Origin of the sequence: Gardnerella coleohominis (genome assembly GCF_002896555.1) — a bacterium.
Lineage (GTDB): Bacteria > Actinomycetota > Actinomycetes > Actinomycetales > Bifidobacteriaceae > Bifidobacterium > Bifidobacterium vaginale_F.
On the sequence record NZ_MNLH01000002.1, the window covers coordinates 1 to 57,671 of the forward strand.

Sequence of the window (57,671 nt, forward strand, 5' to 3'; positions counted from 1 at the left end):
CGCTTGCGCCCTACGTATTACCGCGGCTGCTGGCACGTAGTTAGCCGGCGCTTATTCGAAAGGTACACTCACCCGAAAGCTTGCTCCCAATCAAAAGCGGTTTACAACCCGAAGGCCTTCATCCCGCACGCGGCGTCGCTGCGTCAGGGTTTCCCCCATTGCGCAATATTCCCCACTGCTGCCTCCCGTAGGAGTCTGGGCCGTATCTCAGTCCCAATGTGGCCGTCCGCCCTCTCAGGCCGGCTACCCGTCGAAGCCTAGGTGGGCCGTTACCCCGCCTACAAGCTGATAGGACGCGACCCCATCCCATGCCGCTAAACACTTTCCCAACAAAACATGCGTCAAGTTGGAGCATCCAGCATTACCACCCGTTTCCAGGAGCTATTCTGGAGCATGGGGTAGGTTGGTCACGCATTACTCACCCGTTCGCCACTCTCACCAACCAGCAAGCTGGTCAGATCCCGTTCGACTTGCATGTGTTAAGCACGCCGCCAGCGTTCATCCTGAGCCAGAATCGAACCCTCCACGAAAAAATTCAATGAAGAGCCAAAATAGGCTCCAAAAAAATAAGAAAAAGACGAGATATTCTTTAAGGAAAAAACATCCCACAAAACCTCACCATCATTTAACCATTTCTCAGGCACCCTGCAACCTGCAAGGCTGACAATGAACTGGCAATAATTAACTAAATAAGTAGTACAGACACGCTTTTGAGTTCTCAAACCACCACCACACCAGCCGGCCACAACCCCAACCGAGGAGAACCAGCCGCGCTGAGCAGCAAGAGATAAACTTACACCAAACCAAGATTAAATGCAAACCCAACCAGTAAAACAACCCCAAAACCATTGAAAACAAGCCAAAACACCGGCGTGTCGAAAAACCGCAATCAAACCGACTCAAGCCCGCAATCAATCAGCCTCAAACCGACTCAAACCGACTTGCGCCACAAAATTACGCGACACGCACTTCAACAACCACAAACTAACTAATCACTAACCACAAACTCACAATATCTAATATCTAATAACTAATAACTAATCGCCCGCATCCAGCGCCCAGCGCAAAGCGCACAGCCCAGCACACAGAACAGCAAAAGCACATCCACACCTAACTAATCGCACGCCCAGCACACCAAACATGCTTAACTGCCAAATCGCCCGCATCCAGCAAAAGCACATCCGCGCAATATCCTTTTTCAACTAATCCCAATGGATTACCAGTAACAGCATTCGACTTATCAAATCCAAACGCCTTCGCTGGCGTAAGCGTTGCTGCCTCAATCGCCTCAGGCAATCCAACTCCAAGTTCTCTAACCGCACGCATAACAGCCACCTCTAATATAAGAGTGGAACCAGCAATAGCTCCGTTAGAAACCAAACGAGCATGCCCATCTTTCACAGTCACATCCAAAGCGCCCAACTTATATGCGCCATCAGCACAACCCGTAGCAGCCATAGCATCTGTTACGAAAGCAATACGATGACGAGCAGCGCCAATAATCATCCTTAATACAGGATTATCAACATGGAAACCATCGTTAATTAACTCAATAGTGACTCTACTATCTTCTAAAGCTGCAGGAATCGGCCCAGGCTCACGGTGATGAATCCCATTCATAGCATTAAATACATGGGTCATCAAAGTAGCACCATTATTAAAAGCCTCGCGCGCCAAATCATAATCTGCATCACAATGCCCAACAGCAGGAATCACTCCAGCCGCCACAAAACGCTTAATAGCCTCAATGCCATGCTGCCTTTCGGGAGCAAGGGTAATTTGTCGCAAAGACCCATCAGCAGCCTCTAATAAGCCTTCTACGTGTTCAGGAGTAGGATCTACAAGACATTTAGGATCATGCGCGCCTTTACGAGACAAAGCCAAAAATGGCCCTTCCAAATGTGAACCAAGTATATCTGGGCGATTACTCATAGCTTGCTTTACGTTTCGCAAATTTTCTTGCATAACATCTAAAGGATTAGTAATCAAACTCAAAACTTGGCGAGTAGTTCCATGTAACAGATGGTAAGCTCTAGCAACACGAATTCCATCAATGCCGTCATCAAACGAATGTTCCCAAGCGCCGTGAGCATGAACATCTATATAACCAGGCGTTAGAAAATCACGATTTGCATTAATAACAGAAATAGATTTCGTAGAACTAACTTTGCTTTCCAGCCCGCTAGAGGAAATAAAAGAGGTGAGATCCGTGTCTCGAAAACCTGTTTGCTGAATTACACCATCTACGACAACAATCCACGCATTAGGCACGATGCCGCGAGCATCCACGCGAGTTGCATTCTTTATTATATATGTACGATTTTCACGCGATGCGAATAAATCATCAATCTTCTGTGCAGCTTCAGCATAAGTATTTTTTGACATTTCACTCACCTAGCACTTATTAACTTATTAAATTATCAAATTATTTAATTATTAAATTTTAGAACATCAAGTTAAATATTAGGTTGTTAGATTGTTAGATTATTATCAGATTCCTTGCCATGAAGGCTTATTTGCATACACAAATTTATAATAATCAACCAATTTAAGATGACTTGCTGCAGCTTCATCAACAATCACAGTAGCGTGAGGATGCATTTGAAGCGCTGAAGCAGGGCATAACGAACTAACGCCACCTTCAAGAGTGGCAGCCACCGCATCTGCCTTATTTTCGCCAAAAGCAAGAAGCACAAGATGGCGAGCGCGAAGAATCGTACCAATACCTTGAGTAATGCAATGAGTAGGAACTTTACTCATATCGCCATCAAAGAAGCGGCAATTATCAACGCGAGTTTGCTCTGTTAAAGTCTTAACGCGAGTTCCAGAAGCCAACGACGAACCTGGCTCATTAAAACCAACATGACCATCCGAACCAATACCAAGAATTTGCACATCAATACCGCCAGCTGCTTCAATAGCGGCATCATATTCTACACCAGCTCGCGCAATCTTTTCGCCAGCACTAAGCGGAGCGCCATTAAGCACATCACCTGGAACATGCACTAAATCAGGATTTAATCCAATTAAATCTGTAACTGTTCTTCGAATTGTACTGTGATACGACTGCTCATGTTCAAGAGGCAAACCTATATATTCGTCAAGAGCGAATCCTTGAACCTTACTCACATCAACATTTTCAGCTTTAACCAGATTTGCCAAATGTTCATATGCTTTCAATGGGCTAGACCCAGTTGCCAATCCAAGTACAGCATTAGGTTTGCGTTCGATAAGCGAAACAACACTTTTAGCGTACAGCTCTCCAGCTTCATCTTGATTTTTCACGATAATTACTTCAGCCATCATTGCCTCCTTCAAAGCGCAGATACAAGATTTGCGCAACTCGCACATATTGCGCAAGTACAGTCTTTGTGCTCCTTTTGTACAGTCTTCGTACAAAAACGCTTAACGCATTACTAGCGATAATTCACATTTTATAAAGAAAGCAAATTATCTTGACTATTATTTTGTTTACTTTCTTTACAATTAAAAATACACCAAAACACAGACTTTAACAATGCAAAAAAATACAAAACAATACAAAAATTTCAAGTAACAAGTAGAACTTTTAATACAACTTAAGCGCAACGTACCAAAATATGCGGCATCTAATCGTTATATCAGCATAAAGAAAAACAAAATCACAGAATCTTGCACATTATTTGCATATTTAACCTATTTTTAAGGCGTAAAAACAAGCCAAAAACATTGATATACCAACGTTTTCTACATGGAGCGGATGACGGGAGTCGAACCCGCCTCTGAAGCTTGGGAAGCTTCCATTCTACCGATGAACTACATCCGCACATAAACACTCAAGCAAGCTCAAGCAAACCATTTAACAATATCATGCATCATGCACCATTTATTATTGCGGCAAGTTTTTATTTAAAAATCCGCCAAAATACGTCCAAAATCCGTCCAAAAACATCAGTACAAAGCGAGACGCGACTTAATATCAAACACTTAAATGAAGCTCATTTTCCATATGCATCAACTTTTCAATTCGATCATCTGATGAAGTATGAACGGAAAAGAAACGAGAAAACATAGTAGAACGCTTTTCATACGGGTCAATAATCATAATTGAAGCCATAATATGCGAGCCTGCGCCAAAATCCATCTTATGCAATTCAGAAACATACGCAATTTTATTCAAAGCAGACGCGAGCGCAGACGGATCACCCATAAGTTTACTTGCATCTTCATCAGCACTAAATTCGCGATTTTTAGATAATACTAATTTTATAAATAAAGCGCCAAGCGAACCAAACACGCAACTTAAACATTTACCAATAATCGTAACAATGCCGAAAGCGTGGAATTTCAAAATATCTCGTAACTTCTCCGCTGTTTTTGACTTTTGTTTATCTGAATTGGATTTAACAACTCCAGCATCGGAAGAATCAGAATCGGAATTATCCACGCTAGAGCTACTCAGACTAGAACTATCCCCACTAGAATTATCCCCACGAGAACTATCTCGTTTATCCCAACGATTTTTGTAAATCCGCGCGTGCGTTTCCCCTACGTACATAAGCCAATATCCGAAATAAGAAACAATCGCAGCCATAAAAGATGCTAGAGCAGATACAAAAATATCATTATTGTATACGTGCATCAACTCATGCGAAACTACGCTATGCAATTCTCGCTCATTCAAAATATTCAAAAGACCACGAGTGCAACACAGCACAGCATGACGCTCGCTACGACCTGTCGCAAACGAATTAGGGCTAGAATAAGGCGCAACATATATAGCTGGCATTGGTTTTTCTAAGCGCGCCGATATCTCTCTAACTACCGAATAAAGCACAGGCTCTTCTTCTTCAGTTACTTCACGCGCATTCATTATTGCGATAACAACTTTTTCAGACAGCCAATACGAAGCAAAATTAATAGCAATGCCAATAAGTATGAACCAAATTAGAAACTCTAACTTTGAACCTAAAATAATCCACAACACAATTAGAGGGATCCACATAATTGCGAAAAGCAATGCAACCCTCATGATATTGCGATATTTCTTACCTTCATTGCTAAACATAATTATTATTTTAACTTACACTACTTGAATTCTACATAACATAAACTGAATATTACTTTAGAAAAATCTGGGAATGCCGAGAAATCCCAGCAATAATCTGAAAAATCCCGGCAATATTCTAAAAAATCCTACAATCTAAAAGATTCAAATAATCCAAAATCTGGTAATCCAAGATTCGATAATCTGAAAAATCCAACGATACCTAAGATTAATTATTTCCTAAAGCAGCAGCGCATAAATCTTCAGCTGAAACAACTTTCTTTCGAGTTCTCTGCTCATTGGCTCCAAGCTCACGCTCATAAGAGTCAACTCGCTTCCAACCAGCGTAATCAATTGGTTTAATGCCTTTTTCTGCTAATAATTTATCTATAGATTTTTCATCGCGATCAGGTGCGATTCGCCCAGCATTGCCAGCCTTAGATAAATCCTCAAGCATATTATTAACAATCAAAAGAGCATCAGATTTTGTAGAGCCGATTAATCCTACCGGCCCACGCTTAGCCCAGCCAGTTGCATACAATCTATCACGAATTTCGCCATTTTCTACAGACGTCACTAAGCGACCATCAATATTTGCAAGCAAAGTACGCTTTTCGTCGTAAGCAATACCTGCAACTTCTGCAGGATGATACCCAATCGCGTGATATACAGCTTGAACGGCATACTCCTCGAACTCTCCAGTACGAGTCATTGTGCCATCCGCGCTTGTTACAGTTCGCTCAACTCGTATTGCTTTCACATGCCCATCTTCTCCAAGAATTTCTACCGGCGCGCAGTTGAAGTGGATAATATAACGTTTGTTGGCTGGATTTCCCTCAAAATCAACGTTTCCGCCATCTTCCATATCTTCAGCCATATCGCGAATAGCGAAAAGCTCCTCAACCATTTGACGAGTTAGCTTATCATTACCAGCTACTTCAATAGTCTCATCATCTAGCTCGAAATCGTCTTCGTTAATAATTATTTGCACACCCTGCAATTTTTCCATTTCACGCAATTCTTGAACAGAGAATTTTGCTTGTGCAACTCCACGACGAATAAATAAATGCAAGGTTTGAGTTTGATTTTTTTGCAATCCCTCATACACATCATCTGGAATATCCGTATTAGCGCGCAAATAATCAGGATCTCGTAAAAGCTCGCGAGCAACATCCATTGCAACGTTTCCGCCGCCAATAACAGCTACTTCTTTAGCTTCAAGTGGCCATTCTCGATTGCTAGTTGGATATCCGTCGTACCATTCCACAAATTTTGCGGCACCATATACTCCAGATAAATCAACACCAGGCACACCTTTAAGTGGACGATCCGCTATAGCTCCAGTCGCAAAAAGAACTTCATCATAGCGCTGTAACATTTCTTCAATATTTATATCTTTGCCAAATTCAACATTTGCATACAAATGAATATTTGGATTATCAAGAGTTTTCTCAAGCGCATCCGCAATAAATTTGATACTTGGATGATCCGGAGCCACTCCGTAACGCACTAATCCGAAAGGCACTGGCAATTTTTCAAAAAGATCAATGCGAGCGCTATTACCTAATCCCAATTCTTCTCCACGCTTAGAAAGCTGGCGTAAGAAAATATCCGAAGAATACACTCCAGCAGGACCTGCACCTATTACAGCAATGCGCAGCTGAGATGTTTCGCGTGAAACATTTTCGTTTAAGTTATTTTTTTCCATTATTATCCCCATATTGAGCTTTATCTACGGCACTTTTCACCGTTTTCGCGCTATTTCGCGCGGCCTACAAGCATAGGTTGCCTCAATCACTCAGCAACGTAACTGTAAAGCATTTATATGTAATTCTTCGCCAAAATAAGTCACGTACAAGCTTGAGCCATTACCGTCTGAAGCTAACTCGTATGCTTTCATAATTAGACTAGCGCATTACTTCGTCTTACAACATGCTCAAACAATAAAACACTTAAATAGATAAAATGCTCAAACGAATATTGTTAAAGGTGCCGTAATGAATATCGTAAAAAATATTGCCAAAAAATCTTGATTCACCTGCGTTCGCGCAATGCTGTTAAAGCCCACATAATAGCAACAACATCAATTGCTTCTTGCATCATTGCGCCAATAACAGCTGGAATAAACCCAAAGGCCGCAAAGAGCATACTTATAATTGCCAATCCAATGCCCATCAATACTGACTGAACCATAACGCGTTTAGTATGCTTTGCTACTCTTATTGCGCTTGCAACAGAAGAAATATCGTTGTTCATAATAACTACCTGTGCGCATTCAGATGCTGCAGTATCCGTACCATCCGTTACCGCTACGCCAATATCGGAGGCGGCAAGAACTGGAGCATCGTTTACACCATCTCCAACCATCATTGTTACAGTTGAATTTTTCTTATTTTTAGACGAGCCATAAATTTCTTTTTTTACGTGCGCTAATTTATCTTGCGGAAGCAAATCTGCATATATTGTGTCAATTCCAACGCTTTTACCAATTGTTGTTGCAGCTTGCAAACTATCTCCGGTAAGAATAGATATTGAGCGCGCACCAAGCATACGCAATGCGTCAATAGTTGATTTCGCGTTATCGCGAGGCACGTCTTTTAACACAATCCGACCAACCAGCACTCCGTCAAAGGAAACGTAGGTTGCCATTTCGTCTGCAGCGAGCGCATCAGGCATAGATTTAACAGCAGTATGCTGATCCGCAATCTGACTCATGCCCTGTTTATTAATATCAGTTTGCTCAGTAACATACTTTCTACGCCCAACTCGCACTAGAACGCCGTCTACAACGCCCTGAATACCCTGTCCAGCAGTTTCTTTCACGCTATGCACTACTGGATACTCACGAACACTAGGCAATTGCGGAGTTGAAGATGGATGCGTGCGATCCCACAAAACTGAACCCGCTTTAGCAATACCACCTGCAAGTATGTGCTGAGAATACGTTTCTAGAACGCCTGCGAGCATCACAATACGATCAGCTTTCTGCGTAGTATCAATTATTTCTACGTTCACAACTTGCGGCTGTTTAACCGTCAACGTGCCAGTTTTGTCGAAAAACACGTCTGTTACGCGGCTTAATTGCTCAAGCACATCCTGACTTTTTACAACAATTCCAAGCTTTGCTAAACGCCCAGTACCAGCCATGCACGCAACTGGCACTGCGATTAACAACGGACACGGAGTTGCCAAGACTAGCACTTGTGCAAATCTAAGAACATCTCCAGAAAAGCCCCAAGCAAAACCGGCGATTAAGAAAGACAGCACAGTAAACGGCACAGATAGCATATCTGCAAAACGAACTACAGCTGCCCTAGAAGACCTAGCTGATTCAACCAACTGCATTATTTTTTGGTATTGAGAGTGTTCAGATAACTTAGTTACGCGCATAATCAACACAACGCCGCCATTTACGCAACCTGAAAGCACTGAAGCTCCTGCAAACACTTCTCTAGGCACAGATTCGCCATTTATTGCGCTTGTGTCTAGAACAGCAGAACCGCTTAAAAGCTCACCGTCAACTGGCACTGTTTCGCCAGGAAGCACAACTATTACATTGCCGATTTTTAGATCTTCAACAGGAACTGTTTTGTATCTTTGTAATTGGCTAGAAGACTTTACATCTTGCAATATTGGGCATTCTTTAGAGTTATTGTTACATTTTTTACACGATTCACAATTAGTAAAATCTTTAGGTTCTTGCAATGCCCCTATCGAAGATTCATTGCTTACTTTTCTAAAATGACTATGATCAAGCAGAGCACATTGCTCACAAGATTCACCGCACACTATTCCAGGAAGTGTCATTAAATGTGCGGTTTGAGGAGATGCGCTTACTAAAAGAGACAAGTTGCGCTGTGCTTTCATATGAGCAAAATCTTCAATTGCATCCCCAGTAAAAACCATTACTACAATCAAATAGCTTGCCCAAAACTCACCAATACAAAGTGTTGCAAGCAATGCAACAAAAGCAAGTAAATCAATGCCCAAAGTTCCATGCAGTAAATGTTTAATCATATTACGCAAAGAAATAACGCTCGTATATAAAACGAGAATAGCAATAATAGTTTTGCCGATACTAAGGCTTATGAAAATACTGCAATTAATTTTTAAGAAATCAAAGATTTGTTGCGAAAAATTAGAAATTTGCTCACAGAAAGTAGTTAATATAGGCAAATTATACGAGTACAAAGCAGCAATAAACGGAAAAGCAAGAATTACGACTGTTAATTGTGGTGCACGACGGCAATATGCTAAAAGTTTACGCATACACTTTCCTTACGCTGATCAGGTTAACTACGCTTAAAACGCTGCTAACACACGATTTCACGCCTTGTTAACCCATTGGGAGCAGATTTGATTTAGCTGCACTCAATACACGGCGTAAAGATTTATATTTAATTTATATTTGTATTTATTTATATTTATTTATATTTAGTAATCATACCAATAGGCCTTGATGAGAAGCATTCTCATAAACTAGCCAGCAAAACCAAACAGCAAACTAATCAGTAAATTAATCAGTAAACTAAAGCAAATTAGCAAACCGACAAAACCAGAAACAGAAACAAAAACAAAAAACAAAAAATCCCAGTCGAAAATCGACCAGGACTTTGTTTGTGGAGCTAAGGAGACTCGAACTCCTGACCCTCTGCTTGCAAAGCAGATGCGCTACCAGCTGCGCCATAGCCCCATTCGGTATTGAATGAAATATTCACTCAATTCCGTGGGCCCGGGAGGACTTGAACCTCCGACCTCATCCTTATCAGGGATGCGCTCTAACCACCTGAGCTACGGGCCCGCTGTATGTTCGAAAACACACAAGTAGATAGATTAGCACAGGAAAAAGAAAAGTCAAATAATATTAACTATTCTAAAACTTCTTGGCGTGTCGCAATCTATTACTCAAGGTGGCTACGCATAAACCACTGGAACTTTTCAAGCCCTTGCACATGATCCTGAATAATATTCGAGCTAATAACATCCAATTCATCAAGCTCAGAAATAGCCTTACGATCATCAGCAATCATATCGCTGTAATACTCAATTAAAGCTTGCAAATATTCCTTAGTTGACTTACGTCCAGTTAAAGCAAAACGCTTCCACGTACGAGAAGAAATAACGTCATCTGCACGTCCAAGTGGAGATCCACCTAAAGTAGCAATGCGCTCAGCAGTCTCATCAGCTTGAGCTAAAACTTCAGCAACCTGAGGATCAAGCATTTCATGAACCGCAATAAAATCAGAGCCAGTCACATTCCAATGAGCATGCTTAAGTACTAAAGCAGCTTCCTGCTCATGGCTTAAACGATTTTGTAAGATTGCTATAGCTTTCTCACTAGCCGATTCGTCAAGACCTGGAACCATGTGCAACAAAGTCATTTTATCCTCCCGTAATCTTTGTTAGTACAGTTTCTTATATTACCGCTATGCCTCAAGTTGTGCTCTACGACGAACCTCAAGCGTAGCAATACGTCTTCCTTCCACCTCAGTAACAGTCATATCATAGCCGTCCGCATCATGTAACACAGCACCGACCTCACCCATTGCGCCAGTATGAGCTAAGAAGTAGCCTGCAACAGTTTCATACGGACCATCCTCTAACTCAATACCAGTTATATCCGCAAAATCTTCAATAGTCATGCCACCGTCAATCGTCGCAACACCATTAACAAAAGCAGTTGCTTTATTATCATGACCCTGATTTGTTTCCGGCGGCAAATCATACTCATCACGAATATCCCCAACCAGCTCTTCCGTCATATCCTCTAGTGTCACAATGCCATCCGTGCCACCATATTCGTCTATAACAACAGCTAAATGTATTCCACGCTTACGCAACAAAGACAAGCTAGGCAAGAGCTTAGAAGTTCCAGGCAAGCTAATACCCTCGCGAGTTACGTCTGCAACAGTTTTTGCATTAGGATCTCGCACATCCAACAAATCTCGAACATGCACAAAGCCAATAACATCATCGAAATCTTTGCCTGTTACAGGATAACGAGAATACGGAAGCTCACGAATTTTTTCAGCAGCCTCTTTAAGACTTAAAGAACCCTCTAAAAATTCAACGTCAGCGCGCGGACGCATAACCTCAGCAACAATTGTTTCCGAAGCGTCAAAAACATCATCCAAAATAGTGCGTTCATCCTGACTTAAACGCTTATTTGTATTTACGAGTACGCGCAATTCTTCGTCAGAAACTTCGCTTTCCTTCTCATTCGGATCAAATCCCAAAAGCCTTACGAAACCATTAGTATTCTTAGCGATAAGCCAGATTATAGGCTTGCAGATTAAAGAAACAATATCTATAGCAGGAACAACAGCGCGAGCAATTTGCTCAGATCTTTGCATAGCGATACGTTTAGGGACAAGCTCAGAAATAACAATAGAAAAATAAGATATTACAAGCGTTAAAACAATAGTTGTCAAAGGACCTGCAATATGCGCTGGAACACCCCAAGATTTAACTTGAGGCACAATATATGGCGCTATTGCCGATTCACCAAAAGATGCTGAAAGAAAACCAGAAAGAGTTACGCCAATCTGCAAAGTAGACAAAAAAGTATTAGGATCGCGAGCAATACGTGCCACACGAGCACCGCGCGCATCTTGCATCTCCATGCGATCAATTTGCGAAGTGCGCAAATTGACTAGAGCTAATTCTGTAGCGGCAAAAATCGAACCGCATAACAGAAAAATTACAATAAGCACAATGTTAAAAGCCAGCGACATACTTGCTATATTAGTTGACTTCGCTACGATATCAACAATCATACGAAAAATTAATTTTACAATTCCAAAATTCCAATTAAATTCCAATTCGCAAGTTCTAATTAAGCTCACAAATTCCAATTAAATTTCTAAGTTCTATTTTCTAATTAAATTCACAAGTTCTAATTAAATTCACAGAATCACAGAATCACAAACTCTAATTATACTGACGAAACGCAAATCACATAAAGCTAAATAAACTAAAACTAAATAAACTAAAAGCTAAATTACGGCCTATAGAAATATCCGATAGGAGGATCAACTTCAGACATTTTGTAAATTTTCAGAATCACGCCCATACGCTGATTTTCTTGTTTACCGATTTTACCAACGTCAATTCGAGCATGCACACGCACCCATTGATGTTCTTTAATTTGCGAAGAATATTTTTTACTCGAAGCAGCATCAGAAAGTTCGCCGACAAATCCAAACGGAGACATATCGAGAATACAGCAAGACATTAAATGGCGAGCTACATAAAATTGTTTAGAAGTAAGAGAGTTAGATTTACTTATAAAACCATTAACTATTACTTCATAGCCCTTATAGCGCTCCAAATTATGATCAATTTCGTCATACCAAGTTCCAAAATCATCATCAGATATTGTAATAACGCGATTTTTAGAATCCAATCCCTGAGGATTTTTATAATTCTGAAAACTTTTAATAGCTATAGCTCGACCGCCAGCATATTTATCAAATCCAGAATTCATAGAATCTTGATTTTGTAACGGAATTACAATAAGCAAAGCCGGAATAAGTATTGCAACCAATATGCGCAGAGATTCGCTTGGAGATACTTTACATACGCCAAAAATAGCGCAAAAAGCTAATAATACGAGCATTATCGAAGCGAGTATCAAATACATAAAAGCGCGCGGAGTAGTAAGCGTAGTGTAACTTCCACTAAAAGCCGACCATGCTATTACAGCTGAAAGAAAGCACAAAGATGCCGCGAGCAAAATCCTAGAAAATATAGGATTTTTATGAGATTGAATTCCTATATTCCTACTAATTCTCGTCCAGGTTTTGAAAATCGTCCCGGTTTTAAAAATCGAATTCATATCGCTCCACCCCATGCAAAGTGAATAAGCAATGAACCTAATAAGCATAATACTGTAATTGTTAAAGTGATGCGCAAAACAAACTTAGCTTTGCAATCTGAAAGAAGCATAAGAGTGTTTTTAATATCTAACATTGGTCCGAAAATCAAGAAAGCAATCACAGAAGATATAGGCAAAGATGCTGCTAAACTCCTCGCAATAACAGCATCTGAGCTTGAACAAAGTGAGCTGGCGTAGGCAATAAGCATCATCATTGGTATAGATATGAGCACGAATGTCGTATTTAAACGAGAAGCAGGATCGTTACCAAGCCAAGCTCTTATTACTGAGGCGACTATTGTTCCGAATAAAATAATCGGCATTAAATGAACGAAATCTTCATAAACATGATGGAAATAATCTAATAGCTTTAATCCGAATGATAAATGCTTAGAAGACTCAGAGCAATTCTCGCAAGCATCTTTACTATCGCAAGCATTTTCACTATTGCAATTATTTTCGATATCACAAGTATCTTCACTATGAGAACAAGCATCCTTGCAACCGCACGAAAGGCCACTAGCGCCTTCTAAATTCTGCCTTAAAATAAAATTCTGCTTAAGAATCTGGCTTTTTTGTGGAAAAATCACGAAACTTATTCCAGCAAGAAGAGCAATTACAATTCCTAACGCAACGCGAATAACAACAACAGCAGGAGCATCAGAAAACGCGTACCAGGTAGCTAAAACAGATACCGGATTAACAACAGGCACAGCGCAGAGAAAAGTAACAGCTGCAGGCAAAGGCAACTTTTTTGCAATTAAACGAGAAAAAGTTGGAACAATAACACAATCGCAAACAGGCATACAAAATCCGGCTGCGATTGCAACTAAAAATCCGTCAGAAGTGGATTTAGGCATATGCTTTTCCACAAATTGCGCTGTGACAAATGTTTCAACAGCAGCTGAAACTAATACTCCTATAAGAGTAAAAGGGACAGCTTGTAAAAGTAAGCCTGATATTCCGCGAATCGTAGTGCTTATAGTAAACCAAGGAAATCGCGCTTGTAATGCTGGAGCCATAGCAATGAATATCGCAATAATAGGCATGCCAATAATCACATATAAATAATGCGCGGAACCTGTTTTTTGTAAACTCGTTTTTTGTAAACTCGTTTTTTGCGAATCCTGTTTCATACCTAAACCATTTACAAAATCTGTTGCCAAACCTAACACAAAAACTGATACGAAATCTAATACGAAATCTGATACGAAAGCAACTTATTTAGCAGGATAATACTTCAACTAATCCATCACTCATGCGATATCTAGCTCCAACAATCATAAGCTTATCGTTATTTACAGCTTCACGAATAATTTCAGATTTATCACATATCTCCATAAGCATATTAGCAACATGAATACGCTCAATATCGTCAGTTTCCAAAGACTCTTCAACTCCAGCTGCAGCAGCAGGACCTAAAGCGCGAAGCAATATTGAGTCTGAAGATTCAAGCACATCATAAATATCATCCTCTTCATCCAAATCGCTCATCATCTTCTCAACTTGCGGCAAAACCGCTTTAACAGCACCGCAATGCTCATGGCCAAGTACAACAAGAACTTTCACACCCAAATCACTAACGGCATATTCCAAAGATGAAATAATCGCATCATCAACAACTTCCCCAGCACTGCGAACTGAGAAAATATCGCCCAAACCGGCATCAAATACAAATTCTGGAGCCACTCGCGAATCAGCACACGAGAGAACAACCGCTGAAGGATTTTGACCATCAATAAGTGATTTACGAGTTTCAACATCTACTCCAGCATGCTCTGATTTACCTTCTGCAAAACGACGATTACCCGCAAGCATTGCGCTTAAAACCGATGTAGCTAACGTAGAATCATCATTGACAACTTCTTGCATTACAACCCCATTCGTCACTTTTTCTCGAACTTGAATTACAACTCTAATTCGAACTTGAATTACAAGTACATTGTATATTTACCAATACGAATAAAGAAAGATTACATCAATCAACTTTAAAGAAAATACAATTTGAATTTGAATTTGAAAACTTACAATTTGCAATTTGAAAGCAAAAATTTGAAATCCAAAAAATAAAGACTTACAAACCAAAATAAATAAAATAATAAAAAAGAATAAATAATAAAAAAGAAAACCTCCAGTAACAAAAGTTACATGAAGGCTTTCTTCACTAAAATTGCTAAACTTTACAAAAATCATCCAGTATTCTGCAAGCCTGCAGCAACACCAGAAACAGTGCACAAGATAAGGTAGATAAACTCTGCCTGCTGGCTTTCGCTCAATTCTTCCTTATCTACTTTGTTGCGAAGCTTTCGCAAAGCAAGAGACTGAATCACAGACAAAGCATCAACATACGGCGAGCGCACACGAATCGCTTGACCAAGCACGTGACGATGCTGCAAAGGCCACTTATCATCAACTATCTGCAAAACCCACTTACGAGTAAGTTGCATTTCCGAAAGCACTTTATTGCTCAAATCTTCGCGATCGCCGAGGCTTAAGTACATGCGAGCAATACGCTCATCTGTCTTAGCTAACGACATCTCAATATTGTCAATAAAAGTACTAAACAGAGGCCACTCTTCGTAAGCGCGACGCAAAGTTTCCAAATCGCCAAACTTTTCGCAAGCTGTGCCCAAACCGTACCACGCAGCAAGGTTAATGCGAGCCTGCGCCCAAGAGAACACCCATGGAATAGTACGCAAATCATCCAAAGACTTTGCTCCCAAACCGCGCTTTGCAGGGCGAGAACCGATTGGAAGCAAACCAATTTCACTAAGCGGCGTAACTGTAGAGAACCACGGAGTGAAATCATCTGTTTGAAGCAAATCAAGGAAACGCTCATGAGCTGCAACATCAAGCTTTTGTGCCATATCAGCATACTTGTGTGTCATCTCAGTATTTGTTTTCTCAACGCTTGGCGAAGACTGAAGCAAAGTTGCAGCAGCAACAGACTCCAAGTGACGGATTGCCAAAATTGGATTACCGTAACGCGCAAAAATAACCTCGCCCTGTTCAGTTAACTTAAATCGGCAATTTACAGAACCGACTGGCTGAGCAAGAACTGCACGGTTTGCAGGGCCGCCACCACGACCAACAGCGCCACCACGACCATGGAAAAGCGTCAAATCAATATCATGCTTCTTAGCCCACTTAGCTATACGCTCTTGAGCAGAGTGCAAAGCCAAAGTTGCGGAAGTAGGACCGGCATCCTTGGAAGAATCCGAGTAGCCGAGCATAACTTCCATCTTGCGGCCAGTAGACTTAAGACGAGCCTGAACTTCAGGAATCTTAATAATCTCCTCAAGCACGTTCACAGAGTTCTGCAAATCTTCCAACTGCTCAAACAGTGGAATAACGTCGAGAGTTGGCGCATCCTGTGGGTGAGCGAAAGCAAGACGATTTAATTCAAACACGTCACGAACATGCTGAGCAGACTTTGCGAAGGAAATAATATAACGACGAGCAGCACGCATGCCGTTACGCTTCTGAATTGCTCCCAAAGCGCGGAAGGTATCAAGAACTTCACGAGTCATAGGCTGAAGAGGTCCACGTTCACCGTGCAATCCGTGCTCACGAATATCTTCCAAAGCACGAGAATGTACAAGAGAATGCTGACGGAATTCCATTTCAACCATGTGGAATCCAAAGGTTTGCGCTTGCCAAATCAAATCTTGCAAAGGACCGTAAGCTGCGCGAGGATCTCCACCTTCAGCCAAGGAACGCTGAACAATATGCAAATCTTCAATAAAATCTTCGCAAGAATGATACATCAAATCAGTATCGCGACTAATCGTACGATGCAAACGATCGGCCATAACAAGCATTACAGCGCGATGTGGCTCACTCTTAGACACGTCTGAAGCGCTTTCAGTAAGCTGCTCGCTCATTTCGCGCTGACGATTCCAAAGCTCCAACAACTCAACATTTGGAGGCGTTGTGCGCGTTTCCATAGTCAAGCATTTTCCAACTTCACGAGTACGAGCCTCTAAAGCTGCTAACACATGGTTGCTGAATTTACTAGCTACTTGACGGCTTACCTTAGCAGTAACATTCGGGTTTCCATCACGATCTGAGCCAATCCAGCTACCAGGATGGAAGAACGCAGGGCAACGAGGTGGCACGAGACCAGCTTTCTTGCCAAGCAGCCAATCGTCAAATCTGCGATATACAAGCGGAATCGTATCGAATAAAGTAGCGTCGAAAATCTCAAGAATAGTATCTGCTTCTTCAACCGGCGTAGGCTTCTTCAAAGCAATAGGCGATGTACGAAGTAAAGCGTCGATTTCGTTATAAAGACGGCGATAATTTTCACGCTTATCAGATCCGCCTAAACGATGATGCTCACTCAAAAGCTTAGAAATACGACGAATCTTGCCAGCAACAGCTTTACGACGAGCCTCAGTTGGATGCGCTGTGAAAACAGGATGGAACTCTAGCTTTGCCAACAATTCTTTAGCTTCAGCAGGGCTCATTTCAGTTAACAATTTATGATAAGCGCATGTTAATTCATTAACAGGGTCAACTGGATTCGAATCAGCAACATCACATTCACGCTGATGCAATACTGAAACGCGATAATTCTCTTCGCAAAGATTAGCTAAATGGAAGTAAGTTGCAAACGCACGAGCTAAAAGCTGAGTATCGGCCAAATCCATGCCGTTAATTTTTTCAACAGCTTTACTCAAACCATCATCAACAGTTTCTTGCGCATCAACCATCTGCGCAAAATGAGCTGTACTAGCTTCAACTGCATTCAAACGCACTTCGTCGAATACCGCTAATAATTTTTCATCAAATTCACCCAATACATCGCGTAAAATATGCAAGCACAAATCCATATCTTGCTGAAGCGATGCTGGTAATTCACGCTCCTCAGGACCTTTTCGTCCTAATCCAGACGTCACAATAGTGGCGTCTGCTGGAGTTACCTGTTGATTCTTAGTTGTCATCAGACCTCCTTGTGCTGGTTGTCAGGTTGCTCGGTCATCTAACTTCCGCGGCTCCTCCGCGGTTATTTGTTTAGAAGTTGCAAGCCCATAGCCTTGGTACCAGCGAGATACCAAGACAATTGTGAACCGACCATAGGACTGATTTTTTTACAACAAAATACCCACATAAATGGCCTCAATAATACGTTTATAAAAGTAGGCAACAGGGGTGCGTATACTAAAAACTGTGAGTACAGCAGAGAATAGCACTAGTGCTGATAATAGCAATAACAACTCTAAAACAAGCGATAACAACGCTAGCGGCGATAGTAGCGATAATAGTGATAATATCGACAGTCTTTTTAAAGATAGCGTTCCTTCAGATAGAGAAAGTTATATCAATAATAAAGAATCGAAAAATAATCCTAAAATTTTGCCTAATGGCCATGTTGTAGGAAAACCATCCGGCAGATTTTTCACGCACGCGATTCCTCTCGACATGGATGACGTTGAAAAAGATTGGGATAAACCAGTTACGGAAGCATGCATAGCTGCAAAATCAAGCATTATCATTCGAGTTGGTGCTCTAGGATTAGGCGCTGGAACCGGAAGCTATAGGGTTAGAGAGCTGATGCACAGTGTCGGCGAACCAATGGGAGTAAGCGTAAGAGCAGACGTAAACCTCACAGATATTGAAGCCACTTGCACTGATAAACATTCGCGTATTACTGAAGTTGTTGATTTGCCTTCAACAGGCGTAAATACGGAGAGAATTTGGCTTCTTGAGCATTTTGCAGACTGGTTTAACGTGAAACTTGGAAACGATGCGCTTTATCACTCTAAAGCGACTGTTTCTAAAGAATTAGTAGATACTTTACAAGTTTCAGACGATGAAACAACAATAGTCCAGGCTGCTAAAAAATCTGAAGAAGATGAAACTAAACGCGCTGAAAATAAAGCGATTTGCGATGCTATAGCAAAAGAAAAACCTCGAGGACTTTTTGCTTTAAAACCAGAAAATGCTTATGAGGAACATTTCTCGCACGTTAATAATTCACAAAATTTGGATGAAGAAAAACATAAGCCTCTTACTGTTAGAGAGGTACACGATCGACTTGACCTCATTAAAAACCGTAAACCTTTGTATAAGCCTTGGTTTGCAGGGATTGCTTCTGCTGTAGCATGTGCGTCATTCGCATTCCTTCTTGGCGGCGGCATTTACGATATGATTGGCGCATTTATTGGAGCAGGAATAGGTCACTGGGTTCGCAGAAGAATGTTCATGCACCATTTAAACCAATTCGTTGTAACATTCGTTGCCGTTGCTATCGGCGCATCCGCGTGCATTGCTTCATTACAGCTTATAGGCTTATTTGACCCTAGTGCGCCATTACACAATACTGCTTATATTGGTTCAGTATTATTCGTTATTCCTGGTTTTCCGCTTATCACAGGTGGATTGGATATAGCGAAAATAGATTTCCCTTCCGGAATACAACGTCTTTCTTATACGGTTGCAATTATTCTTATGGGAACTTTAGCAGGCTGGATGGTTGCAAGTCTTATACAACTAAATCCTCAAGGCTTCACTCCTTTAGGATTAAACCCATGGCTAAATGCTGTTTTAAGAATGATTACAGCATTTGCTGGCGTGTGGGGATTCTCCGTGCTATTTAATTCTCCACAACGAATGTGTGTTGTTGCCGGAGTTATAGGAGCAATAACAGATACGCTTCGTTTAACTATGGTTGACTTTGGAATTTCTGCAGAAATATCAGCCTTTACAGGAGCACTTCTAGCAGGACTTTTAGCTTCAGCCTGGAGATCTATAGTTCGACACGGATGGGCACCACAGTACTTGGGATATCCTCGAATAAGTCTTACCGTTCCTTCAATCGTGATTATGGTTCCAGGACTTTATATGTACAGGGCAATGTTCTATCTTGGGCAATTTAACACTATCCCTGCTTTAAATTGGGCTTTTAAAGCTTTTATGGTGATTATTTGCCTTCCAATAGGACTTGCCGTAGCTAGAGTTATCACAGATAAAAACTGGCGTTACGACGTGTGATGTTCTAAGTTTCAGCCCGTTAATTTTTAACAAAAAGCCGCTTACAAGTTTTCTTGCGAGCGGCTTTATTGTTTATTAATTTACTTATTGAAATTTAATTAGTACTTCATTCCCATAGCTTCACGAACTTGAGCAAGAGTCTCCTCCGCAATAGCATTTGCGCGCTTATTGCCATCGTGCAAAATATCGCGAATAGCATCCATATCTTTTGCTAATTCTGCTCGACGCTCTCTGTGAGGTGCCAAGAAGTTATTCACATTTTCAATAACATAAGCTTTAAGAGCCCCAGCACCAGAGTTACCAATTTCTTCCGCGATTTCTTTAGGGTCTCTTCCTGTAACCAAACCAGCAGTAGTCAAAAGTGCAGAAACTTGAGGACGATTTACTGGATCGAACGTAATCATACGCTCAGAATCAGTTGGACTCTTCTTAATTAACTTGGCAGTTTCTTCAGCAGTAGCTCCGAGCATAATTGAATTACCATAAGATTTGCTCATCTTACGACCATCCAATCCTGGAATTTCAGGAGCATCAGAAAGTATTGCTGCAGGCTCTGGGAAAACCGGATTTTTCTTCGCGTATCTTTCGTTAAAACGGCGTGCAATAGTACGAGTAATTTCAATGTGAGGCAAATTATCTTTACCAATCGGCACTACATTTGCTTTGCAGAATAAAATATCGCAAGCTTGATGAACTGGGTAAGTAAGCAATAAGCCTGTTAAAGCGTGGCCAGAAGATTCCATTTCAGATTTTACTGTAGGATTTCTATGCAATTCCGCTTCTGTAACTAAAGATAAGAATGGCAGCATAAGCTGATTTTCTGCAGGAACAGCCGAATGAGTAAAAATCATTGTTTTTTCAGGATCAATTCCGGCAGCCATGTAATCAAGCACGAGATTTAGCACATTATCTTCAATATGTTCTGTTGTATCTCTATCTGTAATTACTTGATAATCTGCAATAATAATATTCGTTTTTACGCCGCGCTCTTGCATTGCAACACGCTCTTTAATGGAACCGAAGTAGTGGCCTAAATGCAATCTACCTGTAGGACGATCCCCAGTAAGCATAGTAAACGACGACGGATTGGTCTTCAATTTTTCCAATGTAGCATCTGAACGTTTTCTAGCTGCCACAAAGCTTGCACTCATCTCATTACCTACAGCTGTTACCTGTGCTTCTTGCGCCATTTACAACTCCTTGCACACGCGTTTTCACGCTTAAAATATGGCTTTTATCGTAAAAGTTTGCTCAGACAATATACGCGGTTGCGGTTAAGTGGTACGCTCTTGTGTGATGAATTGATTGTTACAGAATTTTTAGAGGGGGTCAGATGGGCCGCGGACGACAGAAGGCAAAGCAACAGAAAATTGCCCGTAAGCTCAAGTACCTGACGACCGATACGGATTATGACGAGCTTGCTAAAGAGCTTAACGCTCATGAGCTTGAACAAGAATCCGTCGATCCACGTGAAACAACTGAAAACTACGAAGGTAGCGGCGAGTATCTTGATAACGAAGATACTACATCTTCTACTCAGTATGAAGCTGTAGATGATGATTTAGACGAGTATGCTAAATGGGCTGCAGAATCAGCTGCAAAGGCGATGAATAGTGAAAAAACTTCATCGTCTTCAAATACGCACTCTGCTATCCACCATCACATACCTATGCCTGTACCAAACTTTATGCATAAAAGTGAGAAGTAAGAAGTAAGTAAAAGTATTACGCGACTTTTGCTTTTTGCATAGTATTGTTGTTGCAATTCGAGCGCAGTTTACCCGAATTTTATAATTCTAGCGGTAATATTGCGCTCAAATTGTCTCGTTCGCCCATTGCGCTTATATTCCCAGCTTCTTTTTCTTCATCCCATTTGGTTATTCCGCAAACTAATCGCAACCAAACACTTGGCTCTAATTCAATAACATCTGGAGGAGTTAAGTTGTGGGGGTCAGATTCTGGGCCTTCTAGGATTTTTACAGCTCCCCAAGGAGCGACTCTTACTTCAACGCCGCAGCCGGGAACTTTATTTTCAAGAACATACAATGAATATCTAACAGCAAGAGCTTCGTCAGTACGGCTAATATTCAAAATATTGCTATTTATTTTCATTGCATTAACTTCATTATTAACTGCTTTTAGCGCAAGATCATTCCAAATTTTTAAAGCACTCTGTCCTCGTGCTATATCACGTTCAAGTATTACTGACACGTCTTTTATTATCTTCTAAGCAACATACTTTCAGCAATATATTTGTCTTAAGACGTTATATACCAACATTTAAGGGATTGGGGTTGTGGTATTATTGGGTTTATCGTGTGCATTCACATGCCTCTTGTGGTTATCTGAAAAAGTTATCTGCAAAATGGTGATGGTTTAATTGCCTAAACACAAAGTTTTAGGCTGCACACTTTTAGGAAATATATCAAACGGCACAAGGAGTCAAATATGACTAAACACGTCGCGCCGAAAGCCAAAACTACTGCGACGGCATTTGCCAAAGAACTTCAAGAGCACCTCAAGTACACCCAGGGTGTAACGCCAGAGCAGGCCACTACGGCAGATGTGTATGTTGCCGCTGCTACCGCAGTTCGTCGTCACTTGATGGACTCTTGGATGCAGACTCAGCATGACATGGTTAATGGCAATACCAAGGCTGTGGGCTATTTGAGCGCAGAGTTCTTGATGGGCAAGCAGCTTGAGAACGCTTTGTTGAACGCTGGTCTTACTGACCAATTCAATAAGGCTGTTACTAAGCTTGGCTTCGATCCAAAGGCTGTTATCGATGCTGAGTATGAGCCAGGTTTGGGTAACGGCGGTTTGGGTCGTCTCGCAGCCTGCTTCATTGATTCACTCGCCTCTATTGGCGTTCCAGCATTTGGCTACGGCATCCAGTATCGTTACGGCATCTTCAAGCAGCGCTTTGATGAAGAAGGTAAGCAGGTTGAAACCCCTGATTACTGGCTTAGCAATGAAGAGCCATGGGGTCACATTGATTATGGTCGTGACCAGCGCGTCAACTTCGGTGGTGAAGTTGTAGAAGAAAACGGCAAGCGCGTATGGAAGCCAGCTTGGTCTGTTCGTGCAGTACCAGTTGATTACATGGTTCCAGGTTATAATTCTGGTCGCGTAAACACTCTTCGTTTGTGGACTGCTAAGTCTTACGACGAGTTTGATTTGCTCACCTTCAACAAGTCTGAGTACTTGGATGCTGTAAAGCCACAGGTTGCAGCGGAAAACATTTCTAAGATTCTTTACCCAGAAGATTCCACTCCAGAAGGTAAGGCTTTGCGTCTTGAACAGCAGTACTTCTTCGTAGCTGCTTCTATTCATGATGCTATCCGCGTATTCTATCCAGGTCAGGATAAGCCGGATCTCACCACCTTCCCAAGCAAGATTAACTTCCAGTTGAACGATACTCACCCAGTTATCGGCATTCCAGAGCTTATGCGCGTTCTTATGGACGAGTACGGCTACGATTGGAACACCGCTTGGGGTATCACCACCAAGACCTTCAACTACACTTGCCACACTTTGCTCCCAGAAGCTTTGGAAGTTTGGCCAGCCAAGCTTATCGGCGAACTTTTGCCACGCCACCTTGAGATTATTCAGGGTATCAGCGAGCAGTTCCGCAATGAGCTTCGCGGTAAGGGCGTTGCTGAGGATCAGGTTGAGCGCATGCGCATCTCTACCGACGCTGACGAAAATGGCGAAGGTGCTGTAGTTCGTATGGCTTACTTGGCTACCTACGGTGGTTCTTACGTTAACGGTGTTGCTGAGCTTCACTCTGAGTTGTTGAAGGATGTCACTTTGAAGGACTTCTCCAGCGTTTACCCAGATAAGTTCAAGAACGTTACTAACGGCGTAACTCCTCGTCGCTTCGTGCGCTTGAGCAACCCACGCATGTCTGCTCTTATTACTGAGGGCTTGGGCACCGACGCATGGCAGGGTGATTTGGAGCTTCTTGAAGGTTTGAAGCCATTGGCTGACGATCCTTCCTTCGTTAAGAAGTTTGCTAAGGTTAAGCAAGAGAACAAGCTCGCCTTCGTTGATTTCGCAAAGCAGAAGTATGGCTTTGAAATCAACCCAGACACTATGTTTAAGTTTGCACGAGTACAAGCGCCAGTCCATGAAGATCCTCCAGGTTATCTCCACATACGCTGGAATCAAGAATGGCACAATCGACGTAGACAAGATGCTTCCACGCACCGTGTTCTTCGGCGCTAAGTCCGCTCCAGGCTATGCTATGGCAAAGCTCACCATTCAGCTCATTAACAATGTTGCTCGCGTGGTGAATAACGACCCAGCATGCAAGGGCAAGCTCGCAGTGTTCTTCCCAGAGAACTACAACATTGAACTTGCTATGAACTTGATTCCTGCCACCGATTTGGATGAGCAGATTTCTCAAGCCGGTAAGGAAGCGTCTGGCACTGGTAACATGAAGTTCGCTTTGAACGGTGCTTTGACTGTTGGTACTCTCGATGGTGCAAACGTTGAGATTCGCGAGCGCGTTGGCGCTGAGAACTTCTTCCTCTTCGGCATGACTGTTGACGAGGTTGAGAAGCTCTACGCTGAAGGCTACGATCACGGCGGCTCCCGCAAGTACTACGAGTCTGATCCTCGCTTGAAGACCGCTGTGGATATGGTTGCCGACGGCACCTTCTCCAACGGTGACAAGAGCGTGTACGAGCCACTCGTCAACGATTGGCTTACCCACGATTACTTCATGGCAATGGCTGACTTCAGCTCTTACATGGATATTCAGGCTCAGATTGAGGAAACTTACCGCGATCCAATGAAGTGGGCTCGCATGGCAGTTTTGAACGTAGCCAACTCTGGTTACTTCTCTTCTGACCGCTCTATCGAAGATTATCTCGATCGCATTTGGCATACTGGTGCTCTTCCAGCACACGTTGCTGAGTAATTGAGTATTCTCTAATAGCAATACATAAAAACTAAAAAGGCGGAGGCTGTTAATCAGCTTCCGCCTTTTTAGTTTTTTGTTTAGTTTTTATTTAACTTTTATATAGACTTTTTGCGTAATCTTTTACGGATACTTTTTGGGTATACTTTTTGCATACCCTTAGCTTTCTTGTGAATTCTTCACGCTCTGGTCAAAAACGACTTATAAGCAAAATACGCAACAAAAATGGTGACGGAAGCTAAAAGTATCCATCACCATATTAGATATGAAATATATTCTTATAATTACTAATCTTCAGAGGCAACTTCTTCATCTGTTGTCTCAGCAGTTACCTTCTTTGGCGTAGTTCCCAAATCGATTGGTGAAGAGCTGTTCTCCCATGGCTCCTCCCAAGGATCATAATCAGGATTATGCTTCTTATAAATGTAATATGCGGCAACACCTGCGAGCAGTGCTCCGAAGAGCAGTGCAAAGAACTTCCAACCGCTGGAGGATTTGTTCTCCATAATGGCTCCTTTCGGGTCGTGCTGACCTGCTCATCCAAGTCAACTATTCCTTACCACGATTTTTCGCTTATGTCTAATAATAGTAACTTTACGTGACAGTACCAGTACTATATTCAATAAATTTTGTATATTTGTGCAGCCACATAGTTAATGTTATTTCATGAACAATTTACCAGTAAAACATTTATTAGAAAAATTAAAGATAAATGGAAAAAGTGCCACGTACATAATTATTTATGCATGCGTGTTGGTTTGGATTGTACAAATAATTCTTAACACATTCTCACATAATGCTTATGAAATATTCATAGAAAATACAGCCTTATCTCCTTATCTCATTACTAAAACAAGTTGGACATGGTTTACCTCCATGTTCGTACACTCATTGTCAATAGGACATATTTTCTTTAACATGCTTTGCTTATATTCATTAGGATTAGAACTTGAGCATTTCTTCGGTAAATGGAAATTCTTCTTCTTATATACCCTTTCTGGTTTGGGCGGAAGTGTAGCAACCGTTTTATATTGCACAATTACTAAGAACTTTGCGATTGCGTCTGTTGGAGCCTCAGGGGCTATTATGGGGCTTATAGGCGCGCTTCTAGTCGCACAGTGGAAGTTAAGGCAGGATGTTAGAGGCACGCTTATTTGGATTGCTATTACTCTAGCTTTGCCGATTATTGTTCCTAATATAGCGTGGCAAGCTCATGTAGGTGGATTAGTAGTCGGATTTGTTTTAGCCGCTTTGCTTAGTCTAAACAATCATATTTTTAAAAATCTTTCTTTAAACAAACGTTTCGCTATTTATGCGACCCTGCTTTTAATAATTCTCGTAGCTATAGCAGTGGCATGCTTCTATTTCGCGTATGGATTAGATTTATTTAGCGACTTAACCGTAAATCAAATATAAATATTTAAATTACACGCATTCCGCAGGATTTTCCTGTCTAATGTTGCTGAGCTCTCGGAGTTTCTCTCATCGCAAGATTTTTACATTGCTCTAAGAGAAACTCCGACAGCTCTTGGCATGTTTAGTCTTTTAATCTTCGGTTAATCACCGAGATTTTTCGATTTTTCTTCTTCGCTCAATGAATCACCACTTCGTGCTGAGGTTCATTTCGCTCTGGGCGAAAAATCTCAAATCTCTGCCTAATTAGTAGCAAAACGTACTTTATAAATAAAATTATAAATTAAATTACACGCGTGTAGTTTTCCACACCTGTGGATAGCAATGTGGATAACCTGGGCATAAGTTGGGACTAAATCCACAATATATGCAAAAGTTATCCACATATTTATACACAAACGTTGATAAGTCAGTCTTTTTTGCCTTGTGCGCATGTGTATAAGAAGTTATCCACAATTTAAACTTATCGTGGATAAACTAAATGCTGCTGTTTTTAAATCTTTTACATCCATGCTTCAGGCAAAAATAATATTATGTTTTCAGAGTTAGATGCCCCAAAAGAAATAACAAAGCCGACGCTTAAAACTCTTAATTTTATTAAGGAAAATGCAGCTTTAACTTCAGATCAGGCAGCTCTTAAGGCATCGCGAAATCCTGAAATAGATGTTCACTATGCTATTAATCAAATCGCAGGCCGCAAAATAGCGCAAACGAAATTGCCTTTATGGGCAAAATATGATGACATATTTTATCCAGTGCATCTTTCTTTAGAACAATGCTCATCACAAGCAACAGCGCAATACAAAGCGTCTATAGTTAAAAAATTGATTGATTCCCTAGGCAAAAACGATGAAAACGCGCGTACGCTAGTGGATTTAACGGGAGGTTTTGGAGTAGATTGCACTATTCTTTCTGATTTATTCCAAAAAACTATATATTTTGAGCAGCAGCCAGAATTAGCAAGTATCGTTCAGCATAACATGCGAATTTTAGGCAAAAATAACGTGTATTGCTTTAATACAGACAGTACTACAGCTATATCTAGCGTATCTAGCGCTCCTAGCTTATCTGCCAATCAAAACGCTCAAAACACACAAAGCGCTCAAAGTACCCATAAAATAACCATGATTTATGTAGATCCAGCAAGACGAAATTCACACGGATCTCGAACTTACGCAATTGAAGATTGCACTCCAAATGTCTTATTACTTAAACAGCAGCTACTTAGCATTGCTGATTTTGTTATGATTAAGCTTTCTCCAATGCTCGACTGGCGCAAAACTATAGCAGATTTTAAGGGTAACGTTTCACAGTTGCACATTGTTTCGTGCGAAAACGAGTGTAAAGAATTATTAATAATTTTAGATAACGATATACATACAAATGTTGTTATTAATTGCGTTAATGACGATCAGCTTACAACTTTTTACGCAAAATATGATTTATCATCAAATCGCATAGAAATTATCTCAAGAAATATCTCAAACGAAAATAACGATTACGAATCGCGTATAGTAAATGATTCTTCTGTAAATTCCTTAAACGATTACTCAAACAATTCTTTAGAATATTTAAAAAACTATGCGAGTTACGTTTACGAGCCTAATGCTTCTATTATGAAATCTGGCTGTTTTGAACTTTTAACGCAGCTATACGAAGTTAAGCAGATTTCGTCTAATAGCCACGTTTTTGTTTCGCAAAATCCAATAAAACAATTTCCTGGAAAAATGCTAACTATTACGCATATATGCAGCATGAATAAGCGCGATTTGAAGGAAGCTCTTAACGGAATCACATATGCGAATATTGCGGTAAGAAACTTCCCTATGTCTGTAGATGCTTTACGAAAAAAATTGCGCGTTAAAGATGGTGGGCAGACTCGTATTATTGCGACTACTGATTCAACTAATCGGCATATTTTGATTTTTGCTAAAGCAGAATAAACTACAGCAGAATAAGATTTTTAAATAAGCAAGAAACAGCAAAAAAAAACAATAAAAGAATATTAAAAAAAATTAGATTATATAGAATTGTGGCGTTGAATTAACCTCGAATATCAGAGAATATCAAAGAATATTAGAGTACATCCAACGCCACAAAAATCTAAGCATCAGCGCCAATACATAGTCATAAGGAATCCTGCCATCGCAATAAGAACAGCAATAAGTAGATTCCAAGCACCAATACCAGGAATTGGATACATAGGGTTTAAGTAATAAACAACTGCCCAAAGCAATCCAACTATCATTAACGTGCAGAAAAGCGGAACAAACCACGATGCATTCGCTTTAGTGCCCTTAATACTTTCCTCAACACGACGCGTATTTTCAGCTTGACGCTGCATCATACGCTGCATCTGCGGAGTCAAAGTAGACTTATCAGCAGTAGCATTCAATACAGCTTCTACCTTATCCATAGGGACGCCATAAAAATCGTCATGAGATTCCTCATTATTATTTTCGCTTGCCCCAGCAGCGTCATCAGCTGCAGTCGTGTTCAACGCTTTTAATTCTTCGTCAGCCATAACTGTAACTCTCCAATCAATAGGCTACACGCTATAATAATAGTTACACTCGAACGCGGAAAGAAACGAAGTATTATGGCAAAGCAAACAGGACGGCATGCAGCAAGAAAATCCATGCTTAGTAGCATTGCTGTTGCAATTGCTGTTGCTTTCACAGGGTATTTATTTGTCACGAATTTACGTGTTAATCGCACTGCTTTTATAACTTCCGATACTGGTCAGATGGTCGAACGTAATTCTCAAAGAGCTAAAAGTTTAAGAGAAGATGTTAAAGAACTAGATTCGCAAATAAATCTGTTAAATAAAACTCTGGGAAATAATAGCGAAACAAATTCTATTTCAGGTGCTGAAAGCAGTACTGTGCTACCAGCATTACAAGGTCCGGGTATAACCGTAACTCTTAATGATTCACCTTTATGGAAATCTGCCGTAAACGGATCTGGAACTTCTGCGAATATAAACGATTACGTAATACACCAACAAGATATTGAAGCCGTTGTTAATGCTTTATGGCGCGGAGGCGCTGAAGCAATGACTATACAAGATCAGAGAGTATTATTTAATTCTGCTGCTATTTGTATAGGAAATGTTTTGATGTTACAAGGACATCAGTACTCACCACCATATAAAATATCTGCTATTGGCTCTACTGAAAATATGATAGAATCGCTGAACAATTCTCCAGCGATTCAAACATATAAAGACTATGTAAGCGCTTTTGGTTTGGGGTGGAAAGTAGAAAAGATGAAGAAATTAAGTTTCCCTGAAGCTTCAGCTTTACTACAACCATTACGATATGCGACTGTTCCACGAAGAACAGATATTAAGGCCAATGATTTACAGAGTCATTTTAGAAACAACGAAGGAGTAGCATGAGGCACTCTACGAATATGCAAAGTAATCAATACGGGGTTGTTAAGAAGCGAACTAGTCCTTTTTGGCAAGCTGTAAACGTACTCAGTGAGATTCTCATTGCTTGCGCTGTTATATGCATACTTTATATTGTTTGGCAATTGTGGTGGACTAGCGCACAATCAGAGCATGCACAAATAGCAGCACGTTCGTCAGTTTCTTGGACTAATCCTGACCAAGGTAATAAAACAAAAATAGCTCCAAAACAATCTGGTGAACCTCCTGTAGAAGGAAAAGCAAAGATTGGCGAATTATTTGCTCGCGTATATATTCCACGCTTCGGTAATCAGTGGGAGCGAAACCTTGTAGAAGGCTCTACTCTTGAGCTTTTAAACCGCTCAGGACTTTGCCATTATGAAAACACGCAGTTACCTGGCGAAATGGGAAACGTTGGTATTGCAGGCCACCGCGAAGGTTATGGTCAGCCTTTAGGCGATGTTGATAAGCTCAAGGCTGGAGATCCGATTATTATTCGTACTAAGAATTATTGGTATGTGTACAAGTACACAAGCTATAAGATTGTGACTCCTAGCCACTCAGAAGTTATTGCGCCAAATCCTGAGCACCCTGGTAAGGACCCTGTTAAGCGCATGGTAACCCTAACAACTTGCGAGCCAAGGTATTCTACCCCAACTCATCGTTGGATTAGCTACGGCGAATTTGACTATTGGGCTAAAGTTTCAGATGGAATTCCAAAAGAGCTTTCTACTGTAGATTCAAACGGAAAAATACGTTTCATTAACAACGAACAGCAATCTCTTATCTCTCATCTTGATTCTTTGGTAATGCCAATAATTGTTACTGTTATTTTGTATGTGCTTGTGTTTATTGCTAGCGCAGTAGCATGGCGTTGGCCGTTGCTACGTAGCATTCGCGCTGGTTTAAAGCCTAAGCCAGATTTCAGCATCTTTGGAGGAATCGCTAGGATTCAACCTGGTATTTTACCAATGAGAATACTGCTTCAACTATTGCTTTACTTGATGATTTCTATGGCTCTGTTGCAGTGGATATTCCCATGGCTATCTTCAACGGTTCCATTCTTGCAAAGCATGTCTAATTACACACCAATCTAATATTTAATAAAACATGCATAACAAAGAAGGCGGCTTGTAGGCCGTCTTTTTTGTTACGTCTCACTAAAGATATCTCTAAACATATGGATTTATTTACCAAACATGCTTTGCTACCGATTAGGCAGAGATTTAAGATTTTTCGCCCAGAGCGAAATGAACCTCAGCACGAAGTGGTGATTCATTGAGCGAAGAAGAAAAATCGAAAAATCTCGGTGATTAACCGAAGATTAAAAGACTAAACATGCCAAGAGCTGTCGGAGTTTCTCTTAGAGCAATGTAAAAATCTTGCGATGAGAGAAACTCCGAGAGCTCAGCAACAACAAAAAGGAACTTTGAACAAGAACAGTCGATTCGCAAAAAATAGAGCGCGCGAACTTTTATTCACACGCTCTAATTTAAGCAACTGTCATCTGCTTAGCTTAGCTAATCTTAGGCTTAATTGCCGCCGCCATTTGAAGACGAATCAGACGAGCCAGGACGCGATTCTCCATAGTCATCTGAAGAGCCAGAGGACTTAACTGTAAGCGTAATCTGGCTACCTTTGTCAATCTTATTTCCTTCAGTAGCAGACATTTCAGATACAATATCATCATCTTTAGCAGATGGCGAAACTACAACCTTAAAGCCTTTAGCTTCAAGAATCGTCCTTGCTTGCTTCACAGTTACAGTACCCAAAGCAATATGAGGTACTTCAACCTTTGATTTACCAGAGGAAACGTAAACCTTAATTGAACTATGAGGCTTTACAACAGTTCCCGATGAAGGATCCAAACGAATTACAGAACCCTCATCTACAGAATCAGATTCCTCAGTAGTGCTATCTGTACTAAATCCAAGATTTTGCAATTCGCTGATAACTGAATCCTTAGGACGTCCAACCATTCCATCTGGGACTTTAGTCATTCCAGAAGAAATGTACAAAGTGATTGCAGAACCTTTATCTGCAAACGCTCCACCCACAGGATCAGTTCGAGTTATATGATTCTTCTTAACATCCGCACTATCTTCCACGCTCACGCCTGCAACCTTAAATCCAGCGCGCTCTAGCGCTTTACGTGCGGCTTGCTGAGAAAGATTAGTTACATCTGGGATCTTAGTGGATTGAGGCCCAGCAGAGAACCACAAAGTGACTTTGGATCCTGAAGAAACATGCTCTCCACCCCTTGGAGACTGCCTTATAAGAGTACCTTCAGGTTTAGTAGAATTATTATCGTAAATAACTTCAGCTATCAAACCTAGAGAACGCAACTTTTCACGAGCAGCATCTTGAGTTGTGGTTTCTCTGAACTCCGGAACAACAACATCCCCAGAATTCCTAGTTATCATGAGGATAAACATTAAACCGACTATAACTACAAGCGTTACAATAACACCAACTACAGCGGTTATAACTGTCTTCTTACGTTGCTTAGCTTGAACAGCAGCACGCTGAGCTGCACGAGTCGCAAACATTCCAGTATTACTAAAATCATCACCATATTGAGCAATAGGATTAAAAGTTTGCGTAGATGCAGTATCAAAAGTATTCGTGTTTTGGCTTGCAGACATTTCTGCTTGCTTACGTGCTTTCATATTTGCAAGATCCGTTAGAGGATTAAAAGCGGCAGCAACAGGGACACCACCGTTCATGAAAGCAAGAACATCATTTTTAAACTCAGCGGCAGTAGCATAACGATTTTGACGATCTTTCGCCATAGCTTTAGCGCAGATTTTATCCCACATAACAGGCAAACCTGGAACCAAAGTACTTACTGGAGTTGCAACTTCAGAAACATGCTGATAAGCGATAGAAACTGCGGAATCACCTATGAAAGGAGGTCTGCCAGTAAGCATCTCATACAATACGCATCCTGCAGAATACAAGTCAGATCGCATATCAACTTGCTCTCCACGAGCTTGCTCAGGAGATAAGTATTGTGCAGTACCAACAACACCTTGAGATTGTGTCATAGTTGTTGCTGAATCATCCAATACGCGAGCAATACCAAAATCCATGACCTTAACAACGCCCTGTTCAGAAATCATGATATTGCCAGGCTTAATATCCCTATGGATAATTCCCATTCGGTGCGAATACTCTAAAGCATTCAGCACGCCAAGAATTATTTGCTCAGCATCGCGTTGACTTAAAGCACCATTCATTTTAAGAATATCGCGAAGAGTTTTGCCCTTAACGTATTCCATAACTAAGTATGGCAAGCATTCTTCAACACCATTGTCAGTAACTACTGATTCTTCTCCAGAATCATAAATATTAACAATGTTTGGATTATTCATTTGCGCGATTGAATGAGCTTCCCTGCGGAATCTCGACAAGAAGATTTCGTCAGTAGCCAAATCAGAACGCATTATCTTCACAGCAACAGTTCTTCCAAGGCGATTATCTTCCGCTATCCTCACTTCAGCCATTCCGCCGCGGCCAATAAGCTCTCCTAGTTGGTATCGGCCATTCGCTAATGAGGTGGGCATTGTATTACTCATTGCTGCTCCTTGAGATTATTGGTATCAAAAATGTTTATTATATTTACTTTTGTTTGAGGTTCACTTTTTACACGACGAGTAGGCCGTGAATTATGGGGATTAAACGTTGAATTTTTATTTTCAAAAGAAGTCTGCTGATCTAACAATCTTCTCTCAATTTTTGAAAGAACTTTTGCAACTGTAAGAGCATCTTTTGGACGATCTTTAGGATTTTTAGCAAGCATTGACATTATGAATTGTCTTAGCTGCAAATCTATATTTTCCGGGAGCGGAGGAACAGGGTCATTAACATGCGCTGCTGCAATATCAACAGGAGTAGCGCCAGTAAAAGGCCTATGTCCGCAAAGACCTTCATATGCAACAATTCCAAGAGAGTAAATATCGGATTGCGCAGTGGCTTGCTCTCCTTGTGCCTGCTCAGGTGAAATATATTGTGCAGTTCCAACAACCATTCCATCCTGAGTAATCTGCTCTTGATCGTTTGAATACGAAACACCAAAGTCTGTAATTTTCACGCTGCCAGTTTTAGAAACCATAATATTCGCAGGTTTCACATCTCTATGTATAACGCCATGTGAATGCGCAACGAAAAGACCTCTAGCAGTTTGAATAAGAATAGGCAATAATCGCGTTGGCTCTACTACTTTTTCTTTATGATACAAATCAGCCAATGACTTACTTGGAACGTATTCCATAATTAGGAATCCAATTCCATCATGCTCATAGTAGTCAAACAAGGCAGCAATATTAGGGTGCGCAAGATTGGCAGAATTATGCGCTTCAGCACGCAAACGCCTTAACTTAGCCTCAACATTATTAGTATCAGTCCTTAAAGCCTTGATAGCGACTACTCGTCCTAGCTGTATATCAAAGCCTTTCCAGACTTCACCCATACCACCTTGTGCAAGACGATGATCGAGGCGATATCTATTATGAACTAATTGTCCTTCTACGAGTTTCATCGAGTAAGCGCCTCCTTCATCACCGTTTTCATAACTGGCCCTGCAGAAAAAGTTCCAAAAGTATTGGCGTTATGAATAACAACCGCTATAGCTATTTTAGGGTCTTCTGCCGGAGCAAATCCAATAATCCAACCATTTAATGCTTGATTCTTAAAACCAATTTGTGCAGTACCTGTTTTTATAGCAACATTAATATTTGGTATAGCAAGATGAGGATTGCCTTTTGTAACAACAGACTGCATCATATGAGTTAACTTTGTAGCATTATCAGCACTCATAACATCACTCATAACAGTTGGCTTAGTTTGTGAAATAACTGATAAATCACTAGATCTTACACAATCCACTAACGTTGGCTTCATAAGAACACCTTTATTAGCAATTGCCGCAGCAATCATTGCACTTTGCAAAGGAGTTACAACTACGTCTCCTTGGCCAATTGATTCTATAGCTAATTTATCCGGTGTTGGTTTAAGAGGAATTTTAGATGTTACAGCTCTCATAGGGAATCCTGAAGAGTCTGATCCATCTAGAGTAATAGAACTAAAGAAGCCGAACTTCTTTGCTTGCTGAATAATAGCGTCAGATCCTAAAGATACGCCAAGCTGAGCAAACGCAGTATTAGACGAGTACGCTAAAGCATCTTCAAGCGTAATTTTACCGTCTTTGCCGGCTGCTTGATAAACAACATTAGTTAATTGAGTATTAGTTCCTGGAAGTTTATAGCTAATACCAGCTGGAATAACAGTATCTGGCTTATACTTACCAGATTCCAAAGCTGTTGCAGCTATAACAGTTTTAAATATTGATCCTGGAGCATAAAGTTCTGAAATAGAACGATTAAGCATAGGATTGCCAAAGTCTGAAGTTAGGTCACTATAAGCTTTATTTACTTTAGCAGTGTCATGAATGGCTAAAACTGAAGGATCGTAGCTTGGCGTACTAACCATTGCCTTAATTCTGCCAGTCTTAGGCTCAATCGCAATTAATGCAGCGCTTTTATCTTTAAGCAAATCGTATGCGACTTTTTGAAGCTTTGGATCAATAGATGTTTCAATAGAAGCACCTTTATCTGATACGCCAGTGAACAATGACTTGAATTTTTGCCAGAATAAAGCGTGTGATTCTCCACTTAAGAATTCATTTCGAGAAGCCTCAATACCTCTATCTGCTCTTTGGCTTATTGAGAAATATCCTGTTATAGGGGCATAAAGATTTCCTTCTGGATAATATCTTTGATAAGCAAAAGCGTCTTTCGAAGGCTCAGATTTTGCCAATACAGTTCCGTCTGAAGCTAATATCGGGCCTCTAGGAGCACCAAACTCATTATATAAAGCACGTCTATTTCTAGGATCGGAATTCAAAGCTTTAGCTCTTATAGAAGTCATCATCATGCTTGAAATTCCAAGAATAACAAACAAAATTACGACTGTAATAAAAAGCTGTTTCAAGCATTTATTCATTTCTATCACCCCGATTTTCAGAGTGAACATTCGTGTTAAGAGAAGGAACAACCAATTCAGGCCAAGACTCATCATCTATTTGAGTATTAAGCGAATTATATGAATAAGATGAATTATTGTAAGAATTATTATTTACATCGCCTTCTGAATTTTCTTCAGATTCTTCAGAATACTCATTACCTTCTGAATCCTCGCTATTAGAAATATTCCCACCCTTCTCTGCGCGCTCTTGCAATTCACGTTCTCTTAAAGCAGCCAGAGCTTCATATTGGAATGATTCAGAAAGCTTTGTAGATTCAGGCTTATTGGCCGAATGCGAAATAATGATAAGTATTGCAGCAAGTAAGTAATTTGCTACTAATGATGAGCCACCTGCAGCCATATAAGGCATAGTTAAACCAGTTAGTGGAATAACTAATGTTATGCCTCCAACAACAGTGAAAACTTGGAAAGCCATCGTGAAAACTAATCCCGATGCAAGTAGCTTTCCAAATCCATCTTTAATTTTCATAGCTGTAATAATGCCGGAGGTGATAATAATCAAATAAAGCATTAATATTGCCAATAATCCGGTAAGACCTAGCTCTTCTCCAACAGAAGCATAAATAAAATCAGAATTAGCTAAAGGAGTAATCGCAGGATGGCCTTTACCTAAACCTGTTCCCATTGTTCCGCCAGAAGCCAAGCCAAAAAGACCACTTACTATTTGTGCAGAACCACCAGGGAATCGATTATAAACTTCTGAATCAAATGGATGAAGCCATGCGTCAACCCTGTATTGAACGTGCGCGAATAATTTAGTTGCAACTAAGCATCCGATAACAAAAGCTATGAATCCTATTGCAAGCCAGCTTTTTCTACCTGTTGAAACATACAGCATAGAAACAAACATTGCGAAGAACATCAATGACGTTCCTAAATCATGCTGTATTACTAACACTCCCATTGAAACTGCCCAAATTATTGCAATAGGACCAGTGTCTTTCAATCTAGGAAGATGAGCTCCAAAAATCTTAGCTCCGCCAACAGCAAGACGATCTCTATGATTGAAAAGATAAGCTGCAAAGAAGAACGATAAGAATAGTTTTGCAAATTCACTAGGCTGTAGAGTATGATCTCCGAATCCAATCCAAATTCTTGCTCCACCAATTTCTTTTCCTAAACCTGGAATCATAGGAGAAAGAAGAAGAACAAGGCCAATAATCATGCTCACATATGAGAATCTTCTAAGAATACGATAATCGTCAATGAACAGAACAAGCAAAATAGAAAGAACTAATGCTACAGATATCCAAATCATCTGTTTGAACGCAATATTCGTACCAAGTTGCTTATCAATACGAGCTATCATTACTGTTCCTATTGATGTTAAAAGCAACATACAAGGAAGAATAACCTGACTTGCAAAAGGCTTTTTAAATAGCAATATTACCCATAAAATTATGTAAAGAACTGCTATTAATACAAGCATTGATACGAATTTTGTTGACATATATCCGTCTATGCGCAAAAACATTTGGAAAAATGCTATAGCGGAAATAACCATAGAGAATACTAATAAAGCAATTTGTCTAATACGAGTCAAAGTCATGAGTTTTTACCCTCCTGACTTTTATCATCCTTGCTTTTATCTGAATTTTCTTCAGATTTATCAGAATCTTTATGAGAATCAGATTTAGAGTTATCGGAACTATCTTTTTTATCGGAAGACTTATCAGACTTATCAGATGATTTATCCGACTTATCAGACTTGTCGGAAGACTTATCAGTCGACTTATCAGTCTGAGTAATTTTATTATCATTACGCATTTTTTCTAATTCGCGAGAATACATTCCTCGACGAATCAAATCAGCATGCCCACGCGCTTCAGAAAGACTGCTTACACTAATACCAGATTTAAGTCTTTCTTGCCAAGATTTATCAAGATCTTTAATTTTAATATCCGTTGATTCAATTTCGTGAGACAAAGATAATCCAAATATATTCGTCGGAACACCTTGGTAAATAACAACATGATCATTGCTGCTTCCAACGTAATATTGCATTTGAGTCCAAACATAAACTCCATAGCTACTGCCGCACACAACGCAAATAGCAAATAATGTTGCAAGAACTACGCCAATACGCGTCCAACGAATACGTAAATGATTAGCTCTCTTGGCTTCTTCTTTTTCGCGTTTTACAGCGCGAGCAACATCAGGATCTCTAGGATCGCTGGAAATCTTACCATTCTTTTTAGTAACAATAGGAATCTCATTTGTATCAGGAGTATTTAACTCAACTGATTCTTCGCGAAGATGGGAAGGCTGAACTAACCTAGTTGTTTTTTCTTTATTAACATTTTCAGAAGATTGATCACTATTTTGGACTAAAGCTGCAGCCCTTTGAGCAGGTGATTTGTCATCGCGCAATATAGGCGTCGAAGAAACAGCCTTATTTACAATATCTGCAATAGATTCCAAATCTAGACTTGCAGCACCGCCAATTAATGGAGTTTGATGAGGCAAATCAAAAGCATCCGCATCTAAAGCCAAAGTAGCATCAGCTATTACAGCAGTAACATTATCTGTACTGCCAGCGCGCAAAGCCATAGAAACAAGTTTTTGAGCACATTCTTCCTGATTAGAAATAGTACTCATAACTTCCTGAATAGTTGAATCTTCAAGAACTCCACATAAACCATCAGAGCATAAAAGCCAACGGTCAGAAGGATGAGCCATTCTTATAGAAATATCCGGACGAGGATCAATATCAAAATCTCCAAGAACACGCATAACAACATTTCTTTGAGGATGATTACGCGCTTCTTCAGGAGTAATATGCCCCATATCAATCAAATGCTGAACATAGCTATGATCAGACGTCATTCTTATAAGACGATTATCTCGTAATAAATATGCTCTAGAATCACCTAAATGAGCTAAAACCCAATAACTATGAACTAAAGATAATGCTGTAACAGTTGTTCCCATTCCAGCTAATTTCCGCTCACGTTTAGCTTTCCCAACAATAGCGTCATGAGCAGCCATAATGGATGTTTCTAACATGTCTGAAACTTTTTTAACATCATCTGGTCTAGAATCTTGCTCAATATGCGCTAAAGATCTTATAGCAATAGTAGAAGCTGTATCTCCACCAGCATGACCGCCCATACCATCACAGATTGCAGCTAAATGTTCTCCAGCAAAAGCAGAATCCTGATTATTACTACGCACTGTTCCAACATCACTAACAGCAGTAGCATACATAAACAGAGTTTTGTCTACAGAAAAAACATCACTATGAAATTCTTTTTCTTTATCTGCTTCTTCAACTCCTGAAAATTGAGTGGAAATACTATTAGCAAGAGAATCCTTAGAATCCTGACTATTATTAACGTCACTAACTCCAGTTGTATTATCATCCATATTTGAATCAGATTGAGTCATATTACATATCACCTCAATTCAAACATGGTTGCGCCAATACGCACAGAAGTTCTAGGCTTCAATACAACTGGTTCTGTTACACGAGTATGACCAATCATGGTTCCATTTGTGCTACCCAAATCTTCAAGAACCCAAGATTGAACATCATTGTTAAAGTAAACGCGAGCATGATTAGACGATACAAATTCGTCGTTAAGAACTACCGTATTAGAAGGGGATCTTCCAAGAGTTACACCAGAAGCATTTAGTGGGAAAGAAGACCCAGCTAAAGGACCATCAATAATAACTAAAAGAGTTGGACCTTTATGATTTTGCGTAGAAGAATTATTGGATCTAGATATTTTACGAACCCTATTCCCGTTAGAACGCGCAGGTGAAGCATTTTTATCAAAAGACTTCTTTTTACGCGGACTAAAAACTTCAATATCCCTACGCAAAGAACGAACAGCACACCATACAAATAGCCAAAGTAAAGCTAATAAACCGTACTTTAATATTGCAAACGTTAACTCAGTAAAAATCATGTGCGTACTCGTCCCTTAGAATTTCTTTTACTCCTGATCCTGAGAGGAAGCCCAATAAAGGATACGAGTTCTACCAATAGTAATTGTATTTCCATCAACTAATGTAGCTGCAGGAACTTGATGACCTTCAACATAAGTTCCATTTGTAGATCCTAAATCTCTAGCAATAACACCATCAGAAGTGATATCAATACCTAAATGACGACGAGAAATACCAGGATCGTCAATAACAATATCGCAACCAGAACCGCGTCCTAAAATAGTACGATCTTTAGTCAGCAAATACTGGTTACCATTTATTTCAAGCATAGGGTGATTCTGTGATTGATCATCAGTAGTAACAGGAACAGCGTTACCCTGCACAGATTCAGAAGATAATTGGAAATTACCTTTTGTCAATTCCAAATCTTCTTCAAAAATAACTACTACTGGGCCAACAAAAGCATAATGCTGACTTTTAGCATATTGAGTTAAATTATCAGCAAGCTCATTTGCTAAAGCTTCACTACCCCATTGTTCAATATGATCAAAATCAGGAGTGCTCAACTTAAATCGATACTCGTTAGGAGCAACTGTATGATCCCTACCAATAGGCATAGCTTCAGAATCAATTTCACGTTCCAAAGCACTAGACAGATCTACAGGCTGTAAATCTTTAGAGCCAAATTTTGCGAAGACACCGTTCATTGCACCTTCAACGCTCTTCTCAAGTCTGTCAAGCACACTCATTATAAACCCTTTCTATCTTTTCAACATAGTACTCGTCACCGGGTACTGTATTCAACTTTAACTTTTTGCATACTTTTATTAACACTATTAAACATATTCTTTACACAACATACCATTTACTTTTAAAAGCACTAATCAATAATAAAAAATACGCCTTATACAATAATAACTGTCATACTAGCTGTAGTAATCTTAAATGATATGACGAATTACACTGATAATAAATCCGATAAGACACAAAAAAATCTGTCTTCACGAAATATAAAGATATATTTTCTTTATTCAATAACATTCTTATTAGCTATTTTTGTTCCAATAATCGGAAAACTCTTACTCGTTAAACAAGAAGAAAGAGAATTTGAAACATCTATAGTTTCTTTCTTCCACAATAATTCTCCAAGCTTTATTCTCTCAGCATCTAAAGTTCTTGCAATACTTTTTTCAACTAAATGTTGCATTGCTATATTAGTTCTTTTAGCATTACTTTCACTTTATTTGCACAAGAATTACAAAACAACTATTGTTCAGCTACTAATATCATTGCTACCAATGGTATATGTGTTCGCAATAAAATTCATAGTTCACCGTCAAAGACCAAATCTTGTTACTGAATTACCACCTGATCCAAGTTTTCCTAGCGGACACACAGCTGCTGCTGTAGCTATTCTTACGATGATTATGCTTATGGTTTATTTAAAGAAGCCACTTTTTATTCATTTTGAATTATTAATTAGCGCAATAGTTGTTATTATCGTAGCTTTATCAAGACTTGTTGTAGCAGCACATTTCCCTACAGATGTTCTAACTTCTGCGATTATTTACCCATTATTATCGACAACTATTTTTTACATATTCCAAAAACATAATCTATACGAATTTGTTGAAGTAAAGAATATAAACGGATCAGATATATTAAATCAAATAGAAAATTAAATAAAAATAAAATAAAAATAAAATAAAAATAAAATATTTAAACAAACTATAAAGCTTAAGCGAATATGAAGATTCCCCTTCTACTTTTAAAAGTACTAGGGGAATTTCATTATTAAAAAATGCAATTATTAAACACTGTAATTATTAGAAAACCGTAATTATTAAAATATTTAGTTTTAAAAATTAATTATCTTTTGAAATCTGATCTCTAATATCTTTCAATAACGAGATCATTTCTCTTTCCCTATCAGCACGCTTTTCTTCTTCAGTTTTTTCTTTATCAAGTTGCAATAAATTAACTCCAACTTCTCGCAACTTGTTTATTGGAAGAACTATGAAGAAATAAACAGCAATAGCGACAATTAAGAAATTTAAAATAGATCCTATAACAGCTCCAAAAGATATTGTTGCTTTATTAAAAGTAATAGTCAAAACGCCATCTAATTCAGGTTTTCCACAAATCATTGCTATTAGTGGATTAATAATATTTTTCACAATAGATGTAACCACAGCGGTAACAGAACTACCCATTACAACACCGACAGCCATATCAATAACATTCCCACGCGAAATAAATTTCTTAAATCCTTTTAGCATTTTATTTCCTCTATGGATATGAATTATTTAATTGACTAATTTATAACCACTACTAATTTCTATTAATTAATTTCCTATTAATCAATAATTTTTAGTCATCGCCCAAGGTTATGTGAATACCACCAACTAATGATCCAACAACGTTATAAAGCAGTGCAAAAATCACAGAAAGAATAGTAAGAATTAATATTTCAACAACGGAAAATATTGTTACCGAGCTTAATACAGTCGATAGCGAGAATACATCAGCAAGATTCAAACCATTACTATCTAAGCCTGTTGAAGAAACAATTTGAGTGACTTGATCAAAAACACCAACAATGTTCATGAATACCCAAACTAAGCCTGATGCAATAATTTGAATAATTCCAAGAGCAAAGCTCAACAAGAATGACACTTTAGCAACAGACCATGCGTCAACTCTTACTAAAGATAAGCTCATTCTACGAGCACGAGGATGGTTAGCTGAGTGAGTACCTCTTTTTGCTGATGAAGCTACTCCTCCAATAGTGCGAGGTTTAGCACTACCACCATTTTCAGCTACATAATTTCCAGAAGAAGCCATACGCGCTGGTTCGTAATCCTCGCTCATTAATTATTTCCTTCTCTTATATTCGTTTAGTCAGTACAACATTTTACAAATACATAATGTGCTGATTAAGCCTATTTATTGCTTATCCTTATTAAAAAAGAGTATCAGTCGAAAAGGACGATGCCATACGACTAATACTCTTTTATTTGAATATTTTGCTTAATTATTTTACAAAATACTTCATAAAATAAATTTATTTAATTTTTATTATCTTGGGTAATTTTTTACTCAAAATTATTTATCATTACTCATCTGAATTTTCTTCAGATTCATAATTGTTTTGAGATTCATTAATTTCTTGACTTTCTTGAGAATTAAATTCAGAAGATTCTTGACTTTCATCAGCCTTAGAATTTTCGTCATCTTTTTCTTCATTACGAGCAATAGAAATAATTTCATCACCCTTATCTGGCTTAGCTAAAGTCACACCTTGAGTTGTTCTACCAGTGCGCTTCACTTCATTAACATCAGAGCGAATTACCTTACCGGACTTCATAATTGCCATTACTTGATCTGTTTCTTCAACAATCAAGGCACCAACTAATGAACCGCGACCCTCTGCAAGTTGAACAGCTTTAACACCATAGCCGTTTCTTCCTTGCAAACGATACTCTTCAATAGCAGTTCTCTTAGCAAAACCTTCATTAGTAACAACAAGAAGATCTTTGCTTGTTTCAGAAGAAACAACATCCATATCAAGCAATTCGTCGCCATCTCTAAATCGCATACCTTGAACGCCTGCAGTTTGGCGACCCATTGGTCGAAGTTGTTCATCATCTGCTCTAAACTTCAAACTCATTCCAAGCTTAGAAACAAGAATAATGTCATCTTCTGAATTGCACAAAGCTGCGCCAATAAGCTCATCAGTAGGTTCGCCTGTTTCTTCATTAGTCATTAATCGAACAGCAATCAAACCGCCTTGACGTGGAGAATCATATTCTTGTAAAGCAGTTTTCTTAACTTTTCCAGAACGAGTTGCCAAAACCAAATACTTTGCTACATCATAATTTGGAATCGATAACACTGCTTGAATTGTTTCTCCAGGAGCAAACTGAAGCAAATTAGCAACATGCTGACCTTTAGAATCGCGAGATCCTTCTGGAAGTTCATAAGCTTTAATGCGATAAACTCGACCACGATTAGTAAAGAACAACAACCAATTGTGTGTAGAAGTTAAGAAGAAGTGATCAACTACATCATCTTCACGCAATTTAGCGCCTTTAATTCCTTTACCACCGCGATGCTGAGCACGATACTCGTCTGCCTTAGTACGCTTAATATAACCTGCGCGAGTTACGGTAACAACAACGTTTTCTTCAGCAATAAGATCTTCAACATTCATTTCACCAGAGAATGGAAGAATCTTAGTTCTACGATCATCACCATACTTAGCAACAATTTCATCAAGCTCATCGCCAACAATTTTGCGCTGACGTTCTGGACTTGCCAAAATATCGTTATAGTCAGCAATCTTGCGCATCAAATCTTCATGCTCGTCGAGAATCTTCTGACGTTCCAAAGCTGCAAGTCTACGAAGTTGCATTGCAAGAATAGCATCTGCTTGAACATCATCAACATCAAGCAAATTCATCAAACCAGTTCGAGCAGTATCAACATCTTTAGATGAACGAATTAAAGCAACAACTTCATCGATCATATCCAAAGCTTTTAAGTAGCCTTGCAAAATATGATCTCGCTCTTCAGCCTCACGCTTTAAATAACGAGTACGACGATCAATTACTTCAAGCTGATGAGTTACCCAATGACGAATAAACGCATCCAAGCTCAAAGTTCTAGGAACGCCATCAACCAAAGCAAGCATATTTGCGCCGAAAGTTTGCTGCAATTGAGAATGCTTATACAAGTTATTTAAAACAACTTTTGGAACAGCATCTCTTTTAAGAACAAGAACCAAACGCTGACCAGTACGGCCAGACGTTTCATCGCGCATATCTGCAATGCCTTGAATCTTGCCGTCTCGTACAGCTTCTCTAATAGAAGCAGCTAAGCGATCAGGATTAACTTGGTATGGAAGCTCGGTAACAACCAAGCACATACGTCCCTTAATTTCCTCAGTATTAACTACTGCTCGCATTGTAATTAAGCCGCGACCTGTACGGTACGCTTGCTCAATTCCTTTGTGACCTAAGATCGTTGCTCCAGTAGGAAAATCAGGTCCTTTAATTCTCTGAATTAAAGCTTCAAGAAGTTCTTCCCTGCTTGCATCAGGATGATCCAAAGCCCAGTGCACACCATCAGCCACTTCACGCATATTATGAGGTGGAATATTGGTTGCCATACCAACAGCAATACCAGCAGAACCATTAACTAAAAGATTTGGGAAACGAGCTGGCAAAACAGTAGGCTCTTGAGTTTTACCATCATAATTTGGCAGGAAATCAACGGTATCTTTATCAATATCTCGTACCATTTCCATAGCCAAAGGTGCCATACGGCATTCCGTATAACGCATTGCTGCTGCAGGATCATCACCTGGAGAACCAAAGTTTCCTTGACCATCAACAAGCATATAGCGCATTGACCAAGACTGAGCCATACGCACCAAAGTGTCATAGATAGCAGAATCACCATGAGGGTGATACTTACCCATAACATCACCAACAACGCGAGAGCACTTGTTATATCCGCGATCAGGCCTATAACCACCGTCATACATAGCATAAATAACGCGGCGGTGAACAGGCTTCAAACCATCACGAACATCTGGCAAAGCACGCTCAACAATAACGGAAAGTGCATAAGCAAGATATGATTCGCGCATTTCCTGCTGCAAATCCATATGCTTTACACGAGCACCCTTCATTAAGCCATAATCAGTATTATCTGCTTCCTGTGGGCTTTGAGGCTCCATTGATCCGTCCGGCAGCTGCTCTTCACCATCATTATTGACGGAGTTCATTTCATCTACCAATGTAATTCCTTTTTCTTACGATATCGAAGTATTTTTTATGCTTATAAAATATTTTTAATAATATTTTTAAGGTTTAAGCATCGATGAATCGCGCATCATGAGCATTTCTTTGAATGAAGAGTCTACGAGGCTCTACTTCATCGCCCATAAGCATGGAGAATGTTTCATCAGCACGAGCAGCATCTTCAATATGAATTTGCTTTAAAATACGATGTTCAGGATCCATAGTTGTTTCCCACAGCTCCTGATAGCTCATCTCACCCAAGCCCTTGTATCGCTGAATACCTTCCCCTTTAGGAAGTTGACGACCAGCAGCTTTACCTTCTGCCAAAACTCTGTCTCGCTCAGCATCCGTATAAACAAAGTCATGTGCTCCCTTGCTCCACTTCAAACGGTAAAGAGGAGGCATAGCAACATAAACGTATCCTGCTGTAATCATAGGACGCATATAACGGAAGAATAGTGTCAAATTCAAAGTAGCAATATGAGCACCATCGACATCAGCATCAGCCATAATAATAACTTTGTGATATCGAACCTTGCTTAAATCGAAGTCTTCACCATAACCGCCACCAACAGCAGTAATCAAAGATTCAATAGTTTCAGACTTCATCATTCTGTCGATTGAGGCGCGCTCAGTGTTCAAAATCTTACCGCGCAAAGGCAAAATAGCTTGCGTAATAGGATCACGACCTTGAATTGCTGAGCCACCTGCAGAATCACCCTCGACTATGAATAATTCGCATTCTTCAGGATTACTTGACTGGCAATCCTTCAACTTATCTGGCATGCCAGCAGTTTCAAAAATAGACTTACGACGAGTGTTTTCGCGAGCTTTTTTAGCAGCAAGTCGAGCACGAGAAGCTTCTATAGCTTTTTGAATAATATTTTTTGCTTCACTTGGATGAGCATCAAACCAATCTCCAAGCTTTTCTGTCATAACTCTCTGCACAAAAGTCTTAGCTTCAGAATTGCCAAGCTTTGTTTTAGTCTGACCTTCAAACTGTGGAGTTGTAAGCTTTACTGAAACAACTGCTGTTAAGCCTTCGCGAACGTCATCACCAGAAAGATTAGTATCTTTCTCTTTCAAAATATTCTTTTCGCGAGCATAACGATTAACTAAAGTAGTAAGTGCTGCACGGAAACCTTCTTCGTGAGTACCACCTTCAGTAGTTGAAATAGTATTAGCAAAAGTGTGAACTGCTTCAGAATAAGCAACAGTCCATTGCATAGCAATTTCCGCAGAAATACCGATTTCAAGATCTTCAGCCTCAAAATCAATAACATCTGGCTCTACTGGAACAGCTTTTCGAGATTTAACCAAGTAATCAACATAGTCTTTAATGCCATGTTCATACTGATAACTCACACTTCTATGCTTTTCTTCACTAGAAGATTCAGAATCTCCAGCAACCTCATCACCAGCTTCATCTGGTTTACGTAAATCGGTTAAAGAAATCTTCAAACCTTTATTTAAGAAGGCCATCTGTTGGAAGCGAGAACGCAAGGTTTCAAAATCATAAATAGTTGTTTCAAAAATCGCGCCATCTGGCCAGAAAGTCACAGAAGTTCCAGTTGACTCTCCTTCTGCCATTGGTTCACCTTTAGCTAAAGGAGCAGTCGGATGCTGATCAATATAAGTTTGAGTCCAGTGGAATCCTTGACGACGAACTTCAATATCTACTCTTGTAGAAAGCGCGTTAACAACAGAAATACCAACTCCATGTAAGCCACCTGAAACAGCATAACCGCCGCCGCCAAACTTACCACCAGCATGAAGCTTAGTCATAACTGTTTCAACACCTGAAACACCTTCACCTGGCACTTCATCTACTGGAATACCACGTCCATCATCAACAACCCTAATTGCATTATCTGGCAAAATCGTCACTTCAATGTGAGAAGCATATCCAGCTAAAGCTTCATCAACAGAATTATCGACAATTTCATAAACTAAATGATGTAATCCTCGAGGGCCTGTTGAACCTATATACATACCTGGACGAATACGTACTGCTTCCAAACCTTCGAGTACGCGAAGATCACTAGCATCGTAATGTTCAGGAGCAAGTGAATCATCAAGCTGAGCATCATTTAATTTATGCTCATCATTGATTTTTTCCATCGAATCGTCTTCCATATTTGACAACTTCGATCCCTTCCCGTATTGCCTCGCAAAACATGGTATTTACAAGGTCGATACACGCTAGAAAGCACATAAAAGGGGTTTCTAGCGATTGAACTATAACATACGACATTCTACACATATACCATGACGGCATCAGAGTAAGAGGCCTTGGAAAGATTTGGCTATATCTAGCCAATTAAATAATAAAAATAACAATAAATTTGATACTAAAATAATATCATTAATAACTTTTATCAGTAGAAATAATTAGCTTAATATCTTTAATATTTTTTATATTATTTTCTTTTATTTTGTCAAGAATCATATTTTTTGAAGAATTAATTAAAAACTTTGTAATCGTATAAGCAGACTGATTGCATGCGCTTACAATTAAAGTCTTATTATCTATATCTTCAACTTTACTAAATTGAGAATTATATTCGCCAACAATTTTAGGCCATAATGAATTTATATTGGCTATTAATAAGAATTTATCCCAATGATTATTATGAGCAAATAATTCTAAAACTGAATTTAAAGTATTAGGATCTCTACCAGGTTTTCCAAAACTTTCCCAAGAATCTTCTTGCTGTTGATCGCGTTTTTCTAGCTTCTCTCCCTTTAATTGAATAGGATCAAAAATAATAGAAGGAAGTTTTCTAGTATCAATATTTAAAATTAAATGCACAGGTTTTTTCATGATATTTCACCACTTTTTTCTGTACAAATATTTTCAGAATCATCTATAGAATAATCAATTTTATTACTATTTAAATCACTATTCGAAACAGTATTCGAAACACTATTCAAATCACTACTTATACTGCTATTACTAACGCTTTTATTTACGCTGTTATTTACGCTACTATTCAAGCGTTGTAGCAAAATATCATCAATAATACTTTTATGATCTTCATCAATATTTTCATTATTTTCAAAACTATTTTCTGAAGAAGGAATTAATGAAGATACATCAATAAAAGAATTATCAGATAATAAACTGTTTTGAGGTATATCATTCAGCGACGCAACAGTTATAAAAACCTGACCTTGATTTTTTATAAATTTTAAAATTTCTAATCTACGATTTTCATCAAGCTGAGCAAAAACATCATCTAAAATGATAATAGGTTTTTGTTGATTTTTATTTTCTAAAGCTTTTAGTAAAGACATTTTCAAAGATAAAGCAAGAGTCCAAGATTCACCATTAGAAGCAAAATCTTTCGCATCAAAACCATCAAGCAATAGTGAAAAATCATCTCTGTGAGGTCCAATAAGATTACATCCCCTAGAAACCTCACCAGCATAAAGACGCTGAAAATGCTCACTTATTTTAGAAGCATAATTTTTTAAAGAAATTTCATCATTATTTTTTCCAACTTCTTCAAAAGAAGGATTATAAACTATATTCGCTTTTTGCTTTGAATAGGTTATGTTTTCAACAACAGAAGAAAAATATTTTGAAAGTTCATCAACTACTTTTTGACGACTTTGAGTTATAAAAATACCTACTTCAATAAATCTTCCAGTCCAAACTTCTAATCCAGAAAGAGCATTATTTAAATAAAAAGAAGAATTTTCTGAATTATTTTCAAAACTATTTTCGCTATAACTATAATTTTGCGAAGAATTATTTCCTAATTGTTTTAATAAAGCTGTACGCTGCTTAGCAATATGTTTATATTCTTGAAGATTTTTAGCATAACCAGGTACTAATAGTGAGCAAGCTTGATCTAGAAAAGTACGACGTTGAGAAGGATCTCCTGATACTAAAAATTGATCTCTAGGAGTGAAAGAAACAGAAGGAATTATTCCAACAATATCTCTCATATAAACTGATTTTCCTGAATTTATACGAGCTCTATTAGCTCCTCTATTCGTAAGAGTTGCCTCATAAGTGTTTGAATAGTTCGAATCAAAATTATCTGAATCAATACTATCTGAATTACAACTATCTGAATCATTAAAATTCAAATTTTCTACATTCAAACGAATAGTAGCAGAAGTAAATCCACGTTCTATAAGAGGTAAAGTAGCAGAAGAACGATGACTTGTGCCAGTAGAAATAACTTCAATTGCTTCAACAATATTTGTTTTGCCTAAACCATTTATTCCATAAAGAATATTTAAAGTAGGATTGCACTTAATAATGCAATGGTTCCAAGAACGAAAATGATCCAGAGCAAGAAGTGAAATATACACTATTTCTCCTCCAAATCTTTAAAAACAAATGTAAATTAAAGCCAATAAAAGCAATGATATTTTATAAATTACTTTATAAAAATTACTTCATAAGTTATTTTATAAAATATTCATATCTACCTTTGAAAAGTAATAATTTAAAAAATAAATTAAAAATTACTAATCAAAGGCAGATATAAGAAAAGTAAGTAAATAAGCAATTAAAAGAACTATTCTTTTAATTTAAGATTTTACTTTTTATTGCTACTTTTAATTTTTACTTTGATTACTACTGCTGACGCATAGGGACAACCAAATAGCGATAATCTAATGATTCATCTCCATCTTCTTCTTGTTGTCCATTAAATTCTACAGGTGAAGTTGCTGTCTTGATTTTTACATGAACAAAAGGTTCAGTAATATTATTCAAACCTTCAAGTAAGAAGTTAGGATTGAATTTTACTTGAATATCTTCTCCGTCCATGTCTATATCGAGATTTTCTTTTGCTTGAGATTCATTAGAATCACCAGCAAAAAGAGTTAATTCTTGGCCTGAGAAAGACAAAGTAATAGAAGGATCTCTTTCAACAACCAAAGAAACTCTTCTAATAGCGTTAAGAAGATTTTGCCTATTAATCACAGCGTGAATAGGATAATCTTTAGCAAATAAACGATCTACAGATGGGAATTCACTATCTATAAGTTGTGCAGTACTAGAATGTCCCGAATTTTCAAATCCTAAAAGCGTTGGATCTTCGTCATTCAAATTAATGATAACGTTATTTTTATCATTAACAGATCTTGAAACGTCTTTAAGAAGATTTCCCATAACAAGCGTATCAGCATTAATATCTTGCTTTTCAGGAGTCCACTTAAATGTAGTTCTTGCCAACCTATATCGATCAGTTGAAGTCATTGTAACAGAATCATTTTCAAAATGAATATGGATTCCTCGCAAAACAGGTCGTTCATCTTCGCGAGAAACAGCAACAGAAGCCTGATTAACAGCCTGAACAAATGTTGGAGCATCAACTTGACCCAATTTATTAGGCATAGCAGGTAAATCAGGGTATTCTCCATTAGGCATAAGTTGCAAAGTAAAAGTTGATTTTCCTGAAGTAATAGTAAGCGTCGTTTCATTAGAGCTTAAATAAGTATTTTCTGCAGGCAGAAGTTTTGTAATGTCTGCCATAAGTTTTCCAAGAACTAATACGCTTCCTGTTTCATCAATGCCAGCTTCAATATGATTTCTGCTTGAAACTTGATAGTTAAAAGCTGAAAGGTTAAGCGTACCATCTTCTGCTTCAATTTTTAATCCAGCGAGAATAGGATTAGCTGGGCGAGAATCAATAATTCTTGTAGTCCAAGCTACTGCTTCTGCAAAAGCTGCAGAATTAACTTCTACTTTCATGCTTCCTCATTTCTTAAAAAGTCTGAATTTAGTTTACAGTAAGGTGCTGCCCTAATTGCTTCCTAAATAAGCAAAAAGACTAACCCTTCTTTTTAATGTTTTTATTAAATAAATATAAAAATAATAGAAGTAATAAGCACGGTTAATATGTGGATAACTCTTAAAAGACAAGAAATAAGAAGGCTTATCAAGAATAAGAGCTTGTTAATAACATGAGGATATTAATGTGCATAACTCGACTACTTATCCACAATAAAAGCTATTTTTTAGCTTGTCCACATTTGAAAGGCGCTTACTAACAGCTTATACACATTTTTTAGCGGCGTTTTCCACGAGTTATGCTCAGGTTTTACCCACATTTGTGAATAAGCATGTGGATAACTTTTTTATTTTTTATTAACAGAATGCGCATAATCTTGTGGAAAAATAGTTTTTTAAAAATAATAAAAAAGAAAAAGGCGCTGTGGAAATAAAAATTAATTATTTTGCTGAGGCTTTTCTTGCTCTTCAGGATTACTATGTTGCTTCAAGCGAACAGTCAACTCAATAACATAGTTATAGATTTCCTGCTTTTCCTTCATCTCATCGCTAATTCTCGTGTAAGCGTGCATAACGGTAGTGTGATCCCTGCCGCCAAAAACTTCACCAATATCAACCAAACTCATGCTCGTCATTTCTCGAGCAAGATACATGGCAATTTGACGAGATAAAGCAACATTCTTAGTACGAGTGCGTCCAACAATTTCATCAAAAGTTAAATGAAAATATTGAGCAACTTGGCCAATAATATCCGTCGGACGAACTTCAATGTCAGAAGCAAAGAAATCCTGAAGAGCTTTTTCTGCAAGAACTCTACTAACAGGCTGATTACTTAAAGAAGCAACAGCAGTTACACGAGTTAAAGCACCCTCAAGCTCTCTAATATTTTCCGTAAAACGTTCCGCAATAAGATCAAGAACATCAGTAGGAATTTTTACAGCACTTATAGAAGCCATCATCCTCAAAATAGCGATTCTGGTTTCCAAATTAGGCGGCTTAATATCAACAGTCAAACCAGATTCAAACCTAGAAATAAGACGAGATTCAAATCCTCTTAAATTCTTAGGAGCAACATCTGAAGCAATAACAATACGCTTATTGGACTGGTAAAGAGAATTAAAAGTATGGAAGAACTGCTCTAAAGTAGCCTCTTTACCGCCTAAAAATTGAATATCATCAATAAGCAAAACATCTACTTCGCGATATCTCTTATTAAAATCAGCAATCTTATTTTGGCTCTGATTAGGCACCTGCAAAGCTTCAATAAATTCGTTAGTAAATTCCTCACTAGTCACATAACGAACTTTAAGAGAAGGATCTTTTACCAAAGCATAATTTCCAATAGCATTAAGCAAATGTGTTTTACCTAAACCAGATCCGCCATAAATACATAAAGGATTAAAATCTCTTCCTGAACCCTCAGCAACAGCTAAAGCAACAGTGCGAGCAAAACGATTAGAATCACCCGGAACAAAAGTATCAAAAGTAGCACAAATATTAAGATGAGTCTTAGGATCCCTCTTTACAGAAATAGAGATTTTCCCATTACCAGTGGTATCCGGATCATGTCTAACAATACTTTCGTTCTTCATAGTTGCTAGACCGGTTGTAAGACCATCAAAATCAGGCTGAATAGGTGGTAAAGATACGTCAGAATTATTATTTTTGGATGCAAAACTTGGATTAGACATATAATCTTCAGTTTTATTCCACAAATTAGAACTATCCCAAGAATCTGAATTACCATTCAAAAAATCACTTTGAAAATTAGAGTTTTCGTAAGAATTCTCATAATTTTCATAAGTATTTTCATAGTTTTCGTAAGAACCATTATCTAAATCATCATTAATAGATTTTTCAGACAGACTATTATCTTGATCGTTCGAAGATGAATCCTGCTGTGAAGATTGGTTCGTATTATTTTGAGCAAATTGTTGTATGCTCTGTTGATCATTCTGTTGAATATTCTGCGCGTAATGCTGAGTACCTGTATTTTGATTATTAGAATTACGACTATTGGAATTAAGACTATTAGACGGAAGATTTTCATTAGATTTTACAATCTTAAAAGCTGGAAACATATCTTTTCCAGTGCAAATCTTCAAAGCAGTTAATAAAGGCTCATTTAACTCATTTTGAAGAGCCTGCTGTGCTGTGGGACTATTTACGCATAAAACAATAGTAGTTCCATAAATAGCTTCAGGGTGAACTCCCTCAAACCATCCTTTATCTCGAGTACTTAGCAATGCGTTATGTTGTAAAACACTAAGCGTATTGGACCATACAATGGCGGCCTGTGTAGCCGGGTCGCTGAAAGTATCAGACATACCACTCCAATCCAAACGCGTAATAAAAGAATAAACTCTAAATTTACCTCATATGATTTACTCACAAAAGGCGTCAAAAGAATTATCAATAGAACATGTTTACTCTAACCCTAAGAAGTTATCCACAGCCTCGCGTGTTGAAAATACTTAATTGTTAATAACATGTGTGTAATTTGTGGATAATTTTTTTGTATAAATTTTGGATTGATTTATCAAGTTTATTAAGATTCAGTTATTTATTGACAAAAATACTATTTATTTTGTTTAATTGAAGATAGTCTCACAGATTACAAGCATTTTGTTCACAATATAAACAAAATGTGTAATAATTTGTTGAGTTTTTGCCTTTTGGTGAGGGGTAAGAGTATTTTAGTAGAGCTTGACTCATACGGGGCCATGCTTTTGCATGGCTGAATACAGGAGCATTAGTTATGAAGAGGACATTCCAGCCAAATAACCGTCGTCGTCACATGAAGCACGGCTTCCGCGTTCGCATGCGTACGCGTGCTGGCCGCGCAGTGATTAACCGTCGTCGTGCCAAGGGCCGTAAGTCGCTGTCTGCCTGAGTTAGGGTAGCGTCGTAAAGCATGGAAAGGCTGAAAAGCCATCGCGATTTCGTCGCGGTACTTAAAAAACGACGCAAAGTGAGTTCGCGGGATATCGTCGCGCATTATGTTATGCGTGACGATATGGCCGTACATAACACACTTAACGAAAAAGGTAGCGAGTGTACTAATCAGGAAACCACGGGATTTAATAGTAGTCCCGCGGAATTTTTTGATACCTTAATACAGCAAGAAAAGTCATGTGATTGTTTAAACGATAATTTATCGCAAGAAAAATCACAAAGACTTGGACTTGCTGTATCTAAATCTGTTGGTAAAGCAGTGGTTCGTAATTTAGTAAAGCGTCGTTTTCGCGTACTCGCACGAAAATATGAATCATTGTTACCGCGTTATTGTGATGTTGTATTGCGTGCAAAACCTAGTGCAGCCACGGCAACGTTTGCTTCTTTGAATCATCAAATTGAAAAGTTATTTACTGACATAGCTGACATAGCTAATCATTCAGATTCATAAGCAGAAGGATTTTTATCTTCTAATTGCTAGGTGTTTACTAGATATTAATTGACGCTGATTTTTTGAGAGAGGTGAAAAGATATGGCGAATAAATCTAATTCGATTTGCAGTGCATTTAATGCGAATAAAATGCAAAATAGTTTTTCTCATACTTTTTCATTGTCTTCTCTAATGATTAGGTCTATTCGCTGGTATCAACGAGTTATATCTTCTAAAAATCCTGCTTGTTGCCGTTATTACCCCACTTGTTCCAGATATGCTATTGAAGCATTAGAACGTTATGGAGCATTTCGTGGTGGATTATTAGCTTTATTGCGATTATTACGCTGTAGACCTTGGACGAGTTGCAGTATTGACGATGTGCCACGGAAATATTCAATTTTTTACAGATTTGCTTGGTCTAAAGCGCATGAAGAGCCACGGTTAACTCCCTTGGCTGAAGAAGACAAGGAAAAATAATGTTTAATCAAGATAAGTTCGTGCTTGATAATGGATTTTTTGGATGGTTCTATAAAATCCTCACGCCAGTTGAATGGGTTATGACTCAGATAATGGCGTTATTCCATAAGTTTTTAGTTCTTATAGGAATGAACGAAATCGGATTTTCATGGGTTTTCTCAATAATCTTTTTGTTGTTAGTCGTTCACGCATGCATTTTCCCAGCATTTGTTAAAAGCATTAAAGGAATGCGCCAAATGCAGGCTATTTCCCCAAAAATTAAGAAAATTCAACAGAAATATAAAGGGAAAAAAGATCCTGCTAGCAAGGAAGCTATGCAGCGCGAAATGATGAAGCTTTATCAGGATAACAATGCGAATCCTGCAGGATCTTGCTTACCTATGATGATTCAAGGCCCAGCGTTTATGAGTGCGTGGTACACGCTTTCCATGATTCCATTTATAGCTCGTGGAAAGCATGCTGCTCTTGGTGCCTTTGATGTTTCTGTTGCACAGCAATTTGTGAAAACTAAGGTATTTGGTGTAGGCTTATCCGACACTTTTATTACCGTTGGCACAACAGGGAAAATAGTAATCGTATGCGTTATTGTGCTTATGTGTGTTGCAATGTGGTACATGCAATTTAATAATATTCGCAAAAATTTGCCTCCTGAAGCTAAGCAGGGCAGTCAATATACGATGCAGAAACTTATGATGTGGGGATTCCCTCTGATTTACGTTTTCTCTGCTTTTGCACTTCCATTTGCAATGTTGATATATTGGCTTGTAAACAATATTATGAATATGCTTCGCTCAATTTGGCAGGTTTATGCTTTCCCAACTCCTGGTTCTCCGGCTGCTGAAGAAAAGGAAAAGCGTGAGCACGATAAGGAAGTTAAGCGCCGTGAACGTGAAGGATTGCCTACATTAGAAGAAGAAGCATTGCAAAAAGCTCGTGAGGACAACGAACGTCGTGAAGCTGAAGGTTTCCAGCGTAAGCAGCCTCAACGTAAGCGTAAGCGTGCTTAATTTAAGTTTTTGAGTATGATGTGTGAGTATTTAAAGTTTGTACTTGCACATCATACAAAATGCATAATTTAAAAAAGATAATTTAATAGAAGTATTATTATTTACAACGTTCACATTTTTTGCTTATATAATCTGTTGTTGTAAGTGATAATCTAAGTAATATTGTGATTTCATTTTAGTTAGACTTATAAGATAAGTGCGCAACGCTTGCAATAAGGAGTAAGCATGGTACAAGAAGAGGATAGAACCGTAGATCAGCTCAACGAAGAAGCAGATATCGCAGCGGATTATTTGGAAGGTTTGCTTGATATTGCTGATTATGAGGGTGATATTGAGATGGGCGTTCGCAATAATCGACCAATGATTCAGATTGTTGCTGATGATGATACGGATATTAAGAATTTAATTGGCCGTAATGGTGAAGTTGTTGACGCATTACAGCAATTAAGCAGGCTTGCTATTCAGCAGAAAACAGGTGAGCGCTCTCATTTAATTGTAGATGTTGATGGTTTCTTAAAGCGTAAGCGTCAGCATTTGCGCGATATGGCCTTAGATGCTGTTGATGAAGCTCGTGAAACAGGCGAAGTTGTTAGCTTGCGTCCTATGAATTCGTTTGAGCGCAAAGTTATACATGACACTGTTCGAGATGAAGGATTACGCTCTAGATCTCATGGTGAAGAACCTCATCGTTATGTGACAGTTTACTTGCCTGCAAGTTTGTCTGAAGATGAATCTTCTGATGATTTAGATGATGAAGTTGTGTACGTTGACGAGTAAAAATCTCTGAAATAAAACAAATCATAAAAACAAATCATATAAAAGTTACATAATGAAACAAAAATGTTTTGTTATGTGACTTTTGTTGATATTAAAGCAAATATTAAGGTTGCGTGCGTGTAAGTATGGAAGATATTTCACTTGTAGAAAATTCCGGAGATTCAGTAAAATCTGTGGATTCTGCGAATGCTAAAAATTCGGAATGCAATTCGGAAAATAATTCTGAAGGCAATTCAGAATGCAATTCGGAAGGCAACTCGGAAAATAGCATTGATGGAAACGTTATAGACGAGTTAGAATCTTCGCCATTATTGTCAGAAGTTCTTGGCGAAGCTCTTCCTAAATGTAGACTGTTTCATGTGAAACTTTCTCAGGAAGGTTTATTGCGAGGTTTAGTTGGCCCGCGCGATATGGGTATTTTATGGGAAAGACATATATTAAATTCTGCAGCCGTAGTTCCATTTATTCGCAAAGTAACAGCTAAAAGTAAAAATAAAACAATTGCTGATGTTGGCAGTGGCGGAGGTTTCCCCGGCATAGTTTTAGCAGCATGCTTGCCTGATTTTCAGATAACATTAATCGAGCCAATGGAAAGGCGCGTAGCATGGTTGCAAGAGTGTGTTTCTTTGATGCAACTTGATAATGTAACTATTTTCCACGGTCGCTCTGAAGATGTAATTGCTAAAGTAAAATCGCATGAAATTAAGCCGTTTGCTGCAGTAACATGCAGAGCTGTAGCGCCTATGACTAAGTTAGCTGGATGGACAATACCACTTTTAGAGCAGCATGGCAGTCTGGTTGCTCTTAAAGGTAAATCCGCTAAACTCGAGATCGAAAAAGCTTCTAAAATGATTCGCAAAGCAGGCGGTGTAAATCCT

43 protein-coding genes, 3 tRNA genes, 1 rRNA gene and 1 pseudogene (1 of these 48 running past the window's edge) are annotated in these 57,671 nt (G+C 38.9%); 14 read left to right on the forward strand and 34 right to left on the reverse strand.

The window, feature by feature from the left end:
- The 15 genes from BFS05_RS01800 to BFS05_RS01875 all read right to left on the reverse strand — a co-directional run.
- Positions 1-530, reverse strand: a 16S ribosomal RNA gene (locus tag BFS05_RS01800); the annotation flags it as partial.
- Between the two features lie 580 nt (positions 531-1,110).
- Positions 1,111-2,385, reverse strand: a complete 1,275-nt coding sequence (gene nagA / locus BFS05_RS01805) for an N-acetylglucosamine-6-phosphate deacetylase (RefSeq protein WP_103084359.1) — start codon at positions 2,383-2,385, stop codon at positions 1,111-1,113.
- Between the two features lie 105 nt (positions 2,386-2,490).
- The gene (gene nagB, locus BFS05_RS01810; RefSeq protein WP_103084360.1) at positions 2,491-3,303 is read right to left on the reverse strand and encodes a glucosamine-6-phosphate deaminase; all 813 of its coding nucleotides are present in this window, start codon (positions 3,301-3,303) and stop codon (positions 2,491-2,493) included.
- Positions 3,304-3,731: 428 nt separating this feature from the next.
- Positions 3,732-3,805: transfer RNA gene (locus BFS05_RS01815), tRNA-Gly, on the reverse strand.
- 153 nt (positions 3,806-3,958) lie between these two features.
- Positions 3,959-5,047 carry a M48 family metalloprotease gene (locus tag BFS05_RS01820; RefSeq protein ID WP_103084361.1) on the reverse strand — a complete coding sequence of 363 codons (1,089 nt, stop codon included), beginning with the start codon at positions 5,045-5,047 and terminating at the stop codon, positions 3,959-3,961.
- 208 nt (positions 5,048-5,255) lie between these two features.
- Positions 5,256-6,734: an FAD-dependent oxidoreductase gene (locus BFS05_RS01825; protein ID WP_103084362.1), complete on the reverse strand. Its 1,479-nt coding sequence runs from the start codon at positions 6,732-6,734 to the stop codon at positions 5,256-5,258.
- Between the two features lie 326 nt (positions 6,735-7,060).
- Complete coding sequence (locus BFS05_RS01830; RefSeq protein ID WP_103084363.1) at positions 7,061-9,295, reverse strand: heavy metal translocating P-type ATPase; 2,235 nt, start codon at positions 9,293-9,295, stop codon at positions 7,061-7,063.
- Positions 9,296-9,646: 351 nt separating this feature from the next.
- Positions 9,647-9,719: transfer RNA gene (locus BFS05_RS01835), tRNA-Ala, on the reverse strand.
- Between the two features lie 34 nt (positions 9,720-9,753).
- Positions 9,754-9,827 (reverse strand) — tRNA-Ile (locus BFS05_RS01840).
- A 100-nt stretch (positions 9,828-9,927) separates the two neighbouring features.
- Positions 9,928-10,407 (reverse strand): Dps family protein, encoded by a 480-nt coding sequence (locus tag BFS05_RS01845; protein WP_103084364.1) that lies wholly within the window; start codon positions 10,405-10,407, stop codon positions 9,928-9,930.
- Between the two features lie 45 nt (positions 10,408-10,452).
- Positions 10,453-11,760, reverse strand: coding sequence for a hemolysin family protein (locus BFS05_RS01850; protein WP_103084588.1), 1,308 nt, complete (start codon positions 11,758-11,760; stop codon positions 10,453-10,455).
- A gap of 266 nt (positions 11,761-12,026) precedes the next feature.
- Positions 12,027-12,863 carry a TIGR03943 family putative permease subunit gene (locus BFS05_RS01855; protein WP_103084365.1) on the reverse strand — a complete coding sequence of 279 codons (837 nt, stop codon included), beginning with the start codon at positions 12,861-12,863 and terminating at the stop codon, positions 12,027-12,029.
- On the reverse strand, positions 12,860-14,038 hold the full coding sequence (locus BFS05_RS01860; RefSeq protein WP_103084589.1) for a permease: 1,179 nt from the start codon (positions 14,036-14,038) through the stop codon (positions 12,860-12,862). Before BFS05_RS01860 ends, BFS05_RS01855 begins: the two co-directional genes overlap by 4 nt.
- 88 nt (positions 14,039-14,126) lie before the next feature.
- On the reverse strand, positions 14,127-14,774 hold the full coding sequence (locus tag BFS05_RS01865; RefSeq protein WP_103084366.1) for a carbonic anhydrase: 648 nt from the start codon (positions 14,772-14,774) through the stop codon (positions 14,127-14,129).
- Between the two features lie 317 nt (positions 14,775-15,091).
- Positions 15,092-17,848, reverse strand: coding sequence for a phosphoenolpyruvate carboxylase (locus BFS05_RS01875; RefSeq protein WP_103084368.1), 2,757 nt, complete (start codon positions 17,846-17,848; stop codon positions 15,092-15,094).
- 376 nt (positions 17,849-18,224) lie between these two features.
- On the opposite strand from BFS05_RS01875, the gene BFS05_RS01880 reads away from it, so the two are divergent.
- The gene (locus tag BFS05_RS01880; RefSeq protein WP_258004219.1) at positions 18,225-19,898 is read left to right on the forward strand and encodes a threonine/serine exporter family protein; all 1,674 of its coding nucleotides are present in this window, start codon (positions 18,225-18,227) and stop codon (positions 19,896-19,898) included.
- 98 nt (positions 19,899-19,996) lie between these two features.
- On the opposite strand, the gene trpS is transcribed toward BFS05_RS01880, so the two are convergent.
- Positions 19,997-21,088, reverse strand: coding sequence for a tryptophan--tRNA ligase (gene trpS / locus BFS05_RS01885; protein WP_103084369.1), 1,092 nt, complete (start codon positions 21,086-21,088; stop codon positions 19,997-19,999).
- A 143-nt stretch (positions 21,089-21,231) separates the two neighbouring features.
- On the opposite strand from trpS, the gene BFS05_RS01890 reads away from it, so the two are divergent.
- Positions 21,232-21,606 (forward strand): DUF3073 domain-containing protein, encoded by a 375-nt coding sequence (locus BFS05_RS01890; protein WP_103084370.1) that lies wholly within the window; start codon positions 21,232-21,234, stop codon positions 21,604-21,606.
- Between the two features lie 79 nt (positions 21,607-21,685).
- On the opposite strand, the gene BFS05_RS01895 is transcribed toward BFS05_RS01890, so the two are convergent.
- Positions 21,686-22,057, reverse strand: coding sequence for a sterol carrier family protein (locus BFS05_RS01895; RefSeq protein ID WP_374703759.1), 372 nt, complete (start codon positions 22,055-22,057; stop codon positions 21,686-21,688).
- Positions 22,058-22,345: 288 nt separating this feature from the next.
- On the opposite strand from BFS05_RS01895, the pseudogene BFS05_RS01900 reads away from it, so the two are divergent.
- A pseudogene (locus BFS05_RS01900) lies at positions 22,346-24,821 on the forward strand (glycogen/starch/alpha-glucan phosphorylase).
- Between the two features lie 287 nt (positions 24,822-25,108).
- On the opposite strand, the gene BFS05_RS01905 reads toward BFS05_RS01900, so the two are convergent.
- Positions 25,109-25,327 carry a hypothetical protein gene (locus BFS05_RS01905; RefSeq protein WP_103084372.1) on the reverse strand — a complete coding sequence of 73 codons (219 nt, stop codon included), beginning with the start codon at positions 25,325-25,327 and terminating at the stop codon, positions 25,109-25,111.
- A gap of 160 nt (positions 25,328-25,487) precedes the next feature.
- Between BFS05_RS01905 and BFS05_RS01910 the strand changes: the two genes are divergently transcribed.
- Both BFS05_RS01910 and BFS05_RS01915 read left to right on the forward strand, forming a co-directional pair.
- Positions 25,488-26,237 (forward strand): rhomboid family intramembrane serine protease, encoded by a 750-nt coding sequence (locus BFS05_RS01910; protein WP_103084373.1) that lies wholly within the window; start codon positions 25,488-25,490, stop codon positions 26,235-26,237.
- 530 nt (positions 26,238-26,767) lie between these two features.
- On the forward strand, positions 26,768-28,177 hold the full coding sequence (locus tag BFS05_RS01915) for a THUMP-like domain-containing protein (protein WP_103084374.1): 1,410 nt from the start codon (positions 26,768-26,770) through the stop codon (positions 28,175-28,177).
- Between the two features lie 167 nt (positions 28,178-28,344).
- Here BFS05_RS01915 and crgA read toward each other — a convergent pair whose 3' ends face one another.
- On the reverse strand, positions 28,345-28,758 hold the full coding sequence (crgA, locus tag BFS05_RS01920) for a cell division protein CrgA (RefSeq protein ID WP_103084375.1): 414 nt from the start codon (positions 28,756-28,758) through the stop codon (positions 28,345-28,347).
- Positions 28,759-28,833: 75 nt separating this feature from the next.
- On the opposite strand from crgA, the gene BFS05_RS01925 reads away from it, so the two are divergent.
- Complete coding sequence (locus BFS05_RS01925) at positions 28,834-29,634, forward strand: DUF881 domain-containing protein (RefSeq protein ID WP_103084376.1); 801 nt, start codon at positions 28,834-28,836, stop codon at positions 29,632-29,634.
- Positions 29,631-30,743, forward strand: coding sequence for a class E sortase (locus tag BFS05_RS01930; protein ID WP_258004188.1), 1,113 nt, complete (start codon positions 29,631-29,633; stop codon positions 30,741-30,743). Before BFS05_RS01925 ends, BFS05_RS01930 begins: the two co-directional genes overlap by 4 nt.
- Before the next feature lie 435 nt (positions 30,744-31,178).
- On the opposite strand, the gene pknB is transcribed toward BFS05_RS01930, so the two are convergent.
- Genes pknB through BFS05_RS01965 form a run of 7 tightly spaced genes read right to left on the reverse strand, consistent with a single transcriptional unit; the run spans position 31,179 to position 40,331 of the window.
- Positions 31,179-33,224, reverse strand: a complete 2,046-nt coding sequence (gene pknB, locus BFS05_RS01935) for a Stk1 family PASTA domain-containing Ser/Thr kinase (RefSeq protein ID WP_103084377.1) — start codon at positions 33,222-33,224, stop codon at positions 31,179-31,181.
- Positions 33,221-34,186: a serine/threonine-protein kinase gene (locus tag BFS05_RS01940; RefSeq protein WP_103084378.1), complete on the reverse strand. Its 966-nt coding sequence runs from the start codon at positions 34,184-34,186 to the stop codon at positions 33,221-33,223. The genes pknB and BFS05_RS01940 overlap by 4 nt, the downstream gene beginning before the upstream one ends.
- Positions 34,183-35,649, reverse strand: coding sequence for a peptidoglycan D,D-transpeptidase FtsI family protein (locus BFS05_RS01945; protein WP_103084379.1), 1,467 nt, complete (start codon positions 35,647-35,649; stop codon positions 34,183-34,185). Before BFS05_RS01945 ends, BFS05_RS01940 begins: the two co-directional genes overlap by 4 nt.
- A complete protein-coding gene (locus tag BFS05_RS01950; RefSeq protein WP_103084380.1) occupies positions 35,642-37,240 on the reverse strand; it encodes an FtsW/RodA/SpoVE family cell cycle protein in 1,599 nt (532 codons plus the stop codon). Before BFS05_RS01950 ends, BFS05_RS01945 begins: the two co-directional genes overlap by 8 nt.
- Entirely contained in the window at positions 37,237-39,078 is a 1,842-nt protein-coding gene (locus BFS05_RS01955) for a PP2C family protein-serine/threonine phosphatase (RefSeq protein ID WP_180978562.1), read from the reverse strand. The genes BFS05_RS01950 and BFS05_RS01955 overlap by 4 nt, the downstream gene beginning before the upstream one ends.
- A gap of 8 nt (positions 39,079-39,086) precedes the next feature.
- Entirely contained in the window at positions 39,087-39,602 is a 516-nt protein-coding gene (locus tag BFS05_RS01960; protein WP_103084381.1) for an FHA domain-containing protein FhaB/FipA, read from the reverse strand.
- A gap of 27 nt (positions 39,603-39,629) precedes the next feature.
- Positions 39,630-40,331: an FhaA domain-containing protein gene (locus BFS05_RS01965; RefSeq protein ID WP_103084382.1), complete on the reverse strand. Its 702-nt coding sequence runs from the start codon at positions 40,329-40,331 to the stop codon at positions 39,630-39,632.
- 201 nt (positions 40,332-40,532) lie between these two features.
- Here BFS05_RS01965 and BFS05_RS01970 point away from each other — a divergent pair, with 201 nt between their 5' ends.
- Positions 40,533-41,264 carry a phosphatase PAP2 family protein gene (locus BFS05_RS01970; protein WP_103084383.1) on the forward strand — a complete coding sequence of 244 codons (732 nt, stop codon included), beginning with the start codon at positions 40,533-40,535 and terminating at the stop codon, positions 41,262-41,264.
- 183 nt (positions 41,265-41,447) lie between these two features.
- Here the strand turns inward: BFS05_RS01970 and mscL are convergent, their stop codons facing one another.
- The 8 genes from mscL to dnaA all read right to left on the reverse strand — a co-directional run bounded on the left by mscL (position 41,448) and on the right by dnaA (position 53,471).
- On the reverse strand, positions 41,448-41,861 hold the full coding sequence (gene mscL, locus BFS05_RS01975; protein ID WP_103084384.1) for a large conductance mechanosensitive channel protein MscL: 414 nt from the start codon (positions 41,859-41,861) through the stop codon (positions 41,448-41,450).
- Between the two features lie 91 nt (positions 41,862-41,952).
- Positions 41,953-42,453, reverse strand: a complete 501-nt coding sequence (locus BFS05_RS01980; protein ID WP_374703755.1) for a DUF3566 domain-containing protein — start codon at positions 42,451-42,453, stop codon at positions 41,953-41,955.
- A 244-nt stretch (positions 42,454-42,697) separates the two neighbouring features.
- Positions 42,698-45,385, reverse strand: a complete 2,688-nt coding sequence (gyrA, locus tag BFS05_RS01985) for a DNA gyrase subunit A (RefSeq protein WP_103084385.1) — start codon at positions 45,383-45,385, stop codon at positions 42,698-42,700.
- Between the two features lie 73 nt (positions 45,386-45,458).
- The gene (gene gyrB / locus BFS05_RS01990) at positions 45,459-47,534 is read right to left on the reverse strand and encodes a DNA topoisomerase (ATP-hydrolyzing) subunit B (RefSeq protein ID WP_103084386.1); all 2,076 of its coding nucleotides are present in this window, start codon (positions 47,532-47,534) and stop codon (positions 45,459-45,461) included.
- 220 nt (positions 47,535-47,754) lie between these two features.
- Positions 47,755-48,213, reverse strand: coding sequence for a DciA family protein (locus BFS05_RS01995; RefSeq protein WP_103084387.1), 459 nt, complete (start codon positions 48,211-48,213; stop codon positions 47,755-47,757).
- Positions 48,210-49,715: a DNA replication/repair protein RecF gene (recF, locus tag BFS05_RS02000; RefSeq protein ID WP_103084388.1), complete on the reverse strand. Its 1,506-nt coding sequence runs from the start codon at positions 49,713-49,715 to the stop codon at positions 48,210-48,212. The genes BFS05_RS01995 and recF overlap by 4 nt, the downstream gene beginning before the upstream one ends.
- A gap of 268 nt (positions 49,716-49,983) precedes the next feature.
- Complete coding sequence (gene dnaN / locus BFS05_RS02005; protein ID WP_103084389.1) at positions 49,984-51,105, reverse strand: DNA polymerase III subunit beta; 1,122 nt, start codon at positions 51,103-51,105, stop codon at positions 49,984-49,986.
- A 476-nt stretch (positions 51,106-51,581) separates the two neighbouring features.
- Positions 51,582-53,471 carry a chromosomal replication initiator protein DnaA gene (gene dnaA, locus BFS05_RS02010; RefSeq protein WP_103084390.1) on the reverse strand — a complete coding sequence of 630 codons (1,890 nt, stop codon included), beginning with the start codon at positions 53,469-53,471 and terminating at the stop codon, positions 51,582-51,584.
- Positions 53,472-53,902: 431 nt separating this feature from the next.
- Here dnaA and rpmH point away from each other — a divergent pair, with 431 nt between their 5' ends.
- The 6 genes from rpmH to rsmG all read left to right on the forward strand — a co-directional run.
- Positions 53,903-54,037, forward strand: coding sequence for a 50S ribosomal protein L34 (gene rpmH / locus BFS05_RS02015; RefSeq protein ID WP_004106067.1), 135 nt, complete (start codon positions 53,903-53,905; stop codon positions 54,035-54,037).
- A gap of 21 nt (positions 54,038-54,058) precedes the next feature.
- Positions 54,059-54,550 carry a ribonuclease P protein component gene (gene rnpA, locus BFS05_RS02020; protein ID WP_103084391.1) on the forward strand — a complete coding sequence of 164 codons (492 nt, stop codon included), beginning with the start codon at positions 54,059-54,061 and terminating at the stop codon, positions 54,548-54,550.
- Between the two features lie 171 nt (positions 54,551-54,721).
- Positions 54,722-55,009: a membrane protein insertion efficiency factor YidD gene (gene yidD, locus BFS05_RS02025; protein ID WP_180978577.1), complete on the forward strand. Its 288-nt coding sequence runs from the start codon at positions 54,722-54,724 to the stop codon at positions 55,007-55,009.
- Positions 55,009-56,016: a membrane protein insertase YidC gene (gene yidC / locus BFS05_RS02030; RefSeq protein WP_103084392.1), complete on the forward strand. Its 1,008-nt coding sequence runs from the start codon at positions 55,009-55,011 to the stop codon at positions 56,014-56,016. Before yidD ends, yidC begins: the two co-directional genes overlap by 1 nt.
- A 225-nt stretch (positions 56,017-56,241) precedes the next feature.
- Positions 56,242-56,793, forward strand: coding sequence for a Jag family protein (locus BFS05_RS02035; protein WP_103084393.1), 552 nt, complete (start codon positions 56,242-56,244; stop codon positions 56,791-56,793).
- A 125-nt stretch (positions 56,794-56,918) separates the two neighbouring features.
- Positions 56,919-57,671, forward strand: the 5' portion of a protein-coding gene (gene rsmG / locus BFS05_RS02040; protein WP_103084394.1) for a 16S rRNA (guanine(527)-N(7))-methyltransferase RsmG. The gene runs 69 nt beyond the window's last position; only the first 753 of its 822 coding nucleotides appear in the window; its start codon is at positions 56,919-56,921; the stop codon falls past the right edge of the window.

Bases quoted from the DNA above. Each gene is read 5' to 3' on its own strand.
- nagA (WP_103084359.1), bottom strand. From the start codon at position 2,385: ATGTCAAAAAATACTTATGCTGAAGCTGCACAGAAGATTGATGATTTA.
- nagB (WP_103084360.1), bottom strand. From the start codon at position 3,303: ATGGCTGAAGTAATTATCGTGAAAAATCAAGATGAAGCTGGAGAGCTG.
- BFS05_RS01820 (WP_103084361.1), bottom strand. From the start codon at position 5,047: ATGTTTAGCAATGAAGGTAAGAAATATCGCAATATCATGAGGGTTGCA.
- BFS05_RS01825 (WP_103084362.1), bottom strand. From the start codon at position 6,734: ATGGAAAAAAATAACTTAAACGAAAATGTTTCACGCGAAACATCTCAG.
- BFS05_RS01830 (WP_103084363.1), bottom strand. From the start codon at position 9,295: ATGCGTAAACTTTTAGCATATTGCCGTCGTGCACCACAATTAACAGTC.
- BFS05_RS01845 (WP_103084364.1), bottom strand. From the start codon at position 10,407: ATGACTTTGTTGCACATGGTTCCAGGTCTTGACGAATCGGCTAGTGAG.
- BFS05_RS01850 (WP_103084588.1), bottom strand. From the start codon at position 11,760: ATGTCGCTGGCTTTTAACATTGTGCTTATTGTAATTTTTCTGTTATGC.
- BFS05_RS01855 (WP_103084365.1), bottom strand. From the start codon at position 12,863: ATGAATTCGATTTTTAAAACCGGGACGATTTTCAAAACCTGGACGAGA.
- BFS05_RS01860 (WP_103084589.1), bottom strand. From the start codon at position 14,038: ATGAAACAGGATTCGCAAAAAACGAGTTTACAAAAAACGAGTTTACAA.
- BFS05_RS01865 (WP_103084366.1), bottom strand. From the start codon at position 14,774: ATGCAAGAAGTTGTCAATGATGATTCTACGTTAGCTACATCGGTTTTA.
- BFS05_RS01875 (WP_103084368.1), bottom strand. From the start codon at position 17,848: ATGACAACTAAGAATCAACAGGTAACTCCAGCAGACGCCACTATTGTG.
- trpS (WP_103084369.1), bottom strand. From the start codon at position 21,088: ATGGCGCAAGAAGCACAGGTAACAGCTGTAGGTAATGAGATGAGTGCA.
- BFS05_RS01890 (WP_103084370.1), top strand. From the start codon at position 21,232: ATGGGCCGCGGACGACAGAAGGCAAAGCAACAGAAAATTGCCCGTAAG.
- BFS05_RS01905 (WP_103084372.1), bottom strand. From the start codon at position 25,327: ATGGAGAACAAATCCTCCAGCGGTTGGAAGTTCTTTGCACTGCTCTTC.
- BFS05_RS01910 (WP_103084373.1), top strand. From the start codon at position 25,488: ATGAACAATTTACCAGTAAAACATTTATTAGAAAAATTAAAGATAAAT.
- BFS05_RS01915 (WP_103084374.1), top strand. From the start codon at position 26,768: ATGTTTTCAGAGTTAGATGCCCCAAAAGAAATAACAAAGCCGACGCTT.
- crgA (WP_103084375.1), bottom strand. From the start codon at position 28,758: ATGGCTGACGAAGAATTAAAAGCGTTGAACACGACTGCAGCTGATGAC.
- BFS05_RS01925 (WP_103084376.1), top strand. From the start codon at position 28,834: ATGGCAAAGCAAACAGGACGGCATGCAGCAAGAAAATCCATGCTTAGT.
- BFS05_RS01930 (WP_258004188.1), top strand. From the start codon at position 29,631: ATGAGGCACTCTACGAATATGCAAAGTAATCAATACGGGGTTGTTAAG.
- pknB (WP_103084377.1), bottom strand. From the start codon at position 33,224: ATGAGTAATACAATGCCCACCTCATTAGCGAATGGCCGATACCAACTA.
- BFS05_RS01940 (WP_103084378.1), bottom strand. From the start codon at position 34,186: ATGAAACTCGTAGAAGGACAATTAGTTCATAATAGATATCGCCTCGAT.
- BFS05_RS01945 (WP_103084379.1), bottom strand. From the start codon at position 35,649: ATGAATAAATGCTTGAAACAGCTTTTTATTACAGTCGTAATTTTGTTT.
- BFS05_RS01950 (WP_103084380.1), bottom strand. From the start codon at position 37,240: ATGACTTTGACTCGTATTAGACAAATTGCTTTATTAGTATTCTCTATG.
- BFS05_RS01955 (WP_180978562.1), bottom strand. From the start codon at position 39,078: ATGACTCAATCTGATTCAAATATGGATGATAATACAACTGGAGTTAGT.
- BFS05_RS01960 (WP_103084381.1), bottom strand. From the start codon at position 39,602: ATGATTTTTACTGAGTTAACGTTTGCAATATTAAAGTACGGTTTATTA.
- BFS05_RS01965 (WP_103084382.1), bottom strand. From the start codon at position 40,331: ATGAGTGTGCTTGACAGACTTGAGAAGAGCGTTGAAGGTGCAATGAAC.
- BFS05_RS01970 (WP_103084383.1), top strand. From the start codon at position 40,533: ATGACGAATTACACTGATAATAAATCCGATAAGACACAAAAAAATCTG.
- mscL (WP_103084384.1), bottom strand. From the start codon at position 41,861: ATGCTAAAAGGATTTAAGAAATTTATTTCGCGTGGGAATGTTATTGAT.
- BFS05_RS01980 (WP_374703755.1), bottom strand. From the start codon at position 42,453: ATGAGCGAGGATTACGAACCAGCGCGTATGGCTTCTTCTGGAAATTAT.
- BFS05_RS01995 (WP_103084387.1), bottom strand. From the start codon at position 48,213: ATGAAAAAACCTGTGCATTTAATTTTAAATATTGATACTAGAAAACTT.
- dnaN (WP_103084389.1), bottom strand. From the start codon at position 51,105: ATGAAAGTAGAAGTTAATTCTGCAGCTTTTGCAGAAGCAGTAGCTTGG.
- dnaA (WP_103084390.1), bottom strand. From the start codon at position 53,471: ATGTCTGATACTTTCAGCGACCCGGCTACACAGGCCGCCATTGTATGG.
- rpmH (WP_004106067.1), top strand. From the start codon at position 53,903: ATGAAGAGGACATTCCAGCCAAATAACCGTCGTCGTCACATGAAGCAC.
- rnpA (WP_103084391.1), top strand. From the start codon at position 54,059: ATGGAAAGGCTGAAAAGCCATCGCGATTTCGTCGCGGTACTTAAAAAA.
- yidD (WP_180978577.1), top strand. From the start codon at position 54,722: ATGATTAGGTCTATTCGCTGGTATCAACGAGTTATATCTTCTAAAAAT.
- yidC (WP_103084392.1), top strand. From the start codon at position 55,009: ATGTTTAATCAAGATAAGTTCGTGCTTGATAATGGATTTTTTGGATGG.
- BFS05_RS02035 (WP_103084393.1), top strand. From the start codon at position 56,242: ATGGTACAAGAAGAGGATAGAACCGTAGATCAGCTCAACGAAGAAGCA.